53 protein-coding genes, 1 tRNA gene and 2 pseudogenes (2 of these 56 only partly in view) are annotated in these 57,671 nt (G+C 75.8%); 44 read left to right on the forward strand and 12 right to left on the reverse strand.

Features of this window, described 5'->3' with window-relative positions; all coding sequences use genetic code 11:
• On the reverse strand, window positions 1–537 hold the 5' portion of the coding sequence (locus tag JD78_RS20535; RefSeq protein WP_153361330.1) for an HAD family hydrolase. 318 nt of this gene lie to the left of the window's left edge; 537 of the gene's 855 nt are visible here — the first part of the coding sequence; its start codon is at window positions 535–537; its stop codon lies off the left edge, out of view.
• A gap of 125 nt (window positions 538–662) precedes the next feature.
• Here JD78_RS20535 and ssd point away from each other — a divergent pair, with 125 nt between their 5' ends.
• From ssd to JD78_RS22780, 9 genes and pseudogenes are all read left to right on the forward strand, one after another.
• Window positions 663–1,754, forward strand: a complete 1,092-nt coding sequence (ssd, locus tag JD78_RS20540; RefSeq protein WP_166521362.1) for a septum site-determining protein Ssd — start codon at window positions 663–665, stop codon at window positions 1,752–1,754.
• Window positions 1,751–2,191 (forward strand): annotated as a pseudogene (locus JD78_RS22710) (ATPase, T2SS/T4P/T4SS family); the annotation flags it as partial. The gene ssd and the pseudogene JD78_RS22710, both read left to right, overlap by 4 nt.
• Window positions 2,192–2,300: 109 nt before the next feature.
• Window positions 2,301–2,909: an ATPase, T2SS/T4P/T4SS family gene (locus JD78_RS22715; RefSeq protein WP_279526864.1), complete on the forward strand. Its 609-nt coding sequence runs from the start codon at window positions 2,301–2,303 to the stop codon at window positions 2,907–2,909.
• Complete coding sequence (locus tag JD78_RS20550; RefSeq protein WP_153361329.1) at window positions 2,906–3,706, forward strand: type II secretion system F family protein; 801 nt, start codon at window positions 2,906–2,908, stop codon at window positions 3,704–3,706. The genes JD78_RS22715 and JD78_RS20550 overlap by 4 nt, the downstream gene beginning before the upstream one ends.
• Window positions 3,703–3,837 carry a hypothetical protein gene (locus JD78_RS22720; protein ID WP_279526866.1) on the forward strand — a complete coding sequence of 45 codons (135 nt, stop codon included), beginning with the start codon at window positions 3,703–3,705 and terminating at the stop codon, window positions 3,835–3,837. Before JD78_RS20550 ends, JD78_RS22720 begins: the two co-directional genes overlap by 4 nt.
• Window positions 3,834–4,445, forward strand: coding sequence for a type II secretion system F family protein (locus JD78_RS20555; RefSeq protein ID WP_243731095.1), 612 nt, complete (start codon window positions 3,834–3,836; stop codon window positions 4,443–4,445). The genes JD78_RS22720 and JD78_RS20555 overlap by 4 nt, the downstream gene beginning before the upstream one ends.
• A 158-nt stretch (window positions 4,446–4,603) precedes the next feature.
• The gene (locus tag JD78_RS20560; protein ID WP_208104168.1) at window positions 4,604–4,852 is read left to right on the forward strand and encodes a DUF4244 domain-containing protein; all 249 of its coding nucleotides are present in this window, start codon (window positions 4,604–4,606) and stop codon (window positions 4,850–4,852) included.
• 5 nt (window positions 4,853–4,857) lie between these two features.
• Window positions 4,858–5,232 (forward strand): TadE family type IV pilus minor pilin, encoded by a 375-nt coding sequence (locus JD78_RS20565; protein ID WP_228395259.1) that lies wholly within the window; start codon window positions 4,858–4,860, stop codon window positions 5,230–5,232.
• A pseudogene (locus tag JD78_RS22780) lies at window positions 5,229–5,570 on the forward strand (Rv3654c family TadE-like protein); the annotation flags it as partial. The gene JD78_RS20565 and the pseudogene JD78_RS22780, both read left to right, overlap by 4 nt.
• A gap of 93 nt (window positions 5,571–5,663) precedes the next feature.
• Here JD78_RS22780 and JD78_RS20575 read toward each other — a convergent pair.
• Window positions 5,664–8,147 carry a DEAD/DEAH box helicase gene (locus JD78_RS20575; protein ID WP_208104169.1) on the reverse strand — a complete coding sequence of 828 codons (2,484 nt, stop codon included), beginning with the start codon at window positions 8,145–8,147 and terminating at the stop codon, window positions 5,664–5,666.
• Window positions 8,148–8,340: 193 nt separating this feature from the next.
• On the opposite strand from JD78_RS20575, the gene JD78_RS20580 reads away from it, so the two are divergent.
• The 8 genes from JD78_RS20580 (at window position 8,341) to JD78_RS20615 (ending at window position 20,318) form a co-directional block, all read left to right on the forward strand.
• Window positions 8,341–10,602: a sodium-translocating pyrophosphatase gene (locus JD78_RS20580; RefSeq protein WP_153361327.1), complete on the forward strand. Its 2,262-nt coding sequence runs from the start codon at window positions 8,341–8,343 to the stop codon at window positions 10,600–10,602.
• 149 nt (window positions 10,603–10,751) lie between these two features.
• Window positions 10,752–11,078, forward strand: a complete 327-nt coding sequence (locus JD78_RS20585; RefSeq protein ID WP_166521363.1) for a hypothetical protein — start codon at window positions 10,752–10,754, stop codon at window positions 11,076–11,078.
• Window positions 11,075–12,613 carry an alpha/beta hydrolase gene (locus tag JD78_RS20590; protein WP_153361326.1) on the forward strand — a complete coding sequence of 513 codons (1,539 nt, stop codon included), beginning with the start codon at window positions 11,075–11,077 and terminating at the stop codon, window positions 12,611–12,613. The genes JD78_RS20585 and JD78_RS20590 overlap by 4 nt, the downstream gene beginning before the upstream one ends.
• A 218-nt stretch (window positions 12,614–12,831) precedes the next feature.
• On the forward strand, window positions 12,832–15,684 hold the full coding sequence (gene topA / locus JD78_RS20595) for a type I DNA topoisomerase (RefSeq protein WP_153361325.1): 2,853 nt from the start codon (window positions 12,832–12,834) through the stop codon (window positions 15,682–15,684).
• 14 nt (window positions 15,685–15,698) lie between these two features.
• On the forward strand, window positions 15,699–16,457 hold the full coding sequence (locus tag JD78_RS20600; RefSeq protein WP_153361324.1) for a class I SAM-dependent methyltransferase: 759 nt from the start codon (window positions 15,699–15,701) through the stop codon (window positions 16,455–16,457).
• 196 nt (window positions 16,458–16,653) lie between these two features.
• Window positions 16,654–18,987: a dTMP kinase gene (gene tmk / locus JD78_RS20605; RefSeq protein ID WP_153361323.1), complete on the forward strand. Its 2,334-nt coding sequence runs from the start codon at window positions 16,654–16,656 to the stop codon at window positions 18,985–18,987.
• A gap of 14 nt (window positions 18,988–19,001) precedes the next feature.
• Entirely contained in the window at window positions 19,002–20,186 is a 1,185-nt protein-coding gene (locus JD78_RS20610) for a DNA polymerase III subunit delta' (RefSeq protein ID WP_153361322.1), read from the forward strand.
• Between the two features lie 59 nt (window positions 20,187–20,245).
• Window positions 20,246–20,318: transfer RNA gene (locus JD78_RS20615), tRNA-Thr, on the forward strand.
• A gap of 170 nt (window positions 20,319–20,488) precedes the next feature.
• Here JD78_RS20615 and JD78_RS20620 read toward each other — a convergent pair.
• Window positions 20,489–20,980 carry an inorganic diphosphatase gene (locus JD78_RS20620; protein ID WP_153361321.1) on the reverse strand — a complete coding sequence of 164 codons (492 nt, stop codon included), beginning with the start codon at window positions 20,978–20,980 and terminating at the stop codon, window positions 20,489–20,491.
• 213 nt (window positions 20,981–21,193) lie between these two features.
• Here JD78_RS20620 and JD78_RS22440 point away from each other — a divergent pair, with 213 nt between their 5' ends.
• The 11 genes from JD78_RS22440 (at window position 21,194) to JD78_RS20670 (ending at window position 31,676) form a co-directional block, all read left to right on the forward strand.
• Window positions 21,194–22,648 (forward strand): hypothetical protein, encoded by a 1,455-nt coding sequence (locus JD78_RS22440; protein WP_243731096.1) that lies wholly within the window; start codon window positions 21,194–21,196, stop codon window positions 22,646–22,648.
• Window positions 22,537–23,844, forward strand: coding sequence for a D-alanyl-D-alanine carboxypeptidase/D-alanyl-D-alanine endopeptidase (dacB, locus tag JD78_RS20625; RefSeq protein WP_243731147.1), 1,308 nt, complete (start codon window positions 22,537–22,539; stop codon window positions 23,842–23,844). Before JD78_RS22440 ends, dacB begins: the two co-directional genes overlap by 112 nt.
• A gap of 38 nt (window positions 23,845–23,882) precedes the next feature.
• Window positions 23,883–24,977, forward strand: a complete 1,095-nt coding sequence (locus JD78_RS20630) for a zinc-dependent metalloprotease (protein ID WP_153361320.1) — start codon at window positions 23,883–23,885, stop codon at window positions 24,975–24,977.
• Window position 24,978: 1 nt separating this feature from the next.
• Complete coding sequence (gene tilS / locus JD78_RS20635) at window positions 24,979–26,016, forward strand: tRNA lysidine(34) synthetase TilS (RefSeq protein ID WP_166521365.1); 1,038 nt, start codon at window positions 24,979–24,981, stop codon at window positions 26,014–26,016.
• Window positions 26,013–26,615: a hypoxanthine phosphoribosyltransferase gene (gene hpt / locus JD78_RS20640; protein ID WP_153361319.1), complete on the forward strand. Its 603-nt coding sequence runs from the start codon at window positions 26,013–26,015 to the stop codon at window positions 26,613–26,615. Before tilS ends, hpt begins: the two co-directional genes overlap by 4 nt.
• Window positions 26,616–26,831: 216 nt before the next feature.
• Complete coding sequence (gene ftsH, locus JD78_RS20645) at window positions 26,832–28,817, forward strand: ATP-dependent zinc metalloprotease FtsH (RefSeq protein ID WP_153361318.1); 1,986 nt, start codon at window positions 26,832–26,834, stop codon at window positions 28,815–28,817.
• The gene (gene folE, locus JD78_RS20650) at window positions 28,814–29,473 is read left to right on the forward strand and encodes a GTP cyclohydrolase I FolE (protein WP_153361317.1); all 660 of its coding nucleotides are present in this window, start codon (window positions 28,814–28,816) and stop codon (window positions 29,471–29,473) included. Before ftsH ends, folE begins: the two co-directional genes overlap by 4 nt.
• A complete protein-coding gene (folP, locus tag JD78_RS20655; RefSeq protein ID WP_153361316.1) occupies window positions 29,470–30,327 on the forward strand; it encodes a dihydropteroate synthase in 858 nt (285 codons plus the stop codon). The genes folE and folP overlap by 4 nt, the downstream gene beginning before the upstream one ends.
• Complete coding sequence (gene folB, locus JD78_RS20660; RefSeq protein ID WP_153361315.1) at window positions 30,320–30,682, forward strand: dihydroneopterin aldolase; 363 nt, start codon at window positions 30,320–30,322, stop codon at window positions 30,680–30,682. The genes folP and folB overlap by 8 nt, the downstream gene beginning before the upstream one ends.
• Window positions 30,679–31,182, forward strand: coding sequence for a 2-amino-4-hydroxy-6-hydroxymethyldihydropteridine diphosphokinase (gene folK, locus JD78_RS20665; RefSeq protein ID WP_153361314.1), 504 nt, complete (start codon window positions 30,679–30,681; stop codon window positions 31,180–31,182). Before folB ends, folK begins: the two co-directional genes overlap by 4 nt.
• On the forward strand, window positions 31,179–31,676 hold the full coding sequence (locus JD78_RS20670) for a DUF3180 domain-containing protein (RefSeq protein WP_153361313.1): 498 nt from the start codon (window positions 31,179–31,181) through the stop codon (window positions 31,674–31,676). Before folK ends, JD78_RS20670 begins: the two co-directional genes overlap by 4 nt.
• A gap of 24 nt (window positions 31,677–31,700) precedes the next feature.
• On the opposite strand, the gene JD78_RS20675 is transcribed toward JD78_RS20670, so the two are convergent.
• Window positions 31,701–32,885, reverse strand: a complete 1,185-nt coding sequence (locus JD78_RS20675) for an ABC transporter ATP-binding protein (RefSeq protein WP_153361312.1) — start codon at window positions 32,883–32,885, stop codon at window positions 31,701–31,703.
• A 50-nt stretch (window positions 32,886–32,935) separates the two neighbouring features.
• Here JD78_RS20675 and JD78_RS20680 point away from each other — a divergent pair, with 50 nt between their 5' ends.
• The 3 genes from JD78_RS20680 (at window position 32,936) to JD78_RS20690 (ending at window position 35,492) form a co-directional block, all read left to right on the forward strand.
• A complete protein-coding gene (locus JD78_RS20680) occupies window positions 32,936–33,610 on the forward strand; it encodes an ABC transporter permease (protein WP_243731097.1) in 675 nt (224 codons plus the stop codon).
• Complete coding sequence (locus JD78_RS20685) at window positions 33,607–34,323, forward strand: ABC transporter permease (protein WP_153361310.1); 717 nt, start codon at window positions 33,607–33,609, stop codon at window positions 34,321–34,323. Before JD78_RS20680 ends, JD78_RS20685 begins: the two co-directional genes overlap by 4 nt.
• A 143-nt stretch (window positions 34,324–34,466) precedes the next feature.
• Window positions 34,467–35,492, forward strand: coding sequence for a glycine betaine ABC transporter substrate-binding protein (locus tag JD78_RS20690; protein ID WP_153361309.1), 1,026 nt, complete (start codon window positions 34,467–34,469; stop codon window positions 35,490–35,492).
• A gap of 63 nt (window positions 35,493–35,555) precedes the next feature.
• Here JD78_RS20690 and JD78_RS20695 read toward each other — a convergent pair whose 3' ends face one another.
• Window positions 35,556–36,164: a DUF1684 domain-containing protein gene (locus JD78_RS20695; protein WP_153361308.1), complete on the reverse strand. Its 609-nt coding sequence runs from the start codon at window positions 36,162–36,164 to the stop codon at window positions 35,556–35,558.
• Between the two features lie 81 nt (window positions 36,165–36,245).
• On the opposite strand from JD78_RS20695, the gene JD78_RS20700 reads away from it, so the two are divergent.
• Window positions 36,246–37,550, forward strand: a complete 1,305-nt coding sequence (locus tag JD78_RS20700; RefSeq protein WP_166521366.1) for a DUF6779 domain-containing protein — start codon at window positions 36,246–36,248, stop codon at window positions 37,548–37,550.
• Window positions 37,551–37,669: 119 nt separating this feature from the next.
• Window positions 37,670–37,816 (forward strand): hypothetical protein, encoded by a 147-nt coding sequence (locus JD78_RS20705; RefSeq protein ID WP_166521367.1) that lies wholly within the window; start codon window positions 37,670–37,672, stop codon window positions 37,814–37,816.
• A gap of 15 nt (window positions 37,817–37,831) precedes the next feature.
• Here JD78_RS20705 and JD78_RS20710 read toward each other — a convergent pair whose 3' ends face one another.
• Complete coding sequence (locus tag JD78_RS20710) at window positions 37,832–38,587, reverse strand: SDR family oxidoreductase (protein ID WP_153361306.1); 756 nt, start codon at window positions 38,585–38,587, stop codon at window positions 37,832–37,834.
• A gap of 318 nt (window positions 38,588–38,905) precedes the next feature.
• Between JD78_RS20710 and JD78_RS20715 the strand changes: the two genes are divergently transcribed.
• From JD78_RS20715 to JD78_RS20750, 8 genes are all read left to right on the forward strand, one after another.
• Window positions 38,906–39,871, forward strand: a complete 966-nt coding sequence (locus JD78_RS20715; RefSeq protein WP_208104171.1) for a Rossmann-like and DUF2520 domain-containing protein — start codon at window positions 38,906–38,908, stop codon at window positions 39,869–39,871.
• On the forward strand, window positions 39,868–40,734 hold the full coding sequence (panC, locus tag JD78_RS20720; RefSeq protein ID WP_166521368.1) for a pantoate--beta-alanine ligase: 867 nt from the start codon (window positions 39,868–39,870) through the stop codon (window positions 40,732–40,734). Before JD78_RS20715 ends, panC begins: the two co-directional genes overlap by 4 nt.
• Entirely contained in the window at window positions 40,731–41,156 is a 426-nt protein-coding gene (panD, locus tag JD78_RS20725; protein ID WP_153362298.1) for an aspartate 1-decarboxylase, read from the forward strand. The genes panC and panD overlap by 4 nt, the downstream gene beginning before the upstream one ends.
• Window positions 41,157–41,170: 14 nt before the next feature.
• Complete coding sequence (locus tag JD78_RS20730; protein ID WP_166521369.1) at window positions 41,171–42,844, forward strand: L-aspartate oxidase; 1,674 nt, start codon at window positions 41,171–41,173, stop codon at window positions 42,842–42,844.
• Window positions 42,841–43,749: a carboxylating nicotinate-nucleotide diphosphorylase gene (nadC, locus tag JD78_RS20735; RefSeq protein WP_153362299.1), complete on the forward strand. Its 909-nt coding sequence runs from the start codon at window positions 42,841–42,843 to the stop codon at window positions 43,747–43,749. The genes JD78_RS20730 and nadC overlap by 4 nt, the downstream gene beginning before the upstream one ends.
• Window position 43,750: 1 nt before the next feature.
• Complete coding sequence (locus tag JD78_RS20740) at window positions 43,751–44,548, forward strand: type III pantothenate kinase (protein WP_153362300.1); 798 nt, start codon at window positions 43,751–43,753, stop codon at window positions 44,546–44,548.
• 26 nt (window positions 44,549–44,574) lie between these two features.
• Window positions 44,575–46,080, forward strand: coding sequence for a lysine--tRNA ligase (gene lysS / locus JD78_RS20745; RefSeq protein ID WP_153362301.1), 1,506 nt, complete (start codon window positions 44,575–44,577; stop codon window positions 46,078–46,080).
• Between the two features lie 144 nt (window positions 46,081–46,224).
• Complete coding sequence (locus JD78_RS20750; RefSeq protein WP_153362302.1) at window positions 46,225–46,578, forward strand: histone-like nucleoid-structuring protein Lsr2; 354 nt, start codon at window positions 46,225–46,227, stop codon at window positions 46,576–46,578.
• A 129-nt stretch (window positions 46,579–46,707) separates the two neighbouring features.
• Here the strand turns inward: JD78_RS20750 and JD78_RS20755 are convergent, their stop codons facing one another.
• Entirely contained in the window at window positions 46,708–47,223 is a 516-nt protein-coding gene (locus tag JD78_RS20755; protein WP_153362303.1) for a putative immunity protein, read from the reverse strand.
• 275 nt (window positions 47,224–47,498) lie between these two features.
• On the opposite strand from JD78_RS20755, the gene JD78_RS20760 reads away from it, so the two are divergent.
• Complete coding sequence (locus tag JD78_RS20760) at window positions 47,499–50,042, forward strand: ATP-dependent Clp protease ATP-binding subunit (protein WP_153362304.1); 2,544 nt, start codon at window positions 47,499–47,501, stop codon at window positions 50,040–50,042.
• A 96-nt stretch (window positions 50,043–50,138) separates the two neighbouring features.
• On the opposite strand, the gene JD78_RS20765 is transcribed toward JD78_RS20760, so the two are convergent.
• Complete coding sequence (locus tag JD78_RS20765) at window positions 50,139–51,050, reverse strand: HhH-GPD family protein (RefSeq protein ID WP_153362305.1); 912 nt, start codon at window positions 51,048–51,050, stop codon at window positions 50,139–50,141.
• A 162-nt stretch (window positions 51,051–51,212) separates the two neighbouring features.
• Between JD78_RS20765 and JD78_RS20770 the strand changes: the two genes are divergently transcribed.
• Window positions 51,213–51,896: a MucR family transcriptional regulator gene (locus tag JD78_RS20770; RefSeq protein WP_166521370.1), complete on the forward strand. Its 684-nt coding sequence runs from the start codon at window positions 51,213–51,215 to the stop codon at window positions 51,894–51,896.
• 74 nt (window positions 51,897–51,970) lie between these two features.
• Here JD78_RS20770 and disA read toward each other — a convergent pair whose 3' ends face one another.
• The 3 genes from disA to JD78_RS20785 form a co-directional block, all read right to left on the reverse strand.
• Window positions 51,971–53,041 (reverse strand): DNA integrity scanning diadenylate cyclase DisA, encoded by a 1,071-nt coding sequence (disA, locus tag JD78_RS20775; protein WP_166521371.1) that lies wholly within the window; start codon window positions 53,039–53,041, stop codon window positions 51,971–51,973.
• A 126-nt stretch (window positions 53,042–53,167) separates the two neighbouring features.
• Window positions 53,168–54,535 (reverse strand): DNA repair protein RadA, encoded by a 1,368-nt coding sequence (gene radA, locus JD78_RS20780; protein ID WP_153362307.1) that lies wholly within the window; start codon window positions 54,533–54,535, stop codon window positions 53,168–53,170.
• A gap of 58 nt (window positions 54,536–54,593) precedes the next feature.
• A complete protein-coding gene (locus JD78_RS20785; RefSeq protein WP_166521372.1) occupies window positions 54,594–55,241 on the reverse strand; it encodes a copper chaperone PCu(A)C domain-containing protein in 648 nt (215 codons plus the stop codon).
• Window positions 55,242–55,343: 102 nt separating this feature from the next.
• Between JD78_RS20785 and JD78_RS20790 the strand changes: the two genes are divergently transcribed.
• The gene (locus JD78_RS20790; protein WP_243731098.1) at window positions 55,344–56,909 is read left to right on the forward strand and encodes a cryptochrome/photolyase family protein; all 1,566 of its coding nucleotides are present in this window, start codon (window positions 55,344–55,346) and stop codon (window positions 56,907–56,909) included.
• A 9-nt stretch (window positions 56,910–56,918) separates the two neighbouring features.
• On the opposite strand, the gene JD78_RS20795 is transcribed toward JD78_RS20790, so the two are convergent.
• Window positions 56,919–57,671, reverse strand: partial view of a UbiA family prenyltransferase gene (locus tag JD78_RS20795; protein ID WP_243731099.1) — the 3' portion only. Its footprint extends 108 nt past the window's final position; the window shows 753 of its 861 coding nt (coding positions 109–861); its start codon lies beyond the right edge, outside the window; the stop codon is at window positions 56,919–56,921.

Below are 57,671 nucleotides of genomic sequence, written 5' to 3' on the forward strand. Positions count from 1 at the left end.
GGCGAAGCAGTCGGCGAGGTCCCAGCCCTGCTCGGCCGCGAGCTCCCGCATCGCCACGGCCTTGTTCTCGCCGTAGGCGTAGAAGTCGATCTCGCCGGTGTACTTCCCGTCGACGGTCACCATCCGGGTGGCCACCACCCGGTCCACGCCGAGCATCTCGCCGATCGGCTCGACCATCTCGGCTCCGCTGCTGGAGACGATGACGATCTCCCGGCCCGCGGCCCGGTGCGCCTCGATCACGTCGGCGGCCTCGGCGTAGATCAGCGGGTCGACGATCTCGTGGAGCGTCTCACGGACGATCTCGTGCACCGCGGCGACGTCCCAGCCGGTGGTCATCGCGGTGATCTGGCGGCGCATCCGCTCCATCTGGTCGGCGTCGGCGCCGGCGAGGGAGAAGACGAACTGCGCGTAGGCGCCCTTGAGCACGGCCCGGCGGTTGATCAGCCCACCCTGGAAGAACGGTCGTCCGAAGGCCAGGGTGCTGGACTTCGCGATGACCGTCTTGTCCAGGTCGAAGAACGCCGCAGCGCGGGTCACATCCCACACGGTAAGGGGATCGGCAGCCCGGTTGTCCAGGTGCACCGCCGTCCACACCCCGAGGGGTCATCCACAGTTCGCCGTCCCGCCTTCCGATCCGGCGCCGGTGCCGATGCGCTGGTCGGGTGCCCGTCGCCCCGCGCCGCACCGGCGCCCTCCCGTCCGACTGCCGTCCCCTCGTCGCCAGCACCGACGAGGCCCTCCTCGACGACCTGCTGGGGCTGCTCGCCGCCGCCGGTGCCACCGCGGAGCTGACCACCGGAGGTCCGGCGCTGCGCCGCGCCGCCCGCGACGCGCCGCTGGTGCTCGTGGGCGCCGACCTGCTGCGCAGCGCCCCGGTCCGCACGCTGCCCCGCCGGCCCGGGGTGCTCGTGGTCACCGGCAGCGAACCCGCGCCGGAGGTCTGGGCCGCGGCGGTGGAGCTGGGGGCCGAGCGGGTCGTGGTGCTGCCCCGCGACGAGGCGTGGCTGCTGGAACGGGCCGCGGCGGCGGTCCGCGCCCCCGCGCGGCCGGGCTGGCTGGCCGTCGTCGGCGGCGCCTGCGGTGGTGCCGGGGCGAGCACGCTGGCGACCGCGCTCGCGGTCGCCGCCCGGGCCGCCGGCGTCGGCGAGGTGCTGCTGGTCGACGGCGACGGCCGGGCCGCAGGGCTCGACCTGCTGCTGGGCGCCGAGCACGCGCCGGGGCTGCGCTGGCCCGAGCTGTCCGGCCTCAGCGGCCGGGTGTCCGGCGCGGCGCTCGTGGCCGCGCTGCCGGAGGCCCATGGCGTGGCGGTCCTGTCCGCCTCCCGCGACCAGCCGCAGCCGGTGCCCGCCGACGCGCTGCTGGCCGTGGCCCGCGGGTCACGGGACAGCGGCCTGGGCGTCGTGGTCGACCTGCCCGCGCACGGCGAGGCCGCCGAGGAGGTGCTGGCCGCCGCCGACCTCGCCGTCCTCGTCGTGCCCGCCCGGATCCGAGCCGCGGCCGCCGCCCGGCCGCTGCTGGCGTCACCGGCCGGCGCCTGGTCCGCGGCGGTGCTGGTCAGCCGGCCGGTGCCCGGTGGGCTCAGCCGCGCCGACGTCGCCCACCTGGTGGGCCGCCCGGTCTTCGCCGAGCTGGCCGCCGACCGCGCGGCCGTGGTGCGCAGCGAACGCGGCGAGCCACCCGCCGTCGGCGCGCGGGCCCCGCTGGGGCTGGTCAGCCGCCAGCTGCTCGGCCGGCTGCCCGGGCGGGCGGCATGACCGGCGCCCCGGTCACCCCGCTCATCGACCGGGTCCGCTCCCGGCTGGCCAGTGCCCCGGGGGCCGGCGTCCCCGGGGCCGCGACCGTCGCCGCGCTGGTCCGGGAGGAGAGCGGCGGCCTGCTCGGCGACCGGGCGGTGCTGGACGCCGTCCGGCTGGCCACCGACGAGCTGGCCGGCGCGGGGGTGCTCGAGCCGCTGCTGCGCCGGCCCGGGGTCACCGACGTGCTGGTCAACGGGCCGGACGAGGTCTGGGTCGACTGCGGGAGCGGCCTGGAGCGGGCCGACGTCCGGTTCCCCGACGAGGCGGCCGTGCGGCGGCTCGCCGTCCGGCTCGCGGCGTCGGCCGGCCGGCGGCTGGACGACGCCGCGCCGTGGGTGGACGCCGGCCTGCCCGACGGCACCCGGCTGCACGCGGTGCTGGCGCCCGTCGCGGCCGGGAGCACGTGCCTGTCCCTGCGGGTGCTGCGGCGGGCCGCGCTGTCCTGGGCCGACCTGCTGGCGCGCGGGCCTTCCCGGGGCGTCCGCCGACCTGCTGCGCGCGGCGGTGCGCCGCCGGCCGGCCTTCCTGGTCACCGGCGGCACGGGCACCGGCAAGACCACGGTCCTCTCGGCGCTGCTCGGGCTGGTCGACCCCGCCGAGCGGCTGGTGCTCTGCGAGGACGCACCCGAGCTCGACCCCCGCCACCCGCACGTCGTCCGCCTGCTCACCCGGCCGCCCAACGTCGAGGGCGCCGGCGCGGTCACCCTGCGCGACCTGGTACGGCAGGCGCTGCGGATGCGCCCCGACCGGCTGGTCGTCGGCGAGGTGCGCGGCGGTGAGGTGGTCGACCTGCTGGCGGCGCTCAACACCGGTCACGACGGCGGCTGCGGCACGGTGCACGTCAACCGGGCCGCCGACCTGCCCGCCCGGCTGGAGGCGCTGGGCAGCACCGCGGGGTTGGACCGGGCGGCGGTGCACAGCCAGGCCGCGGCCGCGCTCGGACTGGTCGTCCACCTGCGCCGCGGGCCGGGCGGGCGGTCGGTGGACGAGCTCGCCGTCGTCCGCCGCCGGGGCGACCTGATCGAGGTGGCGCCGGGCTGGCGGGCCGACGGCGGGGAGTGCCCCGCACGGGCGGAGCTGGCCGGGCTGCTCGACTGCCGGGTGCCCGGATGAGCGCGCCGGCCCTGCTGTGCCTGGCGCTCGCGCTGCTGGCCTGGCCGGTGGCGCCGGGCGCGGCCCAGCGGCTGCGGCCGACCGGGCAGCCGTCCGGGCACCGTCCCCGGCCCGGCACGGCGATGCACCGGTGGGCCCTGCGGTCCGGTCCCGCGACGGCGGCGCTCGTGGCCGGGCTGCTGCTGTCCACGCCCGTGGTCGCCGTCCTGGCCGCGGTCTGCGCCGCTGCCGGCGCGCGGGTGGTGCGTGCCCGGGCCGAGACCGTCGCCGAGGACCGCCGCACCCGCGCGCTGGCCGAGGCCCTGGGCGTGCTGGTCGCCGAGGTCCGGTCCGGCCGGCCGCTGGCCGAGGCGGCCGGCGCGGCGGCGGCCGGCTGTCCGGACCCGGCCACGGCGCGGGTGCTCGTGCCGGTGCTCCGGCTCGGCGAGGCGCCACAGGTCCGGCCGCGCGACCCGCTCGGTCCGGCGCTGGTCCGGCTCGCGGCCGCCGTCCGGCTCAGCGGCGCGACCGGGTGCTCCCTCGCGGCGGTGGTGGGCGCGGTGGAGGACGACCTGCGGGCCCGGTTGCGCACGGCGGCCGAGCTCCGGTCCGCGGTCGCCGGGCCGCGGGCCAGCGCGACCGTGCTGGCGGGCCTGCCGGTGTTCGGGCTGCTCATGGGCGCCGGTGTGGGGGCCGATCCGTGGCGGGTGCTGACCACCACCACGCCGGGGACCGTGCTGCTCGTGCTGGGTGTGGGGCTGGAGCTGGCCGGGTTGGCCTGGTCGGCCCGGCTGGTCGGCCGGGTGGTCCGCGGGTGAGCGCAGCCCTGGCCGCGTCGGCGCTCGCGGCCGCGCTGCTGCTCTGGGTGCCGCCCGACGCCGCCCGTCGGGCCCGCGTCCGGTCGCTGGCCGGGCCGCGCCGGGACCGGTCGGCCGGCTGCGCCGGGTGACCGGGGGACCGCCGGGCCCGGTGCGACGGCGGGTCGAGGCGGCCGCCGGTGCGCTGGCGGTGTTCGCGCTGCTCGGCGGCGGCGTCCTCGGCACGGTCGCGGCGATGGCCGGCGGCGTGGCGCTGGACCGGGTGCTGCGTCGCGCCGGCGATGAGCCGGAGCGCGCCGGTGCCGCCCAGGTGCACGCCGACCTGCCGGTCGCCTGCGACCTGCTGGCCGTCTGCCTCGCTGCGGGCACCCCGGTGGGGGAGGCGCTGGCCGCGGTCGCCGGGTCGGTGCCCGGCCCGCTGGGCGACCGGCTGGGGCAGGTGGCGGCGCTGTACCGGCTCGGCGCGACGCCGCAGCGGGCCTGGGCCGGGGCCGGGCCGCCGGTCGACGCGCTCGCCCGGGTGGTGGTGCGTGCCGGGGAGTCCGGCTCGTCGGTGGTGCCCGCGCTGGCGCGGCTGGCCGTCGACCTCCGCGGGGACGAGCGGGTGCGGGTCGACGCCGCCGTCCGGCGGGCCGGGGTGTGGGTGCTCGCCCCGCTGGGGCTCTGCTTCCTGCCCGCGTTCCTCTGCCTCGGCGTCGTCCCGCTGGTGCTGGGGATCGCGAGTGACGTCTTCGGCTGAGCGCGTCTTCGGCTAGGGCACATCTAACCCCCGGCTCGCCGGCCGGTGTCCACAGCCCGAGCCGCTCTCCACAACTCCGCGGACTCCCTGGGCGGCGGCCGGCGGCGCCGGGAGGGTCGGGTCCGCGGGCCGAAGGACGGCCTGCGGAAGGGAGCGAGATGACCGGGCAGGACAGGGGACGACAGGACGGCGGGGGACGCCGCAGCGGACGGGTGGCGACGGCGCTGCGCCGGCGCTGGGCGGCGGTGCGCCGGTCCGGCGAGGAGGGGATGAGCACCGCGGAGTACGCCGTCGGCACGGTCGCGGCCTGCGCGTTCGCCGCGGTGCTCTACCAGGTGGTCACCGGTGGCTCGGTCGTGGCGGCGCTGGGCGACCTGGTGCAGCGTGCGCTGGCGACGCTGTCCTGACCGCCGTGCGCGCCGCCCGGTCCGGCTCGGAGGACGGCATGGTGACCGCGGAGACCGCGGTCGTGCTCCCGGTGCTGCTGGTCGTGCTGGCCGGTGCGGTCGCCGCGGTGGTCGTGGTCGCCGCTCAGCTGCGCTGCGTCGACGCCGCCCGGGAAGGGGCCCGGGCGGCGGCGCGCGGGGAACCGGCGGCCGTGGTGGAGCGGGTCGCCGGCGCTGCGGGCCCGGACGGCGCTGTGGTCAGCCAGGGGAGCAGCGGCGACACGGTGACCGTGACGGTGGCCGCGGTGGTCGCGCCGCTGGGGCCGGTGCCGTGGCGGGTGACGGTCACCGCGACGGCCACCGCCGTGGTCGAACCCGCGGCCCGGGGGAGCGGGCGGTGAGGCGCCCGGACGGCGAGGCGGAACGGGGGTCGGCCACGGTCTGGGTGGTGGCGCTGGCCGGACTGGTGGCGGCGGTGGGGATGGCCGCGGTGCTCGTCGGCGCGGCGGTCGTCGCCCGGCACCGGGCCACCGCGGCGGCCGACCTGGCGGCGCTGGCCGCGGCCGGCGCCGCGGTGCAGGGCGACCCGGCGGCGTGCGCCGTCGCCAGCGAGGTGGCGGTCGCGAACGGTGCCGCGGTCACCTCGTGCACGGTCGGCGCCGGGGCGGTGGTGGAGCTGCACGTCCGGGTGCCGGTCCGGCTCGGCCCGCTCGGCGTGGTCGACGCCGACGGGCGCGCCCGCGCCGGGCCGGTGGCGCCGGAGCCGCCCGGATCAGGAGGCGAGGGATCAGGAGGCGAGGGATCAGGAGGCGAGGGATCAGGAGGCGAGGGCTCAGAAGACGAGGTCGTCGGGGTCGGGCGCCTGCCGGGCGTCGTCGGCCGGCTCGGCGGTCTCCTGGGTGACGGTGGTGGCGAAGGGGGCCGGCGGCCGGGTGACCGCCACGTCCTCGGCGGGCAGCTCCGGGGCGGCGGCGAGCTCGTCGAGGACCACGTCGAGCACGCGGACCGCGCCCCGCTTGTCCAGCGGGTCGTTGCCGTTGCCGCACTTGGGCGACTGCACGCACGAGGGGCAGCCGGACTCGCACTCGCAGCTGGCCACCGTGGCCCGGGTGGCCTGCAGCCACTCCCGCAGCACCGCGTAGCCGCGCTCGGCGAAACCGGCCCCGCCGGGGTGGCCGTCGTAGACGACGATCGTGGCCGCGCCGGTGTCCGGGTGCAGCGCGGTGGAGATGCCGCCGAGGTCCCAGCGGTCGCAGGTGGCCAGCAGCGGCAGGATGCCGATCGAGGCGTGCTCGGCGGCGTGCAGCGAGCCGGGCAGCGCGGCGTCGTCGACGTCGGCGCGGCCCACGGCCCGTTCGTCCAGGGTCAGCCAGACGGCCCGGGTGCGCAGCTGCCGGGGCGGCAGGTCGAGCGGGAACTCCGCCAGCACCTCGCCGGTGCCCAGCCGCCGGCGCTGGTAGGCCACCACCTGGTTGGTCACGTCGACCACGCCGGTGTGCGCGGTCACCGCGCCCAGCCGCCGGGTGCGCTCGATCGAGACGATCGACAGGTCCACGGTGTCCCGGGCGACCGTCGTCCACTCCGGGCTCTCCGCGTGCACGACCGCGCAGGCGTCCTCGTCGTCGAACTCGTCGACCACGAAGGTGTCCCCGCGGTGCACGTACAGCGCGCCGGTGTGCACCGTGGCGTGCGAGGCGTCGCCGTCGACGGTGCCCAGCAGCCGCCCGGTGTCCCGCTCGATGATCGACACCGGCGCCGCGCCGCTGCCCCGGATGTCGACGTCGGGCCGCCCCCGCCCGGCCCAGTACCAGCCGGTCGGGCGGGCCCGCAGCTGCCCGGCGGCGACCAGCTCGGCGACCTGCGCCTCGGCCACCGGGCCGCCGAAGTCGGCCAGCTCCTCGGGGCGCAGCGGCAGCTCGGCCGCCGCGCAGCACAGCTGCGGGCCGAGCACGTAGGGGTTGGCGGGGTCGGTGACGGTCGCCTCGACCGGCCGCCCGAACACCGCCCGCGGGTGGTGGGCCAGGTAGTGGTCCAGCGGGTCGTCGCGGGCGACGAAGACGACCAGCGACTCCCGCTGCGCCCGCCCGGCCCGGCCGGCCTGCTGCCACATCGACGCCAGGGTGCCCGGGTAGCCGGCCAGCACGACCGCGTCCAGGCCGGCGATGTCGATGCCCAGCTCCAGCGCGTTCGTGGTCGCGACGCCGAGCAGCTGGCCGGTGGACAGCGCCCGCTCCAGCTCCCGCCGCTCCTCGGGCAGGTAGCCGCCGCGGTAGGAGTCGACCTTGGCGGCCAGGTCCGACCGCCCGCGCGAGCGCAGGATCGCCCGGGCCTGCTCGGCCACGTTCTCCGCGCCGCGCCGCGAGCGGACGAAGGCCAGCGTCCGGGCGTCCCGCTGGACCAGGTCGGCGAGCAGGCCCGCGGCGTCCGCGGCCGCCGACCGGCGCAGCGGTGCGCCGTGCTCGCCGGTCCGCTCGGTCAGCGGCGGCTCCCACAACGCGAACGTGGCGCCCGGCCGGGGGGAGCCGTCCTCGGTCACCGCCGTCACCTCGGCGCCGACCAGCCGGGTGGCGGCCGCGGCGGGGTCGGCCACGGTCGCCGAGGCCAGCACGAACACCGGCTCCGCGCCGTAGCGGCGGCAGACCCGCCGCAGCCGGCGCAGCACGTGCCCGACGTGCGAGCCGAAGACGCCGCGGTAGGCGTGGCACTCGTCGATGACGACGTAGGCGACGCGGCGCAGCGTGCTGGACCACTTCTGGTGTGCCGGCAGGATCCCGCGGTGCAGCATGTCCGGGTTGGTGACGATCCACCGCGAGTGCCGCCGCACCCACTCCCGCTCCTCGGCCGGGGTGTCGCCGTCGTAGGCGGTCGGGCGCACCGAGGGGCCGGCCAGCGCCGCCACCGAGGCCAGCTGGTCGCGGGCCAGCGCCTTCGTGGGGGCGAGGTAGAGCACGCAGGCCCGGTCGTCCTCGGCCAGCGCGGTGAGCGCCGGCAGCTGGTAGGCCAGCGACTTGCCCGAGGCGGTCCCGGTCGCGACGACGACGTGCGCGCCGCCGCGGGCCAGCTCGGCGGCGGCCACCTGGTGGCTGAAGGGCGCGACGACCCCGCGGGCGGTCAGCCGGTCGCGCAGCTCCGCGCCCACCCAGTCCGGCCACGCCGCCACCCGGCTGGGACGGGCGGCGAGCCGGTGCACGTGGGTGACCGGGTCCTCGTCCTCCGCCGTGCCGGCCAGCAGCGACTCCAGCAGCTCGTCACCGGGCAGCGCCCGGGGTTCGGCGCCGGCGTCCACGACGGGCCGGGCGGGGTGGAGCGAGGTCACGCCTCCCACTGTCACACCGGCGCGCAACCCGCCTCCGCGCCGACCGGGTCGGACAGCGCGGAGTGTGCAGCAGATCACAGAAGTGGTGGCGGAAGAGACCCGGCTACGGCACAGTGCGTCCCACGCCGGGACCCGCCGGGCGCCAGCCCGGGGTGGCCGGACGGTGCGCGCCCACCCTGCCGCGGAGGCCCCGATGCCCGACGCCGACCTGTCCGGAGGAGACCTCGCCCTGGTGGCGGTCGTGCTCCTCGTCTCCCTCGCCGCGCTGGGCTTCGCCGCCTGGCTGGTCCGCGCGGTGCTCGCCGCCGACCAGGGCACGGCGTCGATGCAGGAGATCGCCGCGGCGATCCAGGAGGGGGCGGGGGCCTTCCTGCGTCGCCAGTTCCGCACGCTGGCGGTCTTCGCCGTCATCGTCTTCCTGCTGTTGCTGCTGCTGCCGGTCACCGACGGCGGGCTGGGCACCCGGGTGGGCCGGGCGGTGTTCTTCCTGGTGGGCGCCGGCTTCTCGGCCAGCGTCGGCTTCATCGGCATGACCCTGGCGACCCGGGGCAACGTGCGGGTCGCCGCGGCCGCCGCCGCCGGCGGGCACCGTCCCGCGTTCCGGATCGCCTACCGCACCGGCGGCGTCGTCGGGATGATCACCGTGGGGCTGGGCCTGTTCGGTGCGGCGCTGGCGCTGCTGCTGTTCCAGGAGACCGCCCCGGTGGTGCTCGAGGGCTTCGGCTTCGGTGGCGCGCTGCTGGCCATGTTCATGCGCGTCGGTGGCGGCATCTTCACCAAGGCCGCCGACGTCGGCGCCGACCTGGTCGGCAAGGTGGAGGCCGGCATCCCCGAGGACGACCCGCGCAACGCCGCCACCATCGCGGACAACGTGGGCGACAACGTCGGTGACTGCGCGGGCATGGCCGCGGACCTGTTCGAGTCCTACGCGGTCACGCTGGTCGCCGCGCTCATCCTCGGCCAGGTCTTCCTCGGCCCCGTCGGGATGGTCTTCCCGCTGGTGGTCGCCGCGATCGGGGTGGTCGCCTCCATGGTCGGCATCCTGGCCAGCAACCCCCGCGGCGGCGACCGGTCCTGGATGGCGCCGGTCAACCGCGGGTTCTTCACCTCCGCGGCCGTCTCGCTCGCGCTGGTGGCGGTCGCCTCGTTCACGGTGCTGCCGGCGCTGTCCGGCGGGCTGGACGTACCGGTCAGCCCGCAGGTGCTCGGCTTCCTGTCGGTGCTGGTCGGGATCGTGCTGGCCGCCGCGATCCAGCAGCTCACCGGGTACTTCACCGAGACCTCCCGGCGCCCGGTGAAGGACGTCGGCCGCAGCTCGCTGACCGGCCCGGCCACCGTCATCCTCTCCGGCATCTCCCTCGGCCTGGAGTCGGCGGTCTACGCGGCGCTGCTGATCGGCGCGGCGGTCTACGGGGCGTTCCTCATCGGCGGGGCGGCCGCGCTCTACGCCGTCGCGCTGGCCGGCTGCGGGCTGCTCACCACCGCCGGCGTCATCGTCTCGATGGACACCTTCGGGCCGGTCAGCGACAACGCACAGGGCATCGCCGAGATGTCCGGCGACATCGACGACGACGGTGCCCAGGTGCTCACCGACCTCGACGCCGTGGGCAACACCACCAAGGCCATCACCAAGGGGATCGCGATCGCCACCGCGGTGCTGGCCGCCACCGCGCTGTTCGGCTCCTACAACGCGAGCATCGGTGATGCGCTGGACGACGCCGGCGCCGCGCTGGGGGACGCCTTCACCCTGGTCTCGCCGAACAACGTCGTCGGGGCGGTCATCGGCGCCGCCGTTGTCTTCCTCTTCTCCGGACTGGCGATCAACGCCGTCTCCCGCGCGGCCGGGCGGGTGGTGTTCGAGGTGCGCGAGCAGTTCCGCACCCATCCCGGGATCATGGCCGGCACCGAGCGCCCGGACTACGGCCGCGTGGTCGACATCTGCACCCGCGACTCGCTGCGCGAGCTGACCACCCCCGGGCTGCTCGCGGTGCTCGCGCCGGTCGCCGTCGGCTTCGGCCTCGGGTTCGGCCCGCTGGCCGCCTACCTGGTCGGCGCGATCGCCACCGGCACGCTGATGGCCGTCTTCCTGGCCAACTCCGGCGGCGCGTGGGACAACGCCAAGAAGATGGTGGAGGACGGCGCCCACGGCGGGAAGGGCAGCCCGGCGCACGCGGCCACGGTCATCGGTGACACCGTCGGCGACCCGTTCAAGGACACCGCCGGGCCGGCGATCAACCCGCTGATCAAGGTGATGAACCTGGTGGCCCTGCTGATCGCCCCCGCGGTCGTCGCCCTCTCGGTCGGGGAGGACCAGAACACCACCGTGCGGGTGTCCATCGCGCTGGGCGCCACCCTGGTCATCGTCGCCGCCGTGGTGGTCAGCAAGCGCCGCTCCGTCGTCGTCGGCGGGGAGAGCGACACCGCCGCGCCCACGCTGAGCGCCAGCGCCCCCTGATCCCGCACCCCGATCGCGCACCCGCCTGACCCGGCGCCGCTGTGGACGACGCCGGTCGGTGTGGACGACGGCGCACGCGGCGGCCCCGCCGCCGCCCAGCATCGTCTCGCCGGCCCCACCCGGGGGCCGCACGAGCGAGGGAGGGCTGCGTGTCCGGACTGGTCTCCGTCCAGCTGGCGGCGCTCGGGCAGCTCCGCGTCGAGCTGGCCGCGCTGGGCCGGGAGCTCGCGGACGACGCCGACCTGAGCCGCGCCACCGGCTCGTCGCTGGGCAGCGCGCTGCCCGGGCCGGTCGGGGTCGCCGCGGCGGGTGCCGGCGGCCGGTGCGCAGAGCTGACCGGCGCGCTCGCCGACCGGACGGCGGCGGTTGCCGCGGTGCTCGACGCGGCGCTGAGCGCCTACCGGGCGGCCGACGCCGGGCTGGCCGGGCAGCTGGCCGCCCTCGACCCGCCCCGCGGTCCGCGGACGCCGCGGTGAGCGCACCGGGCCTGGCGCAGCTGGCCGGCTGGGACGTGCCGCAGCTGCGCGGCTGCGTCGGCACCCTCGCGCTGGTGGTCGACCGGCTGACGCCCTGGCGCGTGCGGCTGGACGCCCTGGGGCGCCGGCTCGACAGCGCCGAGTGCTGGTCGGGCGAGGCGGGGACGGCGGCCGCCGGCGCGCTGCTCGAGCTGTCGGGGGTGGCCACCGGCGTCGGCTCCCGGGTCGACGCGGCCCTCGGTGCCCTGCGCCGGCTGGTCGACGCCGCGACCGACGCCGCCGAGCACGCCGCCCGCGCGCTCGCGGTCGCCGACTCGGCCGGGCTCCAGCTCGACGACGCGGGCCGGGTCACCGGGCTGCCCCCGCAGCCGCACCCGGCCATGGCCCCGGACCAGGCTGCGGAGCTCGCTGCCCGCCGGACCGCCGCGGAGGCCGCCGCCGCGCTCGCCACCGGCCTCGCCGCGGAGGCCCGGGCCGCGGGTGCGCGGGCACTGGTCGCCGCCGTCTCGGCGGGCGAGGAGCTGGGCGACCTGGCGCCGGCTGCCGGGCCGGTCACCTTCGCCGACCTGCTGCCCCGGCTGGACCCGGCGGGACGGCACGTGGTCCCGCCGGATCCCCGGGCCGGTCCGGTCGCCGTCGCGGACTGGTGGGCCGCGTTGAGCGCACCGCAGCAGCTGGACGTCATCGTCGAGCACCCGGACGCCGTCGGCGCGCTCGACGGGCTGCCGGGGTGGGCCCGCGACCGGGCGAACCGGCTGCGGCTGCAGGCGGCGCTCGCCGAGCTGCCGCCCGGGGAGGCGCGCGAGACCGCCACCGCGGTCGCCGGTCAGCTGGCCGCCGGGGGCGACCGCCCGGTGCAGCTGCTGGTGTTCGACCCCGGGCAGGGGCTGGCGGCGCTGTCGGTCGGCGACCTCGACGCCGCCGAGGCGATCGCCGTCCTCGTGCCCGGCATCCTCACCACGGTCGCCGACGACCTCGCGGGCCTGACCGGCGACGCCGCCGACGTGGTGGCCGCCGCGACCGCGGCCGCGCCCGGGCTGGCGGTGGCCGCGGTCGCCTGGCTGGGCTACCGCACCCCGGGGCTGCTCGGTGCCCTCCAGCCGGTCACCGCCGTGCACGCCGGTCGAGTGCTCGACCGGGCGCTGGACGGGCTGGCCGCGGCCCGCGGCGTCCCGGGAGTGACACCGGCGGCCCGCACCACGGTGGTGGGCCACAGCTACGGCAGCCTGGTCACCGGGCAGGCCGCGCGTGCTCCGGGCCGGCTCGCCGCCGACGCCGTCGTCCTGCTGGGCAGCCCCGGCACGGGTGCCGGCCGGGCCTCCCGGTTGGAGGCGGGGGAGGTCTACGGGGCCTGGACGGCGGCCGACCCGATCAGCACCAGCGGGTACTACGGCCCCAGCCCGGCCGACCTGGGCTTCGGCGACGTCCCGCTGCCCACCGATCCAGGCCAGGGACACACCGAGTACTACGACCCCGACCGGCCCACGCTCGCCGCCATCGGTGCCGTCGTGGCCGGTGTCGGACCGGTCCGGTGACCGGTGCTGCGGTCCGGCGGAAGCGGTTCCCGGGCCCGGGGAACCGCAGCGTCCGCCGGCCGTTGACGGGGCAACGGCGCGCCCGGATCGGCTCGCCGCCGGGCCCGGTGTCCGAGCGGTGGCCTACCGTGGCGCCTGCCGAACGGGTGCAGCTCCGTCTGCCCCGTGTGCGCCGGGCCCGAGCCCGGCGCCTGCACCAGCACCCTGACAGGAGTCCCGTGCCGCCCTCCAAGACGACCAAGTCCGCCACCAGCACCGGTGCCCGTGCGCCGCGCAAGCGTGCCGCCGCCGCCGGATCCCGGCCGCTGGTCATCGTGGAGTCGCCCACCAAGGCGAACAAGATCGCGGGTTACCTCGGTGGCGACTACGTCGTGGAGGCCAGCGTCGGGCACATCCGCGACCTGCCGCGCAACGCAGCCGACGTGCCCGCCGCGCACAAGGGCGAGTCCTGGGCGCGGCTGGGCGTCGACGTCGACCACGGCTTCTCCCCGCTCTACGTGGTCAGCCCCGACCGCAAGCAGCAGGTCACCCGGCTCAAGCAGCTGGTGAAGGAAGCCAGCGAGATCTACCTCGCCACCGACGAGGACCGCGAGGGCGAGGCCATCGCCTGGCACCTGATCGACACCCTCAAGCCGAACGTGCCCATCCGCCGGATGGTCTTCCACGAGATCACCCGGGAGGCGATCGCCCGCGCGGTGGCCAACCCCCGCGAGCTCGACACCGCCCTGGTCGACGCCCAGGAGACCCGCCGGATCCTCGACCGGCTCTACGGCTACGAGGTCTCCCCGGTGCTGTGGAAGAAGGTGCTCCCCAAGCTGTCGGCCGGCCGGGTGCAGTCGGTGGCCACCCGGATCGTGGTCGAGCGCGAACGCGCCCGGATGCGCTTCACCGCCGCGGACTACTGGAGCCTGGACGGCGTCTTCGAGGTCGCCGACAAGCGGGCCGGCGCCGACGCGGGTGAGCCGACGACCCTGCGCGCCCGGCTGGTGACCGTCGACGACAGCCGGGTCGCCACCGGCAAGGACTTCGACGCCGACACCGGCACCGTCACCAGCAACGTCGTCCACCTCGACGAGGCCGGGGCCCGCGGCCTGGCGGCCCGGCTCGAGGGCCGCGCGGTGACGGTCAGCCGGGTCGACGAGCGGGACTACACCCGCAAGCCCTACGCGCCCTTCATCACCTCCAGCCTGCAGATGGAGGCCGGCCGCAAGTTCGGCTGGTCGTCGGCCCAGGTCATGCGGGTGGCCCAGCGGCTGTACGAGAACGGCCACATCACCTACATGCGGACCGACTCGACCAACCTCTCCAACGAGGCGATCAGCGCCGCCCGCCGGCAGGCCGCCGAGCTCTACGGCGACGCCTACGTGCCGGCCGAGCCGCGCCGCTACGCCACGAAGGACAAGGGCGCCCAGGAGGCGCACGAGGCGATCCGCCCCGCCGGCGACTCCTTCCGCACCCCCGGCCAGCTGGCCGGGCAGCTGGCCCGCGACGAGTTCCGGCTCTACGAGCTGATCTGGCAGCGGACCATCGCCTCGCAGATGGCCAACGCCGTGGGCAAGACGCTGAGCATCCGGCTCGCCGGCAGCTCGAGCACCGGGGAGGCGGTCGAGTTCACCGCCTCCGGCCGGACCATCACCTTCCCCGGCTTCCTGCGCGCCTACGTCGAGGGCAAGGACGAGGGCTCCGGGAACGACGACGAGGCCGACGACAGCGAGCGCCGGCTGCCCCGCGTGGAGCAGGGCCAGCGGCTGGACACCCGCGAGCTGGACCCCAAGGGGCACACCACCAGCCCGCCGGCGCGCTACACCGAGCCGAGCCTCACCGCCCGGCTCCAGGAGCTCCGGATCGGCCGGCCGTCGACCTACGCGTCGATCATGCAGACCATCCAGGACCGCGGCTACGTGTGGAAGAAGGGCTCCGCGCTGGTCCCGTCCTTCATCGCCTTCGCCGTGGTGAACCTCCTCGAGCAGCACTTCGGCCAGCTGGTCGACTACGACTTCACCGCCCTGCTGGAGGACGAGCTCGACGAGATCGCCGCCGGCCGGCTGGGCCGGGTCGACTGGCTGACCGAGTTCTACTTCGGCGGCGAGGGCGGGCACGCCGGGGGCATCGGGGCGTCCGGTGGTCTCAAGTCCGTGATCGGCCAGCGGCTGGAGGAGATCGACGCCCGCGGCGTGAACTCCATCCCGCTGCGGGCCACCGGGCCGCAGGGGGAGCCGGTGGTCGTGCGGGTCGGCCGGTACGGGCCCTACCTGCAGGCCGGCGGCGAGGAGGGCGCCCGGGTCAGCATCCCCGAGGAGATCGCGCCCGACGAGCTGACCAGCGAGAAGGTCCTCGAGCTGCTCAACGCGCCGTCGTCGGACCGCGAGCTGGGCACCGACCCGGAGTCCGGCTTCCCGGTCGCGGTGAAGGCCGGCCGGTACGGGCCCTACGTCACCACGCTGGTGCCCGAGGGCAGCAAGGAGCAGCCGCGCACCGCGAGCCTGTTCAAGACGATGTCGCCGGAGACGGTCACCCTCGAGCAGGCCCTGCGGCTGCTCACCCTGCCGCGCACGCTCGGTGCCGCGCCCGACGGTGAGGACATCCAGGCGCTCAACGGCCGGTACGGGCCCTACATCAAGAAGGGCACCGACTCCCGGTCGCTGGAGAGCGAGGACGCGCTCTTCACCATCACCCTCGACGAGGCGCTGGCGATCTTCGCCCAGCCCAAGCAGCGCGGCCGCGCCGCGGCGAAGGCCCCGCTCAAGGAGCTCGGCCCCGACCCGGTCAGCCAGGGGCAGGTCACCGTGCGCGAGGGCCGCTTCGGGCCCTACGTCACCGACGGCGAGGTCAACGCCAGCCTGCGCAAGGGCGACGAGGTGGAGACCATCACCCTCGAGCGGGCCGCGGAGCTGCTGGCCGACCGCCGTGAGCGGGCGCCGGTGAAGAAGAAGGCGGCGAAGAAGACCGCGGCCAAGAAGGCGCCGGCGAAGAAGGCGACCGCGAAGAAGGCGACGGCGAAGAAGACGACGACGAAGAAGGCCGCCCCGGCGGCCGCCGACGTCGCCGAGCCGGTCTCCGCGAGCAGCTGAGGCGGGGGCGCGCGGTGGAGGGCTGGGACCGGCGCCGGACGTCGTTCGGCGCGGTCGCCGCCGAGTACGCCGCGCTGCGCCCGTCCTACCCGGCCGACGCGGTCGCCTTCCTGCTGGGGCCGGCACCCCGAGGGGTGGAGCCGCTGCGGGTGCTCGACCTGGGCGCCGGCACCGGCCTGCTCACCGACGTCCTGCTTGCCGCCGGGCACGACGTCGTCGCGGTCGACCCGTCCGAGCCGATGCTCGACCAGCTGCGGGCCCGGCTGCCGCACGTCCCGGCGGCGGTCGGCGGGGCCGAGGCGATCCCGCTGCCCGACGGCGACGTCGACGCGGTGGTCGCCGGCCAGGCCGCGCACTGGTTCGACGTCGGGCCGGCGGCGGCCGAGCTGCGCCGGGTGCTGCGCCCGGGAGGCGTGGTCGGCTTCGTCTGGAACACCCGCGACGAGCGGGTGCCGTGGGTGGCCGCGCTCGAGCAACTGCTCGCCGACGAGGCGCGCGACCACGAGGCCGACCAGACGGTCGTCGACCGGTTCGCCGCCGCGCTGCCGGCCGAGGTCGCGACCGCCGACTCCGGCACCGTCCAGGAGGTGACCCCGGAGCAGGTGGTGGTCGGGATCGGCACCCGCAGCTACGCGGCCACCATGGACGCCCCTCGTCGGGCGGAGCTCCTCGGCCGGGTGCGGCGCCTGCTCGCCGAGCACCCCGACACGCGTGGCCAGGAGGTCCTCCAGCTGCCGTACACGACCCGGGCCCACCGGCTCGGCCTCCGCTGAGCCCGGCCCGGCCCCGCCCACCCCACCGCGGAAGCTGGCCGTTCCGTCACCCCCGACCGGTACGGTGACCCCGCCGCCGTGGCCTGCGGCCACCCGACACCACTCACCCCCGGGGGTCCTGATCAGCTCCGACCCGGACGGGCCGTCCCCGCACGGCCCGTCAGCAGACCACCGGCCGGACGCCGGTCCCGCCGACGTGCCCGGCACCGGGTCCGGCGGGGTGGTCGACGGCGCGCCGGTCGCTGACGAGCCGCGCGGCGTGCCCGCCGATGGGCTGTCACCCGCGGGCACCCCGACGCCCGAGGGGGCCGGAGTGCCGCTGGCCGGGCTGCCCGAGCGCCCCTGGCGCGCCGAGCACGCGCCGTCCGGGACCGAGCCCGCCGCCGACGCCGCGGCCGAGGCCACCGGCAGCGACGACGGAGCCGGTCCGGACGGCGACGCACTGGACGGCGGTGTCGGCATCGCCTCCCGGATCCGGGCCGTGCTGCGGGTGCGCGACTTCCGCAAGCTCTGGCTGTCCACCGCGCTGTCCAGCTTCGGGGACTGGCTGGGGCTGCTGGCCATCACCTTCACCGCGTACTCGCTGGTCGACGGCTACGCGGCGAACTTCGCCCTCGGCGGTGTGCTGATCTTCCGGCTGCTGCCGGCGATCGTGCTCGGCCCGCTGGCCGGCGCCTTCGCCGACCGGTTCGACCGGCGCAAGACGATGGTGATCACCGACGTCGTCCGGTTCGGGCTCTTCGCCTCGATCCCGCTGGTCGGCGACCTGCTGTGGCTGTTCATCGCCCAGTTCCTCATCGAGGCCGTCAGCCTGTTCTGGATCCCGGCCAAGGACGCCGCCGTGCCCAACATGGTGCGGAAGGACCAGTTGGAGGCGGCCAACCAGCTCTCCCTGGTCACCACCTACGGCCTCACGCCGGTGCTGGCCGCCGGGGTCTTCGCCGTGCTCACCGCTGCCGGCGGGCTCGGTGAACTCGTCCCCGCGGTCGACGAGGCCGACTTGGCGCTGTACCTCAACGCGCTGACCTTCCTGGTCGCCGCGGTCGTCATCTGGAACCTGCCCTCGATCAGCGGCCGGCGGGCCGAGGGCACCAAGGTCACCGGGGACGGTTTCCTCAGGTCGCTGGTGAAGGGGTTCTCCTTCGCCGGGCACACCCCGCTGGTCCGTGGTCTCGTCATCGGGATCACCGGGGCGTTCGTCGCCGCCGGCGTGGTCATCGCGACCGCACAGGCGTTCGTCATGTCCATGGGGGCCGGGGCCGCCGCCTACGCACTCCTCTTCGGCGCGGTCTTCGTCGGCCTCGGCCTGGGCATCGCCGTGGGGCCGGGCGTCGCCCGCGATCTGTCCCGGGAGCGGCTCTTCGGCGTCGCGATCGTCTGCGCCGGCGCCGCCGTCGGGCTGCTCGCCTGGACGTTCACGCTCTGGCTCGCGCTGGTGATGGTGCTGCTGATGGGCTTCTTCGCCGGCATCGCCTACCTGGCGGGCTTCACCCTGCTGGGCACCGAGGTCGAGGACGAGCTCCGTGGGCGCACCTTCGCCCTGGTGCAGTCACTGGTCCGCGCGGCGCTGATCCTCTCGTTGGCCGTCGCCCCGTTCGGCGTCGGCGTGATCGCCCGGTTCACGGTCGAGCTGGGGCCCGTGGCCTTCACGGTCACCGGTGAGCGGCTGATGCTGTTCGTCGCCGGGGTCCTCGCGGTCGGGGTGGGCCTGGTCGCCTACCGGCAGATGGACGACGGGCGACCGGTGCCCCTGATCGCCGACGTGCTCACCGCGCTGCGCCGGGACACCACCGCCCGCCGCCGGCTGGCCGGGGGTGGCGTGCTCATCGCCTTCGAGGGCGGCGAGGGGGCGGGAAAGTCCACGCAGGTCCGCCGCCTGCACGAGTGGCTGACCGAGGAGGGCCTGGGCGCCCGCACGACCCTCGAGCCGGGCGGGACGCCCTCCGGCGGGCGGATCCGCGCCATCCTGCTCGACCCGGCCAGCTCCGGGCTCTCCCCGCGGTCGGAGGCGTTGCTCTACGCCGCCGACCGGGCGCAGCACGTGCACGACGTGCTGCGACCCGCGCTCGACGCCGGGGAGGTGGTCATCACCGACCGGTTCGTCGACAGCTCGCTGGCCTACCAGGGCGCGGGCCGGACCATCCCCATGGACGACGTCCGCTCGATCTCCCGCTGGGCCACCCAGGGCCTGCAGCCCGACCTCACGGTGCTGCTCGACCTCCCGCCGGAGGTCGGGCTGGCCCGCGCCCGCGGCCGCGCCGCCGCCGACCGGATGGAGTCGGAGTCGCTGGAGTTCCACCAGCGGGTCCGCCAGACGTTCGTGGCACTGGCCGAGGCCGAGCCGGACCGCTACCTGGTGCTCGACGCCCGGCAGTCGCCCGACGAACTGGCCGCCGCGATCCGCCGGCGGGTCAGCGTCCTGCTGGAGGGTCTGCCGCTCCAGCAGCCGGCCAAGCTCCCCACGCCGCGGGGTCGCCGGGGGAGCGAGCACGGCGTGCAGACCGGGTCCACCCCCCAGTTGCACCCCTGAGCGAGAGTGGATCCGTGACCACCGCCGCCCCACCCGCCGGGGTCTGGGCCGACGTCGTCGGCCAGCCCGCCGTCGTCGCCGAGCTGCAGGCCGCCATCGCCTCGCCGACGGCGATGACCCACGCCTGGCTGTTCACCGGGCCGCCCGGGTCGGGGCGCTCGGTGGCCGCCCGTGCGTTCGCCGCCGCGCTCCAGTGCCCCCACGGCGGCGACGGCACCTGCCACGAGTGCCGGACCGTGCTGGCCGGCAGCCACGCCGACGTCCACCGCGTGGTGCCGGAGGGCCTGTCCATCGGCGTCGCCGAGGTGCGCCAGATCGTGCGCACCGCCGGCCGTGCGCCGTCCGGGGGGCGGTGGCAGGTGGTCGTCGTCGAGGACGCCGACCGGATGACCGAGCAGGCGTCGAACACGGTGCTCAAGATGCTCGAGGAGCCGCCGCCGCGCACGGTGTTCCTGCTCTGCGCGCCGTCGCTGCACCCCGATGACGTGCCGGTCACCATCCGCTCGCGCTGCCGGGTCGTGGCGCTGCGCACCCCCCGGATCGAGGCAGTCGCCGAGGTGCTCACCCGGCGCGACGGTGTCGACCCGGCGCTGGCCGCGTGGTCGGCAGCTGCCGCCGGCGGGCACGTGGGCCGGGCCCGGCACCTGGCCCAGGACGAGTCGGCCCGGCTGGCCCGCAAGGCGGTGCTGGACATCCCGCTGTCGCTGGTCTCGCTGGCCGCCTGTCTCAACGCCGCCGACGACCTGGTGGCCGCCGCCAAGGAGGAGTCCGACCGGACCACCGCCGAGGTCGACGCCGTCGAGACCGACGCGGTCAAGGCGAGCCTCGGCGTCGGCGCCCGCGGACCGGGGGTGGCCGCGGCCAGCCGCGGAGCCGGTCAGCTCAAGGAGCTGGAGAAGCGGCAGAAGTCCCGCGCGACCCGGCTCGGCCGCGACTCGCTGGACCGCGCGCTGGTCGACCTCGCCGCCCTGTACCGGGACGCGCTGGTGATCAGCTCGGCCGGGGGAGCGGAGGCGGGGGTGCCGCTGGCCCACCCGGACCGGCGCGCGGACGCGGTCGAGCTGGCCCGGCGGATCGGGGCGGACGGCGCGCTGCGGCGCATCGACGCGGTGCTGGCCGCCCGCACCGCGCTGGAGCAGAACGTCAAGCCGCAGATCGCCGTGGAGGCGCTGACCGTGGCCCTGCGGCTGCCGGCCTGACCCACCGGGGGCTGCGCGGCGCCGGCGCACCGGTGCCGTAAGCTCTCCGTCGCACGCCCGCCGCCTTAGCTCAGTCGGTAGAGCATCTCACTCGTAATGAGAAGGTCGTCGGTTCGATTCCGACAGGCGGCTCTCCAGTTCCCCCGGCCAGTGGTCCGCCCTGGCCGGCGCCGCCCTGTCGTGCGCGGTGCCCTCCGCTGATCACCTGACGAGACGCCGACGGCGGCGCACCCGGGTGGGTGCGCCGCCGTCGGCGTGCGTGCTCGGCGATCCGGCCGGAGCCGGGTCAGGGTGGACGGGGGTCAGTGGCTGCCGGCGTCGAGGGCCCGCTGGCGGGAGGCCTCGATCTCGGCCTCGGCCTCGGCGCGCCCGACCCACTCGGCGCCCTCGACCGACTTGCCCGGCTCGAGGTCCTTGTAGGTCTCGAAGAAGTGCTGGATCTCCAGCCGGTCGAACTCCGACACGTCGCCGATGTCCTGCAGGTGGGCCATCCGCGGGTCGGTCGCCGGGATGGTGAGGACCTTGTCGTCCCCCCCGGCCTCGTCGGTCATCCGGAACATCCCGATGGCCCGGCAGGTGATGAGGCACCCGGGGAAGGTCGGCTCCTCCAGCAGGACGAGCGCGTCCAGCGGGTCACCGTCCATCCCGAGGGTCTCCTCGATGTACCCGTAGTCCGCGGGGTACCGGGTCGAGGTGAACAGCATCCGGTCCAGGCGGATGCGTCCGGTGGCGTGGTCCAGCTCGTACTTGTTCCGCTGGCCCTTGGGGATTTCTACCGTCACGTCGAACTGCACGCGGATAGTGTGGCCTACGACCGCCCGCCGCGTCGGCGGAGGTCACTCCGGGGGGTGGGGGAGATCTCGTCGAGTCCGCAGGACGCGCCGTCGGACCAGCCGTCGGAGGCGGGTGACGGGAAGGGCTCGCAGGACTCTGCACCCTCGGGTGGCACACCGTCCGCAACCACACCCGACGACGCCGCCGCGACCCCGCCGGCCGTGGAGGCCGACGTGCCGGTCCCGGCGGACGCCGCGCCGTCGGCCGTCGAGGACGCCGGCCCGGTCGCCGATCCAGCGGCCGGGGCGGGGGAGCAGTCGGCGAACCCTGCGGGCGACGAGTCCGCCACCGACGAGTCCGCCACCGACGAGTCCGCCACCGACGAGTCCGCCACCGACGAGTCCGCCACCGACGAACCGACGGTGGACGGATCGCCGATCGACGACGAGGTCGGCGACGAGCCGGTCGTCCCGGCCACCGACGAGCCGGTCACCCCGGCCACCGACGAGGCGGCCGCTGACGAGCCGACGACGGACGCCGCACCCGAGCCCACGAGGGCCGAGCAGGCCGCCGCGGCCCAGCAGGCGGTCGAGGAGGCCGCCGCGGCACGGGCCGCCGCCGACCAGCTGGCCGCCGAGACCGCAGAGGAGGCGGAGGCCCGGCGGGTGGCCGCGGAGCAGGCCGCTGCCGATCTGGCCGAGGTCAAGCGCTGGATCGCCGAGCGCGCCGCCGCGGAGCAGGCCGCCGCCGAGGAGGCCGCCCGGCTGACCCCGGAGGACGAGGCGGCGGCCGCCGCCGCGCAGGCCGCCGCCGACCTCGCCGAGGTGCGCCGCTGGGCCGCGGAGAAGGAGGCCGCCGAGCAGGCCGCCGCAGTGCAGGCCGCTGCCGAGCAGGCGGCGTTCGAGCGGGCCGAGGCCGAGCGGGCGGCCGCGTTGCAGGCCGAGGCCGACCGGATGGCCGCCGAACGGGCCGAGGTGGAGCAGGCGGTGCTCGCCGAGGCGGCCGCCCGCCGCTCCGCGGAGCAGGAGGCCGCTGCCCGGGCCGCCGACGAGGCCGAGGCCCGCCGGACGGCGGAGCGGGAGGAGGCGCGCCGAGCGGCCCAGGAGGCCGAGGCCGAGCGGATGGCCGCCGAACGAGCTGAGGCCGACCGCGCGGCGGCAGTCCAGGCCGAAGCCGACCGCGCGGCTGCCCAGGCCCAGGCCCAGGCCGAGTCCGAGTCCGAGGCCCAGGCCGAGGCCGACCGGGCGACCGCAGCGCGCGCAGCGGAGGAGCGGGCCGAAGCAGCTCGGGCCGCCGAGCAGCATCGCGACGCCCGCCCGGCCACCCCGGCCGCCACCCCGCTCGCGGCCCTCCCCGGCCAGCGGGTCGCCGGCGCCCGGCCGACACCCGGTCCACGCCCCACCCCCGCCCCGCGGCCCGCCGCTCCCGAACCCGCCCCGTCCCGGAGCCCGCGGCCAGCGGGGCGACGGCCAGCGCACCCCGCCCCAGCCGCCGCGACCGCCGCGCGGGTGGTCGCCGCCGGGGCCGGGCGGTGCTGGCCGCGGTGCTGGTGCTGGCGGTCGCCGCCGCGGCCGTGGTGCTGGGCCTCCAGTTCGTCGGGGACCGCGCCGACACCGGTCTCGCCGAGGGGGCCGAGCAGGTCCCCGACGCCGTCCTCCCGGTGCTCTCCGACCCCGCACCGGTGCTGACCGAGCTGTCCGGCAGCGCGCCGCGGCCCGACCCGGCGGTGCTCAGCAGCGTGCTCACGCCGCTGTTGGCCGACCCGGCCCTGGGCGGAGGGCTGTCCGCCCAGGTGGTCGACGTCGCGACCGGCGCCGTCCTGTTCGACCGCGACGGCGGCGACCCGGGCACCCCGGCCTCCACCGCCAAGCTGCTGACCGCGCTGGCCGCGCTCACCACCCTCGACCCGGCCGACACCCTCACCACGACCGTCGTCGCCGGGGCCATCCCCGGCGAGGTCGTGCTGGTGGGCGGGGGCGACCCCACGCTCTCGACCACCGCGCCGTCGCAGAACTACCCGGGCGCGGCCACCGTGGCCGAGCTCGCCGCCGAGGTCCAGCAGTCGCTGGGCGGCGCCCCGGTCACCCGGGTGGTGGTCGACAACTCGCTGTTCACCGGCCCCCTCGCCGCGCCCGGCTGGGGGGCCGGCGACGCGCCCTCGACCTACGCCGCACCGGTCACCGCCACCGCGGTCGACGGCGCGCGGGTCGACCCGGACGGGCCGATGCGCAGCGGCGCCCCCGGCACCGACGCCGGCGAGGCGCTGGCGGCCGCCCTGGGCGTCCCCGACGCCCCGGTCGCGCTCGGGGAGGCGCCGGCCGGCGCCCGCGTCCTGGGCAGCGTCGACTCCGCGCCGGTCGTGCGGCTGGTCGAGCAGGCGCTCAGCCAGTCGGACAACCTGCTCGCCGAGTCCCTGGGCCGGCACGTGGCGATCGCCCGGGGACTCCCGGCCGACTTCGCCGGGGCCGCCCAGGCGGTCACCGCCGCGGTCGCGGACGCCGGCCTGGACACCACGGGCCTGACGATGAGCGACGGCAGCGGCCTCTCCGCCACCGACCTGGTGCCCGCCCGGTTGCTCACCGAGCTGCTGCGCGGGGTCGCCGACGGCAGCATCCCCGACACCGGCGGGCTGCTCAGCGGGCTCCCGGTGGCCGGGTACGACGGGACCCTGGCTGATCGCCCGGGCACCGGCCAGGCCGGCGTGGTCCGGGCCAAGACCGGCACCCTCGACGGCGTGCACGACCTGGCCGGGACGGTGCTCACCGACGACGGGCGGCTGCTGGCCTTCGCCGTGCTCGCCGACGGTGCAACCGGTGGCCTGGTCGCGGCCGAGGCGGCCCTGGACGACGTCGCCACCGCACTGGCCGCCTGCGGCTGCCGCTGAGCCCGACGGCGGCCACCCCCGGTGGGTACGGTGAACCGATGAGCCGCCCCTCGTCCCTCGTCGACTGGGACCTCGCCGGCCGCACCGCCCGTCGGCTGACCAAGGCGGGTCCGGAGACCTCCCGGGAAGAGGCTGCCGACGTCGTCGCCGAGCTGCACCGCGCGGCGGCGACCGCCGTCGCGCACGTCGAGGAGCTGACCGGCCTGCACCCGGTGGCCGGCGGACCCGAGCCGGTGGTCGCCGTCGTCGACCGGCCCGGCTGGGTCGACGCCAACACCATGGGCATGGCCGCGCTGCTCGACCCGCTGACCGAGGCCCTGCGCGCCGCCCAGGGCGGCACCCCGCCCGGCCCGCTGGCCACCGCGATCGGCTCCCGCGCCACCGGTGTGCAGGCCGGCGGGGTGCTGGCGTTCCTCTGCACGCGGGTGCTCGGCCAGTACGAGGTGTTCGGCACCGGTGGCCGGCTGCTGCTGGTCGCCCCGAACATCGTCGAGACCGAGCGGCGCCTGGGCGTCGACCCGACCGACTTCCGGCTGTGGGTCTGCCTGCACGAGGTCACCCACCAGCTCCAGTTCACCGCCGTCCCGTGGCTGCGCCCCTACCTCGAGGAGCAGGTGCAGGCCTTCGCGTCGGCCACCGACCTGACCCCCGACGTGCTGCGGGAGCGGCTCACCGACCTGGTCCGCAGCCTCGGCGACGCCGTACGGGGCGGCACCGACGACGACGCCCCGCAGGGGCTGATGGCGCTGGTCCGCGGCCCGGAGCAGCGGGCCGTGCTGGACCGGGTGACCGCGGTGATGAGCCTGGTCGAGGGGCACGCCGAGTTCGTCATGGACGGCGTCGGCCCGGACGTCGTCCCCTCGGTGCGCACGCTGCGCAAGCGCTTCGCCCAGCGCCGCAAGGGCCGCGGCCCCATCGACCGGGTGCTGCGCCGCCTGCTGGGCCTGGAGCAGAAGATGCAGCAGTACGCCGACGGTCGGGTCTTCGTGACCGGCGTGGTCGAGCTGGCCGGCATGGACGGGTTCAACCAGGTCTGGGCCGGGCCGCAGAACCTGCCGCTGGTCGAGGAGCTCACCGACCCGGCCCGCTGGGTGGCGCGCGTGCTGGGCAGCCGCCCGGCCGTCCCCGCCTGAGGTGGCCGGGCCGCCGCCGGCGGTCGCGGTCGTCCGGCACGCCGTCCGCCTGGGGCTGCGGCGATCGGACCGGCCGGTACTGGTCGCCTGCAGCGGGGGAGCGGACTCGGTGGCGCTGGCGTCGGCGCTGGCCTTCGAGGCGCGCGACGCCGGCGTCCGGGTCGGGGGCGTGACCGTCGACCACGGGCTGCAGCCGGGCTCGGCCGCCCGCGCCGACGCCACGGCGCAGCTGCTGCGCGGGCTCGGCCTCGACCCGGTGCTGAGCGTGCGGGTCCAGGTGGGGGACGACGGTGGCCCGGAGGCGGCCGCGCGCGCCGCCCGGTACGCGGCCCTGGTCCGGGCGGCCGGTGAGCACGGTGCGCGGATCGCGCTCGGCCACACCCTCGACGACCAGGCCGAGACGGTGCTGCTCGGGTTGGGCCGCGGCTCGGGTCCGCGCTCGGTGGCCGGGATGGTCGAGGAGCGGACCGCCGACGGCGTCCCCTGGTGGCGGCCGCTCCTCGGCGTCCGGCGGGCGACCGTCCGGCAGGCCTGCACCGACCAGGGGCTGCCGGTGTGGGACGACCCGTGGAACGCCGACCCGGCCTACACCCGGGTCCGGCTGCGGGCCGAGGTGCTGCCGCTGCTGGAGCAGGTGCTCGGCGGCGGGGTCGCACCGGCGCTGGCGCGCACCGCCGCGCTGCTCCGGGAGGACCTCGACGCCCTGGACGAGCTCGCCGGCGCCCGGCTCGCCGAACTGCTCGTGGACGGCGGGCTGCCCGCCGGGCCGCTCGCCCAGCTCCCCGACGCGCTGCGCCGGCGGGTGCTGCGCGGTTGGCTGCGGCGTGCCGGCGTCCCCGACCTGCAGGCCGTGCACCTGCGCGCGGTCGACGCGCTGCTCACCCGCTGGCGGGGGCAGGGCCGGGTGGACCTACCCGGCGGCGCGGGCGTGCTCCGGTCGTCTGGCAGGCTGACGCTGCTGTCCGGCGCCGCGCGTCCTGCCGAGCACCGGGCTGCGGTCGACCACCCAGCCGAACCCCCAGAGGAGCCCTGCCCGTGAGCGAGCCGACCACCCCCGGAGCGCAGGACACCGGGCAGTTGTTGGGCCCTGACCACGGCTACGGCCCCGACATCGACCACGTGCTCCTCTCCGCGCGGCAGATCGAGGAGAAGATCGAGGAGCTGGCGGCGACGATCGCCGAGGACTACGCCGGCCGCGAGGTGCTGCTCGTGGGGGTGCTCAAGGGCGCGGTCATGTTCATGTCCGACTTCGCCCGGGCGCTGCGCCTGCCCACCCAGATGGAGTTCATGGCGGTCTCCTCCTACGGCAGCTCCACCAGCTCCTCGGGCGTGGTGCGCATCCTCAAGGACCTCGACCGGGACATCAGCGACCGCCACGTGCTGGTGCTCGAGGACATCATCGACTCCGGGCTCACGCTGTCCTGGCTGCTGAAGAACCTGGGCGGCCGGCGGCCGGCGAGCCTCGAGGTCTGCACCCTGCTGCGCAAGCCCGACGCGGTGCAGGTCGACGTCCCGGTGAAGTACATCGGGTTCGACATCCCCAACGAGTTCGTCGTCGGGTACGGCCTCGACTACGCCGAGCGCTACCGCGACCTGCCCTACATCGGCACGCTCAAGCCCGAGGTGTACTCCACCTAGAGGTCGCTCCACGGGCCGGTCCCGGGTCGGCCCTGCCCAGAGGCTCATCGCGAGCTCGCGAGCGGTGAGGAGGGCGGGGTCCTTCCGCGGTGTACCGTCGAGCCAACGACGTCGCCCCGCGGCGGGCTGCCGCCTCCGTCCGCGTGCGGCGTCCTGCGACGATCAGGAGGGTCGACGGGCGGGCCGGGCGAGACCCGGGTGGCCCGGCATCGGTGTATGGAACGTAAGAAGATCTTCCGCTCGGTCTGGTTCTGGGTCCTCATCGTCGTCGCGCTGGCCTTCATCGGCTCCAGCTTCTTCCGCGGCAACAGCAGCTACGACGAGGTCTCGACGTCGACCGCACTCGCCCAGATCGAGAGCGGGAACGTCACCTCCGCCACGATCAACACCACCGAGCAGACGGTCGACCTCGACCTCGAGAACCCGGTGGAGGGCAGCGAGCAGGTCAGCGCGTCCTACCCGGTGGCGCTCGAGGAGGGCCTCGTCCAGCTGCTGCGGGACTCCGACGAGGAGTTCGACACCACCGTCACGCAGACCAGCCTGCTCACCAGCCTGCTGGTCAGCTTCCTGCCGTTCCTGATCCTGCTGCTGCTGCTGTTCTGGCTGTTCAACTCCATGCAGGGTGGCGGCCGCGGTGTGATGGCCTTCGGCAAGTCCAAGGCCAAGGTGGTCAGCAAGGACACCCCGAAGACGACGTTCTCCGACGTCGCCGGCGCCGACGAGGCGATCGAGGAGCTGCGGGAGATCAAGGACTTCCTGCAGAACCCGGTCAAGTTCCAGGCGATCGGGGCCAAGATCCCCAAGGGCGTGCTGCTGTTCGGCCCGCCCGGCACCGGCAAGACGCTGCTGGCCCGCGCGGTCGCCGGCGAGGCCGGCGTGCCGTTCTACTCGATCTCCGGCTCGGACTTCGTGGAGATGTTCGTGGGCGTCGGCGCCAGCCGGGTCCGCGACCTGTTCACCCAGGCCAAGGAGAACGCCCCGGCGATCATCTTCGTCGACGAGATCGACGCCGTCGGCCGCCAGCGTGGCGCCGGCATGGGCGGCGGGCACGACGAGCGCGAGCAGACCCTCAACCAGATGCTGGTCGAGATGGACGGCTTCGACGTCAAGGGCGGGGTCATCATGATCGCCGCCACGAACCGGCCGGACGTGCTGGACCCCGCACTGCTGCGCCCGGGCCGCTTCGACCGGCAGATCGCCGTCGACCGCCCCGACCTGGCCGGCCGCACCGAGGTGCTGAAGGTGCACGCCACGGGCAAGCCGCTGGCCGAGGACGTCGACCTGGCGACCGTCGCCCGCCGCACCCCCGGCTTCACCGGCGCCGACCTGGCCAACGTGCTCAACGAGGCCGCCCTGCTCACCGCCCGGCACAACGGCACGGTGATCACCGACGCCGCCCTCGAGGAGGCGATCGACCGGGTCCTCTCCGGGCCCGAGCGCAAGACCCGGGCGATGAGCGAGAAGGAGAAGAAGGTCACCGCGTACCACGAGGGCGGCCATGCCCTGGTGGCCCACGCACTGCCGAACACCGACCCGGTGCACAAGGTGACCATCCTGCCGCGCGGCCGCTCGCTGGGGCACACCCTCGTGCTGCCCACCGAGGACCGGTACACCCAGACCCGCTCGGAGATGATCGACACCCTGGCCTACGCGCTGGGCGGCCGGGCGGCCGAGGAGCTGGTCTTCCACGAGCCGACCACCGGCGCCGGCAACGACATCGAGAAGGCCACCTCGCTGGCCCGCTCGATGGTCACCCAGTACGGCATGAGCGCGAAGCTCGGCGCGGTGAAGTACGGCAGCACCGACTCCGAGCCGTTCCTCGGCCGGGACATGGGTTCGCGGCCGGACTACTCCGACGCGGTCGCCGCCGACATCGACGGCGAGGTGCGGGCGCTGATCGAGGCCGCGCACGACGAGGCCTGGGAGATCCTGGTCGAGTACCGGGACACCCTCGACCAGCTGGTGCTCGAGCTCATGGAGAAGGAGACCCTCTCCCGCGAGGACATGGCGCGGATCTGCGCCGGGGTCGCCAAGCGGCCCTCGCTGGCGCCGTACAACGGCTTCGGGAAGCGGACGCCGTCCCAGCGCGGGCCGGTGCTCACCCCCACCGAGGCCGCCGCAGCGCAGAACGGCCACGCCAACGGCGCATCGCAGGCCCCGAACCCGGTCGGCGACGTGGGCGCCCCGGCTCCGGGCCGGTGAGCGGCCGGGTCACCGGGGGCGGGCACGAGGTCGACGGGGTCGGCCAGGACCAGGTCACCGGCGACGTCGTCGGCGACCTGCGCCCGGGTCGGATCGACTCCGCGCGGGCCGAGGCCGCCGTCCGGGAGCTGCTGCTCGCCATCGGCGAGGACCCGGACCGGCCGGGTCTGGTCGACACCCCGGCCCGGGTCGCCCGGGCCTACGCCGAGGTCTTCGCCGGCCTCGACCAGGACCCCTACGACGTCCTCGCGACGACGTTCGACGAGGACCACGACGAGCTGGTGCTGGTCAAGGACATCCCGATGTACTCGACCTGCGAGCACCACCTCGTGCCCTTCCACGGTGTCGCGCACGTCGGTTACATCCCCGGCCCCGACGGCCGGGTGACCGGGCTGTCCAAGCTGGCCCGGCTGGTCGACGTCTACGCCCGGCGGCCGCAGGTGCAGGAGCGGATGACCCGGCAGGTCGCCGACGCGCTGTTCGACGTGCTCAAGCCGCAGGGCGTGATCGTGGTGGTCCAGGCCGAGCACCTCTGCATGTCGATGCGCGGCATCCGGAAGCCGGGCTCGTCCACGACGACGTCGGCCGTGCGCGGGGTCTTCCGGGACAGCGCGGCCACGCGCAGCGAGGCGATGAGCCTCATCCTGCAGCGGTGAGCCGCACGCTGCCACGCCCCGGCCGGTGCGTGGTGATGGGCGTCCTCAACGTCACGCCGGACTCCTTCTCCGACGGCGGCACCTTCGCCGACACCGCCACCGCCGTCGCGCACGGCCGGCGCATGCACGCCGCGGGCGCCGACTACGTCGACGTCGGGGGCGAGTCGACCCGCCCCGGCGCCGACCGCGTCGACGCCGAGGAGGAGTGCCGGCGCGTCGTGCCGGTGGTCCGCGAGCTGGCCGCCGCGGGCGTGCGGGTGAGCGTGGACACCACCCGCGCGGAGGTCGCCGAGGCGGCGCTCGACGCCGGCGCGGTGCTGGTCAACGACGTCAGCGGCGGGCTGGCCGACGCCGGCATGGCCCGGCTGGTCGCCGACGCCGGCGTCCCGTGGGTGCTGATGCACTGGCGGGGCCACAGCCGCGAGATGTACGCGGCGGCCCGCTACGGCGACGTCGTCACCGAGGTCGCCGCCGAGCTGACCGCGCGGGTGGAGGACGTCGTCGCGGCCGGCGTCGACCCGGCGCAGCTGGTGCTCGACCCGGGGCTGGGCTTCGCCAAGAACGCCGAGCACAACTGGGCGCTGCTGGCCGGGCTGGACCGGCTGGTCGCCCTCGGGCTGCCGGTGCTGGTGGGCGCCTCGCGCAAGACGTTCCTGGGGCGGCTGCTGGCCGGCCCCGACGGCGCCGTCCGGCCGGTCGAGGGCCGGGAGGCGGCGACGACGGCGATCTCGGTGCTCGCCGCGCAGGCCGGCGCCTGGGGCGTGCGGGTGCACGACCCGGTGCAGTCGCTGGACGCGATCAGGACGCTGGCGGCGGTGCAGGCTGCCCGCGGGGGAGGGAGTGGACGTGGCTGACCGGATCACCGTGCACGGCCTGACCGGGCACGGCTTCCACGGGGTGTACCCCGAGGAGCGCGAGCGCGGGCAGACCTTCCGGGTGGACGCCGCCCTGGAGCTGGACACCGCCCCCGCGGCGGCGACCGACGACCTGACGAGGACGGTCAACTACGCCGAGCTGTCCCAGCGGCTGCACGCGGTGCTCGTCGGCGACCCGGTCGACCTCCTGGAGACCCTCGCCCAGCGGCTGGCCGACCTCTGCCTCGGGTACGACGGTGTGCAGGCGGTGGAGATCACCGTGCACAAGCCGCAGGCCGACCTCGGGGTCCCCGCCGACGACGTGACGGTCGCGATCCGGCGCGAGCGCCGATGAGCCGGGCGGTCCTGTCCCTCGGCGGCAACCTGGGCGACCGCGCGGGCACGCTGCGCCGGGCGATGGAGTCGCTCGCCGGGCAGGGGCTGGTCGCGCGCTCGGTGCTGTACGAGACGCCGCCGTGGGGGCCGGTCGAGCAGCCGCCGTACCTGAACGCGATCGCCGTCGTGCGGGGTGACCGGGACGCCGCAGGCTGGCTGGCGCTGGCCCACGAGCTGGAACAGGCGGCCGGGCGCACCCGGGAGGTGCGCTGGGGAGCGCGGACGCTGGACGTCGACGTGGTCACGGTGACCGCGGACGACGGCACCGCAGTCCGCTCCGACGACCCGCAGCTCACCCTCCCGCACCCGCGGGCGCACGAGCGGGCGTTCGTGCTGGTGCCGTGGCTGGCGCTGGACCCCGGTGCGGAGCTCCCCGGGCGCGGTGCGGTGGCCGACCTGCTCGCGGCACTGCCGCCCGACGACGTCGCCGCGGTGGTCCGCTGGGAGCAGCTCGCGTGAGCCCGGTGCGCCGCCGCGACCTGGTGGTCCTCGCCGTCGGCATCGCCGTGGCGTCCTGGCTGGTGGTCCGGGCGGCCTACGGGTCGCTGCCGGTGCGCTCCTGGTGGCTCCCGCTGCCGCTGGGGGTGCTCGCCCTGGCGCTGGCCCTCGGTGCCCGCGCGCTGCGCGCCCGGCTGGCCGTGCAACGGGACCGCCGTCCGGGGCCGCGGGGGTCGGTCCGGCCGGTCGAGCCGATGCTGGTCGCCCGGCTCGCGGTGCTCGCCCAGGCCAGCGCCTACGTCGGTGCGGTCTTCGCCGGCGTGTGGGGAGGGCTGCTGCTGCACGCGCTTCCGTCGATCGGTCAGCTGCGAGCGGCCGGTGGCGACGCGGTCACCGGCGCCATCGGCGTCGTCCTGGGGGCCGCCCTGGTCGCCGCCGCGCTGTGGCTGGAGCACGTCTGCAAGATCCCGCCCGAGCACGACGACGAGGGCACGCCCGGCGGCGCCCGCGCCTGACCGTCTGCCGGCCTCCGAGGCGGGTCACACGCGGGTGGCGCCCGCCGTCTCCGGGACGGTGCCCTCGACGGAACGGCGCAGCGCCGCGTGCAGCGACTCGGGGGTCAGCACCCCGCAGAACCGGTCGCCGTCGAGCACCGCGACCCAGCCGGCCTCCAGCTGCAGCATGGTGGAGAACGCCGTCTTGAGCGTGGCCTCGACCGGCACCCAGGCCTCCATCCGGCGTGCGACGGTGCGCACCGTGCCGCTCCCGGCGGCCCGCTCGGCGGAGATCCAGCCGTGCAGGTCCTGCTGGTCGTCGAGCACCACGGCCCAGCGGGCCCCGGCCCGGGTCAGCGCGGCCCGGGCGTCGGCCAGCCCGTCGTCGACGTGCACCACCGGCGGCTGCTCCAGGTCGTCGAGGTCGATGCCGGTGACCGCCAGCCGCTTGAGGCCGCGGTCGGCACCCACGAAGTCGGCGACGAACGGGGTGGCGGGGGAGCCGAGCAGCTCCGCCGGCGGGGCGAACTGCTCGACCGTGCCGCCCTCGCTCATCACCGCGATCCGGTCGCCGAGCCGCACCGCCTCCTCGATGTCGTGGGTGACGAAGACGATGGTCTTGCGCACCGCCTCCTGCAGCCGGAGGAACTCGGTCTGCAGCCGCTCGCGCACGATCGGGTCGACGGCGGAGAACGGCTCGTCCATCAGCAGGACGCCGGGGTCGGCGGCCAGCGCCCGGGCGACCCCGGCGCGCTGGCGCTGCCCGCCGGAGAGCTGGTGGGGGTAGCGGTCGCCGAACGTCGCCGCGTCCAAGCCGACCAGCGTGAGCAGCTCCTCCACCCGGTCCCGGGTGCGCTGCTTGTCCCACCCGAGCAGCCGGGGCACGGTGGCGACGTTGCGGCGCACCGTCTGGTGCGGGAAGAGCCCGACGTTCTGGATGACGTAGCCGATCCGCCGGCGCAGCTGCACCGGGTCGACGTCGGTGACGTCGTCGTCGCCGAGCAGGATCCGCCCGCTGGTCGGCTCGATGATCCGGTTGATCATCTTCATCGTGGTCGTCTTGCCGCAGCCCGAGGGTCCGACCAGCACGCTGAGCTCGCCCGCGGCGAAGGTCAGGTCCAGCTCGCGGACCGCGACCGTGCCGTCGGGGTAGCGCTTGCCGACCCCGTCCAGCCGGATCTGCTCGGCTCGTGCTGGTGCGGGCTTTCCGGGCGGGGCAGTAGCGTCCACGAGGTGGCCTTCCTGGCAGGCGCCCGGTGCTGAGCGCGATGAGCGATGACGTGCTCGCAGTCGATGCGGCGCCGAACCCCTGGTTCGACCCCTCCTACGTGACCCGTGAGTGGGACACCATTGTGGACCTGGCCGGCGAGCACGTGCGGCTCACCGTCGGCGCGGTCGTGCTCGGTGCCCTGATCGCCCTCCCGCTGGCGCTGCTCGCCCGGCGCAGCCGGTGGCTGGCCGGCCCGGTGCTCGGCCTGTCGACGCTGATCTACACCATCCCGTCGTTGGCGATGTTCGCCTTCATCGCGCCGGCCACCGGGCTGACGACGACGACGGTGCTGGTCGGGCTGGTGCTCTACTCGCTGGTGATCCTGGTCCGGAACTTCCTCGCCGGCCTGCGGTCGGTGCCACCGGACGTGCGGGAGGCCGCGCAGGGCATGGGCTACGGGCCGGTGCGGCTGTTCTGGCAGGTCGAGCTGCCGCTGGCGCTGCCGTCCTTCATCGCCGGCCTGCGGGTGGCCACGGTCTCCACGGTCGCGCTGGTCACCGTCGGGGTGATCGTCGGGCACGGTGGGCTGGGGCAGCTGATCACCGGGGGGTTCGCCGCGAACTTCTACCGCGCCGAGATCGTCACCGGCGTCGTCGGCTGCGTGCTGCTGGCGCTGATCGGTGACCTCCTGCTGGCGGGGGCCGAGCGGGTGCTGACCCCCTGGTCGCGGCGGGTGGCGGCGTGAACCGGCTGCAGGACGCCGTCGTCTACCTCAACGACCCGTTCAACTGGACCCGGCCGAACGGGATCGTCGACCTGCTGGTCGAGCACCTGCGGATCTCCGGGCTGGCGGTGCTGGTGGCCCTGCTGATCGGGGTCCCGGTGGGCGCGCTGCTGGGGCACACCGGCCGGGGTGGGGGCTTCGTCGTGGGGTTGTCCAACGTGTCCCGCGCCGTGCCCACCCTGGCCCTGCTCACGCTGTTCGCGGTGACCCCCATCGGCTTCGGCCCGACGGCGACGACGATCGCGCTGGCGGTGTTCGCGATCCCGCCGGTGCTCTCCAACACCCACGTCGGGTTCCGCGGCGTCGACCGTGACGTCGTCGAGGCGTCCCGGGCGATGGGCATGGACGGCCGGCAGGTGCTGCTGCGGGCCGAGCTGCCGCTGGCGGTGCCGATGGTGATGACCGGGGTGCGCACCGCCGCCGTCCAGGTGGTCGCCACCGCGACGCTCGCCGCGCTGGTCGCCGGAGGCGGGCTGGGCCAGATCATCACCCTCGGGTTCCGGCAGCAGGACTACGGCGCCGTGCTCGCCGGGGCGCTCGTCGTCGCCGGTCTCGCCGTCCTCACCGAACTGGCGCTCGCGGTGTTGAGCTGGGCGGTCACCCCGGGCCAGCGGCAGCTGCCGTGGACGCGGCTGCGGGTGCGCCGCCGGGTGCAGGCGACCTCTCCCCTCTGAGCTGCGGTCACGGAACGGCAACGGCTTCCCCGAGGAGTTGCGGTCCGGCTCCCGAGGAGGTTGGTTGTGCACTGCGGGTTCGTCCCGCCAGACACGCGTGGCAGTCCATCAGGGGGCGCCACGGGACACAGAAGGCGGAGTCGATGCGCACGCGTCCCCGTACGTTCACCCACCTCGCCGTCACCGCCGCGGCCGCCGCGGTGCTCGCGACCGCTGCCTGCGGGGAGTCCGGCTCGTCCGGCACCGGCGGCAACGCCCAGGCCAGCGGCTCGGCCGGCGGCTCCGGTGGTGACGCCTGCGCCCCCGTCCCCGGTGACCAGCTGGTCGTGCTCGAGGACGACCAGCAGCTGCAGAACGCCGACAACATCATCCCGGCGGTCAACGCCCAGGCCGCCGCGGCCAACCCGGCCCTGGTGGAGACGCTGAACGCCGTCTCGGCGGAGCTGACCACCGAGCAGCTGATCGAGATGAACGCCGCGGTGGACGTGGAGCGGCAGAGCGCCGAGGACGTCGCCGCGGCCTACGTCGCCGACAACGGCCTGGACTCCGGTTCGGGCGGGAGCGGCGCGGTCGTGGTGGGCGCCGCGGACTTCACCGAGTCGCAGGTGCTGGCCAACGTCTACGCCGACGCGCTGACGGCCGCGGGCTTCCAGGCGAGCGTGCAGACCGTGGGCAACCGCGAGCTGTACCTGCCGGCGCTGCAGCGTGGGGAGATCCAGGCATTCCCCGAGTACCTGGCCACGGTCGCCGACATCCTCAACGAGCAGGTGACCCCCGGTGCCGACCCGATCGCCTCGGGCGACGCGGAGGCGACGGCGGCCGCGCTGGAGCCGATCGCCGAGCAGGCCGGGCTGGTGTTCGGCGAGCCGGCCGAGGCCGCCGACCAGAACGCCTTCGCCGTCACCACCGAGTTCGCCGACGCCCTCGGCGTCAGCACGCTGTCCGAGCTCGCCGAGGCCTGCGGTGACGGCTCGCTGCTGCTCGGTGGTCCGGGCGAGTGCCCGACCCGGCCGCAGTGCCAGCCCGGCCTGGAGGACACCTACGGCCTGGAGTTCGCCGGGTTCTCCGAGTACGACGCCGGTGGCCCGCTGACCAAGGCGGCCATCCAGCAGGGCGAGGTCTCGATCGGCCTGGTCTTCAGCTCCGACGGCGCCCTCGCCCAGGGCTGACCAGGAACCCGCCCGAGGCAACGGTGAGGGCCCGCTCCCCGGGGGGAGCGGGCCCTCACCCGTTCAGTACCAGCCGCCGGGGGGCAGCTGCTCCCCGGCGAGCACCTCCGCGTCGACCCGGTTCCCCTCCGGAGCCAGCGGGCAGGTCCAGGCCGGGTCGAAGGTGCAGGAGGGGTGGTAGGCGAAGTTGAGGTCGACCACCAGCCGGCCGTCCGTGCTCCCGAGGTCGGCGCCCTTCACCGTGTCCAGCAGGTAGCGCCCGCCGCCGTAGGTCGAGTTGCCGGCGCTCGCGTCGCGCAGCGGCAGGAACAGCCCACCGCCGTACCCGGCCAGCCACCAGACGTCCAGCCGGCCGACATCGCCGAGAATCACCCGCCCGATCCGGCGCAGCACCACCCCGCCCTCGTCGGTGGTCGGCACGCCCAGCCGGACCGGTTCCACGTCGGTGTCCACCGGGACGTCGAAGCGGAGCGCCGGGTCGTAGTCGGCGAAGGGCAGCCCCGCGAAGCCCGCGCGGGCGGTGACCGGCAGCGGTGAGTCGGGGTGGTCGGCGAACAGCGCGTCGCGGCCCGCGCGCCAGGCGTGCCAGCCCGCCTCGGGGTCGTCGGTGGCACGGACCGCGGTGTAGAGGCCGGCGACCCGCCGTCGCCAGTCCAGCAGGCTCAACGTCATGGGCCCAGCCTGCCACCGCCGCCCCCGCCGATGTCGCGCCGTGACGGCCTGATGCCGCTGGGTGGCCTTAGGGTGGGGGTCATGGGAGGTCGCCGGGACGACAGCGCCCCGGGGGCACCGGTCGCCGCGGGGCGTCCGCCGGTCCCGCCGCCGTCCCGTCCGGGTGCGGCGGGGTCCGGTGCGAGCGCCGCCGCCCGCCCGCTGCCGGCCCTGGACGAACCGGCCGGGGGGCGCACCGTGTCCCCGGCCCGCGCCCTCTGGGGCGGCGTCGCGCTCGGCCTGGCGGTGCTGGTCACCGTGGCCGTGGTGCTCACCGACGACCCGGTCCACCTGCGGGTGCTGCTGCTGGCGGTCTGCTGGGCGGCGGTGGTCGCCGGGCTGCTGCTGGGCAAGCGCAGCGGCGACGCCGGCACGGCCGAGGGTGCGACGGGGGACCGGGAGGCGGAGCTGCGACACGCCTACGAGCTGGAGCTCGCCCGGGAGGTCTCCGCCCGGCACGAGTACGAGGCGGAGCTGGAGGGCCGGCTGCGCCGGGAGTCCGAGCAGGCCATGCGCGCGGAGCTGGCGCAGCTGCGCGGTGAACTGGCCGGCCTGGCCGAGGTGCGGGAGCAGCTCACGTCGGTCGGCCGCCTGCGCGAGGACCTCTCCGGGCTGGAGCAGCTGCGCTCGGAGGTCGCCGCGCTCGGCTCGCTGCGCCAGGAGCTGAGCGGGCTCGGCAGGCTGCAGACGGAGCTCGCCGCCCTGGGTGAGCTGCGGGCGGACCTGGGCCGGATGCGCACCGAGCTCACCGAGCAGCTCTCCGGTGAGCTGTTGATCGAGCGGATGGTCATGCGTGCCCAGTCGGTGCGCGGGCCGGCCACCGAGGTGTCCGAGCAGCGCGTGCTGGCGGGCGAGGCGTCCGGCTGGCAGCCGATGGGCCCGTCCACCGGCGTCGGCTGGGAGAGCGTCTTCCCGGCACCGGCCGACCCGGAGCCGGCGGCACCCGGCCGACCGGACGCCGATCCGGTCCGGCACCGCCTCCCCGAGGCCCCGCCCGCGGCCATGCCGAGCCCGCCCCGCCGCCGCGCCCGACCCTCCGCACCGGCGGGGCGGACGCGCCCCCGCCGTCGCCGAGGCGGTGGCTCAGCGAGCGGTCGCTGCTGGCGGAGCCGACCGGGGAGCCCGTGCCCCGACGGCACCGCCGGGCCGCCGAGCCCGACGACGACCTCCCGCCCGTGCGCCGGCACCGCCGCGCGGCCGCGGACCCCGAGCCGGACCTGGCGCGGTCCACCGCCCCGGCGGCGGAGCCCCGCGACGAGCTCGGCTCCTGGACCAGCGGCCCGTACGCCACGAGCGCCGTCGGTGGACCGAGCTGGGCCGACGCCTGGTCCGACCCCGCGCCGCTGAGCGCCCCGGCCGAGGAGCGGGTCGCCTCCTGGTCGCCGTCGCCGTCGCCGTCGCCGTCGCCGTCGCCGTCGCCGTCCGAGCCCCCGCCGTCGTCCCGGCCCAGCCTCGCGCCCCGGGACGTGCCGGAGGCAGCGGGCCACGCCCGGCTGGAGCAGATCCTCGCCGAGAACGGCGTCCCGGCACCGAGCGGACGGCGTCGTCGCCGCTACCGCGACGAGGAGGGCGGCGACGACGACGTGCTGTCCCGGGTGCTGCGCCGCGAGTGACCGGCGGCCCCGTCCCTAGCCGATGGGGCCGCGGGAGAGCGCGCCGCCGTCGAGCACCAGCGTCTGGCCGGTGACCCAGCCGGCCTCGTCGGACAGCAGGTAGGCGGCGGCCGAGCCGACGTCCTCCGGGACGCCCAGCCGGCCCACCGGGTACTGCGCGGACACCTGCTCCTCGCGGCCGGTGAACAGCGCCTCGGCGAACCGGGTCCTCACCACGGCCGGGGCGACGGCGTTGACCCGCACGGTCGGCCCGAGCTCGACGGCCAGCTGGGTGGTCAGGTTGACCAGCGCGGCCTTGCTGACCCCGTACGCGGCGATGCCCTCGCTGGACTTGAGCCCCGCCACCGAGGCGACGATCAGCACCGACCCGCCGTGCTCGGCCATCCACGCCCGCCACGCCTCCTGCACCAGGCCGAGGCTGGCGACGACGTTGGTGTCCAGGATCTTCCGGACCGCGTCCAGCGGTGCGTCCATCAGCGGGCCGTAGACCGGGTTGATCCCCACGTTGCCGACCAGCACGTCCAGGCTGCCGAAGGTGTCGATCGCGGTGCGGACGGCCTCGGCCCGGTGCTCGGCGTCCCCGGCGTTGCCCGCGACGGCCACCGCATTCTCCGGCCCACCCAGCGTCTCGACCGCCTCGGCGAGGGCATCCGGCTTGCGGGCGGTGACCACCACCCGGGCTCCCCGGTCGACCAGCGCCTGGGCGATCGCCAGGCCGATGCCCCGGCTCGCGCCGGTGACCAGTGCGGTGCGTCCCTCGAAGCTGCTCACCGTGCTCCTCCCGCTCGTGCGCCGGCTCCGGTGCCGGCGCGGGCCCCAACGTAGCCATGGGCCGCAGCGCCCGCGGGGTCACCCGGGTGAGCCAGGACACAGGCTCCCGCCGTTGCCCGACGCCGGGACGGTGACAGACTCGGTGCGGACACGCCACCTGCGCGACACGCCTGCGGGCGGTTGCAGCGGGCGGGGTGCCGAACGAGGAACACCGAACAGCACGACACCGAACAGCACGACACACGGCCCACGACGACGTGGGACGACGCGACCTGAGTCCGGTACCCGTCAGGGACTGGAACGAGAGGGTGCACCGGGATGCCCGTCCGTCCCTCCCGCGCGGGAGACGCCGCGCCGTCCGCTCTGCCCGCCGCCGGGCTCGCCCCGGCCCCCGAGGCCCCCGCCCGGCTCCGCGTCGGCGTCATCGGCGCCGGCCGGGTCGGTTCCGTGCTCGGCGCCGCGCTGGCCGCCGCCGGCCACGACGTGGTCGCCGCTGCCGGCCTCTCGGCGGCCACCCGCGAGCGCGCCGCCCGCTTGCTGCCCGGGGTGCCGCTGCGCCCCGCCGACGAGGTGGTCGCCGACAGCGACCTGGTCGTGCTCGCGGTCCCCGACGACACGCTCCCCGGGCTGGTCACCGGCCTCGCCGAGACCGGCCGCTGGCGCCGCGGTCAGCTGGTGTTCCACACCTCGGGCGCGCACGGCCTGGCCGTGCTCGAGCCGGCCGAGCGGGCCGGCGTCCTGCCGCTCGCGCTGCACCCGGCGATGACCTTCTCCGGTGGCCCCGAGGACGCCCAGCGGCTGTCCGCGAGCCCGTTCGGGGTGACCAGCCGGCCCGAGCACCGGGCGGTCGCCGAGATGCTGGTGCTGGAGATGGGCGGCGAGCCGTTCTGGGTCGCCGAGGCCGACCGGCGGCTCTACCACGCGGCACTCGTCACCGGCGCCAACCACCTGGTCACCCTGGTCGCCGAGGCGGCCGACCTGCTGCGCACCGCCGGCGTCGACGCGCCTGCCCGGGTGCTGGGCCCGCTGCTCACCGCAGCGCTGGACAACGGCCTGCGCCGCGGCGACCGGGGGCTCACCGGCCCGGTCAGCCGGGGCGACGTCGGCACCGTCCGCGACCACCTGGAGACCCTCGCCGAGCGGGCGCCGGAGTCGGTGGACGCCTACGTGGCACTGGCCCGGCGCACCACCGAGCGGGCGCTGGCGGCCGGTCGGCTGCGGCGGCAGGAGGCCGATCCGCTGCTGGACCTGCTCGACGGCTCCGCCGAGGAGGCCGCCCGATGAGCACGCCGCTGGTGGTGGAGACCACCGCCGAGCTGTACCGCCTGCGGGACGGGCTGCCCGGCCCCGTCGTCCTGGTGCCCACCATGGGCGCGCTGCACGAGGGCCACCGGACGCTGGTCCGCGCAGCGCGCGAGCTCGGCGGCAGCGTCGTCGTCTCGGTGTTCGTCAACCCCACCCAGTTCGGGCCGGGGGAGGACTTCGACCGGTACCCGCGCACCTGGGACGCCGACCTGGCCGCGCTGGCCGAGGAGGGCGCCGACGTCGTCTTCCACCCGCCGGTCGAGGAGGTCTACCCGGCCGGCGCGGTGGGCGTCACCGTGCAGCCGGGTCCGCTGGGGTCGGTGCTGGAGGGCGCGGTCCGCCCCGGGCACTTCGCCGGTGTGCTGACCGTGGTGGCGAAGCTCGTCGGTCTGGTCCGCCCGGACGTCGCCGTCTTCGGCGAGAAGGACTACCAGCAGCTCACGCTGATCCGGGCGATGGCCCGCGAGCTGGCGCTGGGGGTGCAGGTGGTCGGCGTCCCGACCGTCCGCGAGGCCGACGGCATGGCGCTGTCCTCCCGCAACCGCTACCTCGACCCGGAACAGCGCCGGGCCGCCGCGGCGTTGTCCGCAGCGCTGCGCGCCGGCGCCCAGGCGGGCCCGCGGGGCGCCGACGCCGTCCTGGCCGCGGCCCGCGCGGTGCTCGCCGAGGCCCCCGGCCTGCTCCAGGACTACCTGGAACTGACCGATCCCGATCTGGGGCCGGCGCCCGTCGCCGGGCCCGCCCGCCTGCTGGTCGCGGCCCGCGCCGGCAGCACCCGACTCATCGACAACACCGCTGTCCACCTGTCCCGACCGACCCACCCCGCGGGGAGCCCCCGATGATGCGCACGATGCTCAAGAGCAAGATCCACCGCGCCACCGTGACCCAGGCCGACCTGCACTACGTCGGCTCGGTGACGATCGACGAGGACCTGCTCGACGCCGCCGACCTGCTGGCCGGCGAGCAGGTGGCGATCGTCGACGTCACCAACGGTGCCCGGCTGGAGACCTACGTGATCCCCGGCGAGCGCGGGTCCGGCGTCATCGGCATCAACGGCGCGGCCGCGCACCTGGTGCACCCCGGCGACCTCGTCATCCTGATCAGCTACGGCCTGATGGACGAGACCGAGGCCAAGTCGTACCTGCCGAAGGTCGTGCACGTCGACGGCGCCAACCGCGTCGTCGAGCTCGGCGCCGACCCCTCGGCCCCGGTGCCCGGCGCGCCCGACCAGCGGCGCAGCGACCGCGGCGTCCCGGTCCGGTGACCCCTGCCGCAGAAATGGCCATTTCTGCGGCCGTGCCCGTCCGGCTGCCGGCGCGGTTGGCGGCGCCGGCCCCCGGCTGGGAGCTGACCGCCGACGTCTGCGTCGTCGGCTCCGGGGTCGCCGGGTTGTGCGTCGCGCTGCACGCCCGCGCGGCCGGGCTGTCGGTCGCCGTCGTGACGAAGGACGAGGTCGGCGACGGCTCGACCCGCTGGGCGCAGGGCGGGATCGCCGCCGTCCTCGACCCGGCCGACACCCCCGCCGCGCATGCCCGGGACACCGAGGTGGCCGGTGTGGGGCTGTGCGAGCCGGCTGCGGTGCAGGCGCTGGTCACCGAGGGGCCCGAGCGGCTGCACGAGCTGATCAGCTGGGGTGCGGCCTTCGACCGCGACCCCACCGGCCGGCTGCTGCTCACCCGCGAGGGCGGGCACTCGACCGACCGGATCGTGCACGCCGGCGGGGACGCCACCGGCGCGGAGGTGCAGCGCTCGCTGGTGCAGGCCGTGGCCGCCGACCCGGGCATCACCCTGGTCGAGCACGCGATGGTGCTGGACCTGGTCACCGACGCCACCGGCCGGGCGTCCGGGGTGACCCTGCACGTGCTGGGGGAGGGCAGCGCCGACGGCGTCGGCGCGGTGCGCGCCCGGGCGGTCGTGCTGGCCACCGGCGGCATGGGGCAGGTCTACGCCTCCACCACCAACCCCTCGGTCTCCACCGGCGACGGCGTCGCCCTCGGCCTGCGCGCCGGCGCGGTCGCCACCGACCTGGAGTTCGTCCAGTTCCACCCGACCGCCCTGTACCTCGGCCCGGACGCCCGCGGTCAGCAGCCGCTGGTCTCCGAGGCGCTGCGCGGGGAGGGGGCGGTGCTGCGCGACGGCGCGGGTGAGCGGTTCATGGCCGGCGTGCACCCGCTGGCCGAGCTGGCCCCGCGCGACGTGGTCGCCAAGGCGATCACCCGGGTGCAGCTGCGCGACGGCGTCGACCACGTCTGGCTCGACGCCCGGCACGTGCCCGGGCTGGCGGCCCGCTTCCCGACCATCGTGGCCCGCTGCCGCGAGGCCGGCATCGACCCGGTGACCGACCTGGTGCCGGTCACCCCGGCGGCGCACTACGCCTCCGGTGGCCTGGTCACCGACCTGGCCGGCCGGACGACCGTGCCCGGCCTCTACGCCTGCGGGGAGGTCGCCTGCACCGGCGTGCACGGGGCCAACCGGCTGGCGTCGAACTCCCTGCTGGAGGGCCTGGTCTTCGCCGGCCGCATCGGCGCGGCGCTGGCCCGCGAGCTGCCGGTCCCCGGGCCGCCTGCCGGCACGGACCCCCGCCCGGCGGGGCTGCTGGACGCCGGCGTGCGGGGCGCGCTGACCGCGACCATGTCCGCGCGGGTGGGCGCGCTGCGCAGCGGCGCCGGCCTGGCCGCCGCCGGCGAGCGGATCGCGCTCCTGGCCGAGCAGGCCGGCGACGACGTCGAGCCCGGCGTGCCCGGCTGGGAGACCACCGACCTGTTCACCGTGGCCACCGCGATCACCGCGGCGGCCACCGCACGCGAGGAGACCCGTGGCTGCCACTGGCGCGAGGACCACCCCGACGCCGACGACGCCTGGCGGGTGCACCTGGACGTGCGCCTGGCCGCCGACGGCGGGGTCACGGTGACCCGCCGTCCCGTCGGCACGTCCCCGGCGGTGCACTGGTGAGGGCGGCCACCGATCTGACCGGCACCGGCCTGGAGGCGGCCTGGGTCGACGAGCTGGTCGAGCGCACCCTCACCGAGGACCTCACCGGCGGCGCCCCGCTGCCCCGGCAGTCGGACGTCGCGGTCGGCTACGACGTCACCAGCGCCGCGACCGTGCCCGGCGACCAGTTCGGGACGGCGGACCTCGTGGCCCGCGCGGACGGCGTGGTCGCCGGCCTGCCGGTGGCCGCCCGGGTGTTCACCCGGCTCGCCCCCGGGGCCACGCTCACCGCCCCGGCCGCCGACGGCGACCGGGTGCGCCGCGGTGACGTGCTGCTCACCGTGCGCGGCCCGGTGCGGGCGCTGCTGGCGGCGGAGCGCAGCGCGCTGAACATCGCCAGCCGGGCGAGCGGCATCGCCACCGCCACCCGCGCCTGGGTGGACGCGGTGGCCGGCACCGGCGCCGTCGTCCTGGACACCCGGAAGACCACGCCCGGGCTGCGGCCGCTGGAGAAGTACGCGGTGCGGTGCGGCGGCGGGTCGAACAAGCGGATGGGCCTGTACGACGTGGCGATGGTCAAGGACAACCACGTCGCCGCCGCGGGCTCGGTGGCCGCCGCCGTGGCGCTGGTGCGCGAGCGGGCGCCCCGGGTGACCGTGCAGGTCGAGTGCGACACCGTCGCGCAGGTGGGCGAGGCGCTGGACGCCGGCGCGGACTTCCTGCTGCTGGACAACATGACCACCGACCAGCTGCGGGAGGCCGTCGCGCTGGTGGGCGACCTGGACGTCGACCTGGAGGCCACCGGCGGGCTGACCCTGGAGGTCGCCCGCGCGGTGGCCGACACCGGCGTCGACTACCTCTCCGTCGGCGCGCTCACCCACTCCTCGCCGATCCTCGACCTCGCGCTCGACCTCCGGACCGGCTGACGTGCTCCTCGCCGTGGACGTCGGCAACAGCCACACCGTGCTGGCCACCTTCGACGGTGACCGCCGGGTCGGCAGCTGGCGGGTGACCACCCAGCCGGGGGCCACCGCCGACGAGCTGCTGTTCCTGTGGCGGGGGCTGCTGCGCGACGCCGAGGTCACCGGTGTGGCCGCCTGCTCCACGGTGCCCGCGCTGCTGCCGGCGCTGCGCCAGCTGCTGGACTCCCTGGCCGTGCCGGTCACCCTGATCGGCCCGGGGGTGCGCACCGGCGTGCCGCTGCACGTGGACAACCCGCGGGAGGTCGGGGCCGACCGGGTGGTCACCGCCCTGGCCGCGCACGAGCGGTACGGCCGCCGGCCCGACGGCAGCGGCCGGCCGGTCGTCGTCGTCGACTTCGGCACGTCCACCAACGTCGACGCCGTCGGCCCGGCCGGGCAGTTCCTCGGCGGGGCGCTCGCGCCCGGGGTCGAGGTCAGCCTGGACGCACTGGCCACCCGGGCGGCGCAGCTGCGCTCGGTGGAGCTCACCGTGCCCGCCCAGGCGATCGGGAAGAACACCGTGGCCGCGCTGCAGTCCGGCCTGGTGCTCGGCTTCGCCGGCCTCGTCGACGGGCTCGTCGACCGGATCGCGGGGGAGCTGGTCGCCCAGTTCGGTGCCGCGCCGGTGGTGGTCGCCACCGGCGGGCTGCACCGGCTGGTCGCCGACAGCTGCCGGTCCATCTCCGAGCGTGACCCGGACCTCACCGTGCACGGCCTGCGGCTGGCGTTCGAGCGCCACCAGGGCGGTACCGCCCAGCGCTGACTCGCCCCGCCGTAGGCTGGGACCCCGTGAACGAGGAACCCCCCGGCAACGGCGACGACGAACTCCCCGAGCAGCTGCGGGTCCGGCGGGCCAAGCTGGACCGGCTGCGCGAGGCCGGGGTCGACCCGTACCCCGTGACGGTGGCCCGCACGGCCGGCCTGGCCGACGTGCGCGTGGCGCACCCGGACCTGCCGCCGGACACCATGACCGGCCAGCAGGTCGGCGTCACCGGGCGGGTCATCTTCTCCCGCAACACCGGCAAGCTCTGCTTCGCGACGCTGCGGGAGGGCGACACCGAGCTGCAGGTCATGCTCTCCCGCGACCGCGTGGGCGAGGAGGCGCTGGCCGCCTGGAAGGCCGACGTCGACCTCGGCGACCACGTGCTGGTCACCGGCGAGGTCGGCACCTCCCGCCGGGGCGAGCTGTCGGTGTTCGCCGACTCCTGGCAGCTGGCCGCGAAGGCGCTGCGGCCGCTCCCGGTGGCGCACAAGCCGATGAGCGAGGAGCTGCGGGTCCGGCGGCGCTACGTCGACCTGATCGTCCGGGACGAGGCCCGCCGCACCGTCGCCGAACGTGCGGCGGTGATGAGCGCGTTGCGTTCCGGCCTCACCGGACGCGGTTTCCTCGAGGTCGAGACCCCGATGCTGCAGACCGTGCACGGCGGCGCCGCGGCGCGGCCTTTCCGCACGCACATGAACGCGTTCGACCTGGACCTCTACCTGCGCATCGCGCCGGAGTTGTTCCTCAAGCGCTGCATCGTCGGTGGCCTGGACCGGGTGTTCGAGATCAACCGGAACTTCCGGAACGAGGGGGCCGACTCCTCGCACTCCCCGGAGTTCGCGATGCTCGAGTTCTACGCCGCTTACGGCGACTACTCCGACGGTGCGCGCATCACCCGCGAACTCATCCAGGAGAGCTGCGCCGCGCTGTTCGGCGACCACGTCGCGCGGCACCACGACGGCACCGAGCTGGACCTCTCCGGCGAGTGGCCGCAGCGCCCGCTGTACGCGCTGGTCTCCGAGGCGGTGGGGGAGGAGGTCACCCCGCAGACGCCGGTGGAGCACCTGCGGGCCCTCGCCGCGCGGCACGAGGTCGGCGTCGACCCGGCCTGGCTGCCGGGCAAGGTCGTGGAGGAGCTGTTCGAGGCGCTCGTGCAGCACACGCTGCAGTCGCCGACGTTCGTCGTCGACTACCCGGTGGACACCTCGCCGCTGACCCGCGCGCACCGCACGGAGCCCGGGCTGGCCGAGAAGTGGGACCTCTACATCGGTGGCATCGAGCGGGGCACCGGCTACTCGGAGCTGGTCGACCCGGTCGCCCAGCGGGAGCGGTTCACCCAGCAGGCGCTGCTGGCCGCCGCCGGTGACCCGGAGGCGATGGCGCTGGACGAGGACTTCCTGGAGGCCCTCGAGTACGGGATGCCCCCGACGGCGGGCGTCGGCATGGGGATCGACCGGCTCATGATGACCCTCACCGGACTCGGCATCCGGGAGACGATCCTGTTCCCCCTGGTGCGTCCTCTCCATTCCTGACCTGCACTTTTCCGCCCCCTTCTGGTGGAATGTGCAAGCGGATTGGTGGAAATGGCGGGCAATGTGGTCGAATGGGCCCGTCGGCCGTCAGGTCGGCAAATGTGCACCGGCCACGGGGGCTGACGCAACAGGAGTGGAACAACAATGGCTCGCAAGGTCCAGGTGATCCTCAGTGACGATCTCGACGACGGCATTCCCGCCGACGAGACGGTGACGTTCTCCCTCGACGGGACGACGTACGAGATCGACCTGTCGGAGAAGAACGCCGCGGAGATGCGCGACGTGTTCGGGAAGTACGTCTCGGCGGCCCGGAAGGTGAGCAGCCGCGGCACGCGGGCCTCCGGTGCCGGGCGTTCCCGGGCCACCGGTGGCGGCGGCCGGATGGACCGCGAGCAGGCCGGCGCCATCCGCGACTGGGCCCGCAAGAACGGTCACGAGGTCAGCGACCGCGGCCGCATCCCGGCCAGCGTGGTCGAGGCCTTCGAGGCCGCGCACTGAAGAAGGACCCCCTCGCCCCCCGGCACTCGCACGCTCGCGCCGGGTCCCTGCGAGGGGGCCGTACGTCGGCCCGGCCGCCCTCAGGGGTGGCCGGGCCGACGGCGTTCTCCGGCTCGTGCGGCGCTGGGCTCAGCAGTCGAACACCGACCAGCAGAGGGCGTTCCGCCGGCGCTGGTCGTCGAGCACGAGCTCGCGGACGGCCTCGGGGAGCTGGTCGCGCTGCCACCGGCACTCGCGCCGTCCGGCGACCTCCTCGGCGCCCGCTGGTGCGGCCGCGCGGGCGGCCTTGATCGCGTAGGCGGCCGCGCCCAGGTCGTGCTCGGCGACGTGGGCCACGGCCCCGGCCTGGCCGGCGGCGTAGGCGGCGTGCCGGGGTGCGCCCCGCAGGTCCCGCGCGGCGCCCATGGCGTGCCCGCCGGCGGCGCGGGCCTGCATCATCGGCACCTCGCCACGCACCCAGGCCCGGGCGTGCTCGATCGCCTGGCGCGGTCGCGGGTCCTCCGGCCGGGCCGCCTCGAACAGCGGGAGCACGTGCTCCGCGCACGCCGCAGCCCACAGGGCCAGCAGGTGGTGGTCGGCGTCGGTCAGGGTGCCGCCGCGGCGGACCGTCACCAGGCGCGGGTCCCGGACCCTCGGCAGGATCACGCGGCAGCCTCCTGTGCGTACGGCGTCTGGTGGGCAGGGCGTCCGCTGACGGCGTAACGGCGCGACGCCGGCGGCGGAACACCGTCAGTGGGACGACAGTTGACTCTCACGAGCCCCCGATCAGGTCCGACGGCCTCGTCGCGACGCAGGTCGGGTGGTGCGAACTACAGTGGAACGACCGGTGCCCCAGCGCGCCGACGTACGTCGGGTGTCCACCGTCCCCTGCCGGGGACACGAGCACAGCAGGTCCAGCCGGTCAGAGGGAGATACAGCAGATGTTCGAACGGTTCACCGACCGAGCCCGTCGCGTGGTCGTCCTGGCGCAAGAAGAGGCCCGGATGCTCAACCACAACTACATCGGCACCGAGCACATCCTCCTGGGTCTGATCCACGAGGGTGAGGGTGTCGCCGCCAAGGCGCTCGAGTCCCTCGGCATCTCGCTGGAGGGTGTGCGTCAGCAGGTCGAGGAGATCATCGGTCAGGGCCAGCAGGCCCCGTCCGGGCACATCCCCTTCACCCCCCGCGCCAAGAAGGTCCTGGAGCTGTCGCTGCGCGAGGCGCTGCAGCTCGGCCACAACTACATCGGCACCGAGCACATCCTGCTCGGCCTGATCCGTGAGGGCGAGGGCGTCGCCGCCCAGGTCCTGGTGAAGCTCGGCGCCGACCTCAACCGCGTCCGCCAGCAGGTCATCCAGCTGCTCTCCGGCTACCAGGGCAAGGAGCCGGCCGCCGCCGGCGGCCCGGCCGAGGGCACGCCGTCGACCTCGCTGGTGCTCGACCAGTTCGGTCGCAACCTGACCCAGGCCGCCCGCGACTCCAAGCTCGACCCGGTCATCGGGCGGGCCAAAGAGATCGAGCGGGTCATGCAGGTCCTGTCGCGGCGGACCAAGAACAACCCCGTCCTGATCGGCGAGCCCGGCGTCGGCAAGACGGCCGCCGTCGAGGGCCTGGCCCAGGCCATCGTCAAGGGCGAGGTGCCCGAGACGCTGAAGGACAAGCAGCTCTACACCCTCGACCTGGGCGCGCTCGTCGCCGGTTCGCGCTACCGCGGTGACTTCGAGGAGCGGCTGAAGAAGGTCCTCAAGGAGATCCGCACCCGCGGCGACATCATCCTGTTCATCGACGAGATCCACACCCTCGTCGGGGCGGGTGCCGCCGAGGGCGCGATCGACGCCGCCAGCATCCTCAAGCCGATGCTGGCCCGCGGTGAGCTGCAGACCATCGGCGCCACCACGCTGGACGAGTACCGCAAGCACCTGGAGAAGGACGCCGCTCTCGAGCGCCGCTTCCAGCCCATCCAGGTCAGCGAGCCGACCCTCGCCCACACGGTGGAGATCCTCAAGGGCCTGCGCGACCGCTACGAGGCGCACCACCGGATCAGCATCACCGACAGCGCCCTCGTGGCTGCGGCGACGCTGGCCGACCGGTACATCTCCGACCGCTTCCTGCCGGACAAGGCGATCGACCTGATCGACGAGGCCGGCGCCCGGATGCGGATCAAGCGGATGACCGCGCCGCCGGACCTGCGCGAGTTCGACGACCGGATCGCCGGCGTCCGCCGCGAGAAGGAGTCGGCGATCGACGCCCAGGACTTCGAGAAGGCGGCGTCTCTCCGCGACAAGGAGAAGCAGCTGCTGGGTGAGAAGTCCGAGCGCGAGAAGGCGTGGAAGGCCGGCGACATGGACGTCGTCGCCGAGGTCGACGACGAGCAGATCGCCGAGGTCCTGGCGAACTGGACCGGCATCCCGGTGTTCAAGCTCACCGAGGAGGAGACCTCCCGGCTGCTCCGCATGGAGGACGAGCTCCACAAGCGGATCATCGGCCAGGAAGAGGCCATCAAGAGCGTCAGCCAGGCGATCCGGCGCACGCGGGCGGGCCTGAAGGACCCCCGTCGTCCCGGTGGCTCGTTCATCTTCGCCGGCCCCTCGGGTGTCGGTAAGACCGAGCTGGCCAAGGCGCTCGCGCAGTTCCTCTTCGGCGAGGACGACGCCCTGATCCAGATCGACATGGGCGAGTTCCACGACAAGTTCACCGTGTCGCGGCTCGTCGGTGCCCCTCCCGGTTACGTCGGTTACGACGAGGGTGGTCAGCTGACCGAGAAGGTGCGGCGCAAGCCGTTCTCGGTGGTCCTCTTCGACGAGATCGAGAAGGCGCACGCCGATGTCTTCAACACGTTGCTGCAGGTGCTGGAGGACGGCCGGCTGACCGACGGCCAGGGCCGGATCGTGGACTTCAAGAACACGATCCTGATCCTGACCACGAACCTCGGGACGCGGGACATCTCCAAGGCGGTCGGCCTCGGCTTCCAGGCCGGGAACGACAACCAGAGCAACTACGAGCGGATGAAGCTCAAGGTCAACGAGGAGCTCAAGCAGCACTTCCGGCCGGAGTTCCTCAACCGCATCGACGACATCGTCGTGTTCCACCAGCTGACCGAGGACGAGATCATCCACATCGTGGACCTGATGCTCGGCCGCCTCGAGGCGCAGCTGAGGAACAAGGACATGGCGATCGAGGTCACCCCGGCGGCGAAGAAGGTGCTGGCCGCCCGGGGCTTCGACCCGGTGCTGGGTGCCCGCCCGCTGCGGCGGACCATCCAGCGCGAGATCGAGGACGCGCTGTCGGAGAAGATCCTCTACGGCGAGCTGACCAGCGGTCAGATCGTGGTGGTCGACATCGACGAGTCCGAGGACCCGACCAAGGCGACCTTCACCTTCCGCGGTGAGGCCAAGCCGGTCGACGTCCCCGACACGCCGCCGGTGGCGCTCTCCGGCGCCGACGGCGACGACGAGGGTCCGGCGGCCGCGCAGGCCGAGTGATCGACCCGTAGGTCCACACAGGGGCCGTCTCCCGACCGGGAGGCGGCCCCTGTGCCGTGTCCGGGCCCCCTGCCGGGCCGCCGGCGGTCGCGTGGCTCAGCCGGGCAGCGTGAACCGACCGTCAGCGGTCTGCTCGACCAGCCCGTCGACCAGCAGCGAGTCCAGGCAGCGGGCGCGCTGGACGGGGTCGTCCCACACCGGCGCCAGCGCATCGGCCGGCACCGGCCCGTCCGCGCCCCGGAGCACGTCCAGCAACCGGCCGCGCACCTGCCGGTCGGTGCCGGCGAACTTCTGCACCCGGCGCGGCGGGCCCTCGTGCGCGGGGGAGCCGGCCAGCCGCCAGGCGCAGCGGTCGCGCACCGGGCAGGCGGGGCACCGTGGTGCACCGGCGACGCAGACGAGCGCGCCGAGCTCCATCACGGCCACGGAGAAGCGCACCGCACGGGCGTCGTCGTCCGGCGCCAGCGCGGCGATGTCGGTCAGGTCGGTGGCGCGGGCCGGTGCCGCCTCGGCGCGGCCGTGCACCAGCCGGGCGACGACCCGGCGGACGTTGGTGTCGACGACGGGCTGCCGCCGGCCGTGCCCGAAGCAGCTGACCGCCCGGGCCGTGTAGGTGCCCACGCCGGGGAGCGCCTCCAGTTCGGCGACGTCGGCCGGGACCCGGCCGTCGTGGCGCTCGGTGACGGCGATCGCGGCCTCCCGCAGCCGCAGCGCCCGCCGGGGGTAGCCGAGCTTGCCCCAGGCGCGGATGACCTCGGCGGGGCTCTCTGCGGCGAGCGACGCCGGGGTGGGCCAGCGCCGCACCCACTCGCGCCAGACCGGCTCGACCCGGGCCACCGGGGTCTGCTGCAGCATCACCTCGCTGACCAGGACCGCCCACGGGTCGGTGCCCGGTGCCCGCCAGGGCAGGTCGCGCGCCGCGCCCGCGTACCAGTCGACGATCGTCTCCCCGACCGGCTCGGGGCTGGGAACGGCGGTGGACCGGTCGGTGCCAGGGAGAGCGCTCACGAGCGCCCAGTCTGCCTGCTGGCGGGGCGGTGGACCGGTTCGTCGCGGAGCGTCACCGGTGGATCGCCCGCGGGTACCGCCGGTTCAGTCGTGGGCCCGGTGCCCAGCCGAGCCGGGCGTGGCGCGCGACGGCCGGCGGGGACGGGCGGCTAGCGTCGCCCTGTGCTCCACCCGGTCGGCCCTCTGCCCGCTGCCGTCTACTGGCGGCGGCGGCTGCTCGTGCTCGGCTGCGCCGTCGGGGTGCTCGGCGGCGGCAGCTGGGTGGCGGTCGCGGCCGCCATCGGCGAGGACGCCGAGGTCACGGCGGAGGCCCCGGTGACCGGGGAACCGGCCGACCCGCCGTTGCTGGACCGCGTTTCGCCCTCGCTGGCCGCGGTCGAGGTGCCCACGGCAGCGCCGACGTCGGAGGCGCCCGCCACGGAGTCGGCGCCGGAGCCCACCGGCCCGACCCCGGGGGACCGGTGCGGCGACGAGATGATCTCGGTCGAGGTGCGGCCCCAGCCGGCGACCACCCCGGTCGGCAGCAAGCCCACGTTCGACCTCGTGGTGACCAACGTGTCCGCGGTGCCGTGCACGCGCACCCTGGACAAGCAGCTGCAGGAGATCGTGCTGCTCGACGGCGCGGGGAACCGGCTCTGGGGCAGCAACGACTGCTTCCCGGAGACGTCCTCGGACGTCCGGACCCTGCAGCCGGAGGAGTCGGTCACGTTCCCGGTGCTGTGGGGCGGGCTGACCAGCAGCCCGGACTGTGCCACCGAGCGGACTCCGCCGCCCCCGGGCGACTACGTCCTGCGGGGGCGCCTGGAGACGCGCACCAGCCCGGACGCCGCCCTCACCCTCACCTGAGGGCCGGGAGGCCCTCCGGCCCCGTCCAGAGGCTCGCCCCGAGCGTCCGAGGGGCGAGGAGGACGGGTCCTACCTCAGCTGTAGCGGTCGAGGATCGACGTCTCGGCCAGCCGGGACAGGCCCTCGCGGATGCCGCGCGCACGGGCCTCGCCGACGCCCTCGACGGCCAGCAGGTCCTCGATGGTGGCGGCCAGCAGCTTCTGCAGGCCACCGAAGTGGGTCACCAGCCGGTCGATGATGCCGGCGGGCAGCCGGGGGACCCGGGCCAGCAGGCGGTACCCGCGCGGGCTGACCGGGGAGTCCAGGGCGTCGGGGGAGGTGGGCAGCCCGTAGCAGCGCGCCACCGCGGAGAGGTCGAGGAGCTCGGTGGCCGACAGGGCCCGCAGGTCGGCGAGCACCTCCTCGCCGGTGCGGCCGCGCCGGCCGCTGGGCAGGTAGTCGCGGACCAGCAGGCCGCGGTCCTCCTCGACGCCGGCGAGCATCTCGTCCAGCTGGAGGGCCAGCAGGCGGCCGTCGGTGCCCAGCTCGATGACGAAGCCCTCGATCTCGTCGGCGATCCGGCGGACCATCTCCAGCCGCTGGCTGACGCTCATCGCGTCCCGGACGGTGACCAGGTCCTCGATCTCCAGCGCGGACAGCGTGCTGGCGACCTCGTCCAGCCGGAGCTTGTAGCGCTCCAGGGCGCTGAGCGCCTGGTTCGCGCGGGCCAGGATCGTCGTCGGGTGCTCGAGGATGTACCGGCGGCCGGTGACGTAGACCGAGATGATGTGCATCGACTGGCTGACCGAGATCACCGGGAACCCGGTCTGCAGGGCGACCCGCTCGGCGGTGCGGTGCCGGGTGCCCGACTCCTCGGTGGGGATCGTCGGGTCGGGCATGAGGTGCACACCGGCGCGCACGATCCGGGTGCCGTCGTAGGAGACGATCACCGCGCCGTCCATCTTGGCCAGTTCCCGCAGCCGGGTGGCCGACAGCGCCACGTCCAGGGCGAACCCGCCGGTGCACAGCGACTCGACCACCCGGTCGTAACCGAGGACGATCAGGGCTCCGGTGCGGCCGGCGAGGATCCGCTCCAGACCGTCCCGGAGCGCGGTGCCCGGGGCGATCCGACCGAGCAGTTCCCGCAGGGCGGCCTCGGGGTCCACAGCGGGGGGGCACGAGCGCTCCTGACGGTCGGGCGGTACGGCGGCTGATGCTACTCGGAAGCCCCTCCTGCCCGGTCACCTCGGGTCCTCCCCCCGGGTGGCTGCCCGCACCCTCGACACGCTGCGTCACCACAGCCGGGCGAACGCGCCACCCAGGTCGGTGACCTCGATCAGCCGCATGCCCTCCGGCGCGGGGCCGGAGTCGACCGGGACGAGCGCTGCCGTGTACCCCTGCCGGGCGGCCTCGGCCAGCCGACGGCCGGTGCCGCCGACCCGGCGGATCTCCCCGGAGAGGCCAACCTCGCCGATGGCGACCAGGCCGGCGGGCAGCGGGGTGTCCTTGGAGGCGGAGGCGATCGCCAGGGCCAGCGCGAGGTCGGCGGCGGGCTCGGCGATCCGCACGCCGCCCACGGAGGCGGCGAAGACGTCGGCGTCCCCGAGCCGGATGCCCCCGCGCCGCTCGACGACGGCGTTGATCATGGCCACCCGCTGGGAGTCCAGCCCGCTGACGGCCCGCCGCGGCGAGCCGCCTCCGCCGCTGGTGGCCACCAGGGACTGGACCTCGGCGAGCAGGGGCCGGCTGCCCTCCATGGTCACCGTGACGCAGCTGCCGGGCACCGGGGCCGAGCGTCGGGAGACGAACAGGTGGGACGGGTCGGGCACGCCGACGACGCCGCCGTCACCGATCTCGAAGCAGCCGATCTCGTCGGCCGGCCCGAACCGGTTCTTGGTGGCCCGGATCATCCGCAGCGTGGAGTGCCGCTCGCCGTCGAAGGAGATGACGACGTCGACCAGGTGCTCCAGGGCCCGGGGCCCGGCGATGGCGCCGTCCTTGGTCACGTGGCCGACCAGGATGGTGGTCATCCCGCGGGTCTTGGCGACGGCGGTCAGCGCGCTGGCCACGGCCCGCACCTGGCTGGCCCCGCCGTCGGTGCCGTCGACCGCGGGGGAGCGGACGGTCTGGACGCTGTCGAGGACCAGCAGCGAGGGGGAGACGTCCTCGACGTGGGAGAGGACCGCCGACAGCTCGGTCTCGGCGGCCAGGTAGAGCTGGTCGTGCAGGGCACCGATCCGCTCGGCGCGCAGCCGCACCTGCGCGGCGGACTCCTCGCCCGACACGACCAGCGTGGGGCCGTTCGCCGCGGCGACCCGGTGCGCGACCTCCAGCAGCAGCGTGGACTTGCCGACGCCGGGCTCGCCGGCGACCAGCAGCACCGCGCCGGGGACCAGGCCACCGCCCAGCACCCGGTCGAACTCGGGGATGCCGGTGGGGACGGCGCGGGCCCCGGCGAGCCCGACCTGGGCGATCGGACGGGCCTTGGCGCTCACCGGGCCGGCCGAGACCGCCCGGAGCGGGGCGGCGATCGCACCGACCTCCTGGAGGGTGCCCCACGCCTGGCACTCCGGACAGCGGCCGACCCACTTGGCGGACGTGTGACCGCACTCGGAACAACGATGGGCGGGGCGGGCGGACTTCACACCGGAGGGGGGCACTCCGCCATCGTGACGGCGGGGTACGACGGAACGGTGGAGGAGGAGCCGAGCCGCCGGCTCACTCGTCCGCGGACTCCGAGGACTCGGACCCGGGCTCGGTCGGCTCGGACCCGGTCTCGCCGCCCTCCTCGCCGCCCTCCTCCTCGTGGAAGTCGAACTGCTCGCCGCGCGGCAGGTCGCGGACCGGGTTCCCGACCGGCACGTCGAGGGTGACCTCCCCGGCCTCCTCGAAGGTGAACGTCACCGGGACGTACTGGCTGACGCCCACGGAGCTGGAGAGACCCACGAGGGTGACCGCCGGCCCGTCGCCGCCGCCCAGCAGCAGGGCCTCGCCGGCGGGGACGGTGAGGTCGAGCGAGCTGCCGGTGCCCCCGGTGCTCCCGTCTGCGGCCGGCTCCGCGGCGGGGTCGACGACCTCGACGTCGGTGAAGTCCGGACCCGTGACGGAGACCAGCGTGTCGTCGGTCTGGGTCTCGTTCACGATCGCGCCGATCAGCCGGGCGTCGCTGCCGGCCGGGTACTCGCCGCCGGTCGGGTAGGGCAGCTGCAGCCCGCGCAGGACCACGCCCTCCGCATCGGCGTTCACGCCGAGCTGCTGCTCCGAGTTGGCGGTCTGGGACACCTGCCCGGCGCTGCAGGCCGAGAGCGCGACCGGGGACAGCAGCAGGGCACCCAGCGCGGCAGCGCGCGGTGCGCGGCGGTTCACAGCGTCGACCTCCAGAGACGTGCCGGCCACCGAGGACGCCGGTGGCACGAGTCGCGCTGAGCGTAACGGTCCCCCCACGATGTCCGCTGGGAGGTGAGGCCCGTGGCGGGTGCGCGCACACCGGTGGAGCGCGGTGCCGGTGACCCGGCGACGGCCGACTTCGCTGTTCAGGCCCCGGACACCCGGCGCTGGTGCTTCGCCGACCAGCTCGGCGGCCACTTCCTCGACGCACCGGACCAGCCCGTGCTGCTGGTCGGGTCCCGTGCGGTGTTCCGGCGCCGCCGGTTCCACCGGCAGAAGGCGCACCTGCTGCTGTCCGCCCTGCGGCACCGGGCCGCCGAGCTCGGCGACCAGGCGGTGTTCCTGCAGACCGACACCTACGGCGAGGCGCTGGACCGGGTCACCGAGCCGCTGTCGGTCTGCGCGCCGACCACCTGGCCGGCGCGCGACTTCGTGCTGCGGCGTCCGGGTGTCGCCGTCCTGGAGGCCCGCGGCTTCGTCACCCGACAGGCCGACTTCCGGCGCTGGGCGGAGGGCCGGTCCCGGCAGCGCCTGCTGATGGACGACTTCTACCGGGTGGCCCGCCGCGTGCACGACGTCCTGATGGACGGGGCGGAGCCGGTCGGCGGCGCCTGGAACACCGACCACGACAACCGCGAGCCGCCGCCGGCCGACGGCCGCTCGCCGGCCCCGGCGCCCTGGCTGCCGGCCGAGGACGAGATCGACGAGCAGGTGCGCGCCGACCTGGACGCGTGGGAGGCGGCCGGGGACGTCGCGTTCGTCGGCGACGACGGGCCCCGGCTGTTCCCGGTCACCGCCGCCGAGGCCGAGGAGCGGGTGCGGGACTTCCTGGCCCACCGGCTGGGCGCCTTCGGCCCGCACGAGGACGCGATGCTCGCCGACGAGCCGTGGCTGGCGCACTCGATGCTCTCCGCGCCGCTCAACCTGGGGCTGGTCGACCCGCGGGAGCTCGTGCACCGGGCCGAGCAGGCCTACCGCGACTCGGTGGCCGCCGGGGACCCGCTGCCGCTGAACTCGGTCGAGGGGTTCGTCCGCCAGGTGATGGGCTGGCGGGACTGGATCTGGCACCTGTACTGGCACCTGGGCCGGGACTACCGGCACGGCAACGCGCTGGACGCCCAGCAGGAGGTGCCCGCCTGGCTCGCCGACCTGGACGCCGAGGCCGTCGACGCCAACTGCCTCTCGCACGTGCTCGCCGACGTGCGGGAGCGCGGCTGGGTGCACCACATCCCGCGGCTGATGGTGCTGGGCAACTACGGGCTGCAGCGCGGCATCCGGCCGCTGGCGCTGACCGACTGGTTCCACCGGGTCTTCGTCGACGGCTACGACTGGGTGATGGTCGCCAACGTCGTCGGGATGAGCCAGCACGCCGACGGCGGTGCGCTCGCCACCAAGCCCTACGCCGCCGGGGGCGCCTACATCGACCGGATGAGCGACTACTGCGGCGGCTGCCGCTACGACCCCAGGAAGCGCGTGGGGGAGGACGCCTGCCCGTTCACCGCCGGCTACTGGGCGTTCCTGGACCGCAACCGCGAGCGGCTGGCGGACAACCGGCGGATGCGCCAGCCGCTGGCCGGGCTCGGCCGGCTGCGGGACCTGGAGGCCGTCGTCGAGCAGGAGCAGTCGCGCGGCACCGACCCGCTCTGAGCGGCGGGTTCAGCTGATCGCCGCGCCGCCGACGAGCAGCAGGACGACGTCGAGCACGGTCAGCAGCATGACCGCGGGGAAGGCCAGCCGCCGACCGCGCGGGCTGCCGGCCAGCGCGGCGACGGCCACGGCCGGGGCGGCGGCGGCGCAGACCAGCCAGCCGAGCGCACCGGGCGGGCCGGGCGGCCCGAGCACCAGCAGCAGGGTGGCGGCGCCGAGCAGCAGGGCGCCGGCGACCGCGGAGGCCACCGCACCGACCCGGTGCGGCAGCCCGCGCACCCCGGTGGCCAGGTCGTCGTCGACGTCGGGCGCCACGTTGGCGACGTGGGCGGCCCCACCGAGCGCGGCGCCGGCGGCCACCAGCCACCACGGGGCGCCCGGTGCGCCGGGGGCGGCGGCGACCACACCGGCGGGCAGCGCGCCGAAGCCGGTCAGGTAGGGGAGCGGGGACAGCGCGGTGCGCTTGAGGCCGGCGTCGTAGGCCAGGCCGCTGGCGACCAGCACCAGCAGCAGCAGGCCCGGGACGAGCCCCAGCGCCAGCGAGGTGCCGACGGCGACGGCGACGGCGACGGCGGTCGCCCGGCGCAGCAGGGCCGGGCTGAGGACCCCCTGGACGACTGGCTTGTCGGCGCGCCCGGCCGCCCGGTCGCGATCGGCGTCCAGCCAGTCGTTGCACCAGCCGATCGACGCCTGACCGGCCAGCACGGCGACCCCGACCAGCGCGGTGCGCCCGGCGGGGACACCCGCGGTCAGCGCCAGCAG

Origin of the sequence: Modestobacter roseus (assembly GCF_007994135.1) — a bacterium.
GTDB classification, from domain to species: domain Bacteria; phylum Actinomycetota; class Actinomycetes; order Mycobacteriales; family Geodermatophilaceae; genus Modestobacter; species Modestobacter roseus.

Excerpts from the sequence above, each read along its gene's own strand:
- JD78_RS20550 (WP_153361329.1), top strand. The coding sequence starts at position 2,906 with ATGAGCGCGCCGGCCCTGCTGTGCCTGGCGCTCGCGCTGCTGGCCTGG.
- JD78_RS20560 (WP_208104168.1), top strand. The coding sequence starts at position 4,604 with ATGACCGGGCAGGACAGGGGACGACAGGACGGCGGGGGACGCCGCAGC.
- JD78_RS20580 (WP_153361327.1), top strand. The coding sequence starts at position 8,341 with ATGCCCGACGCCGACCTGTCCGGAGGAGACCTCGCCCTGGTGGCGGTC.
- JD78_RS20630 (WP_153361320.1), top strand. The coding sequence starts at position 23,883 with ATGAGCCGCCCCTCGTCCCTCGTCGACTGGGACCTCGCCGGCCGCACC.
- ftsH (WP_153361318.1), top strand. The coding sequence starts at position 26,832 with ATGGAACGTAAGAAGATCTTCCGCTCGGTCTGGTTCTGGGTCCTCATC.
- folK (WP_153361314.1), top strand. The coding sequence starts at position 30,679 with ATGAGCCGGGCGGTCCTGTCCCTCGGCGGCAACCTGGGCGACCGCGCG.
- JD78_RS20690 (WP_153361309.1), top strand. The coding sequence starts at position 34,467 with ATGCGCACGCGTCCCCGTACGTTCACCCACCTCGCCGTCACCGCCGCG.
- JD78_RS20695 (WP_153361308.1), bottom strand. The coding sequence starts at position 36,164 with ATGACGTTGAGCCTGCTGGACTGGCGACGGCGGGTCGCCGGCCTCTAC.
- JD78_RS20700 (WP_166521366.1), top strand. The coding sequence starts at position 36,246 with ATGGGAGGTCGCCGGGACGACAGCGCCCCGGGGGCACCGGTCGCCGCG.
- JD78_RS20715 (WP_208104171.1), top strand. The coding sequence starts at position 38,906 with ATGCCCGTCCGTCCCTCCCGCGCGGGAGACGCCGCGCCGTCCGCTCTG.
- panC (WP_166521368.1), top strand. The coding sequence starts at position 39,868 with ATGAGCACGCCGCTGGTGGTGGAGACCACCGCCGAGCTGTACCGCCTG.
- panD (WP_153362298.1), top strand. The coding sequence starts at position 40,731 with ATGATGCGCACGATGCTCAAGAGCAAGATCCACCGCGCCACCGTGACC.
- JD78_RS20730 (WP_166521369.1), top strand. The coding sequence starts at position 41,171 with ATGGCCATTTCTGCGGCCGTGCCCGTCCGGCTGCCGGCGCGGTTGGCG.
- JD78_RS20750 (WP_153362302.1), top strand. The coding sequence starts at position 46,225 with ATGGCTCGCAAGGTCCAGGTGATCCTCAGTGACGATCTCGACGACGGC.
- JD78_RS20760 (WP_153362304.1), top strand. The coding sequence starts at position 47,499 with ATGTTCGAACGGTTCACCGACCGAGCCCGTCGCGTGGTCGTCCTGGCG.